This is a genomic window from Hyphomonas pacifica, from assembly GCF_000682675.1.
Taxonomy (GTDB): domain Bacteria; phylum Pseudomonadota; class Alphaproteobacteria; order Caulobacterales; family Hyphomonadaceae; genus Hyphomonas; species Hyphomonas pacifica.
This window is the reverse complement of record NZ_AWFA01000011.1, coordinates 1-57671: the sequence shown is the minus strand read 5'-3', so window position 1 is coordinate 57671 and position 57671 is coordinate 1. Positions and strand designations below refer to the sequence as shown.

At 57.9% G+C, this 57671-nt stretch carries 56 protein-coding genes and 1 tRNA gene (1 of these 57 running past the window's edge); 23 read left to right on the top strand and 34 right to left on the bottom strand.

The genetic code is table 11. The annotated features are described in order from the left end of the window. From HY2_RS05025 to HY2_RS04995, 7 genes are all read left to right on the top strand, one after another. Positions 1-1199: the 3' portion of a S9 family peptidase gene (locus tag HY2_RS05025; protein WP_034825305.1), read on the top strand. 1069 nt of this gene lie to the left of the window's left edge; only the last 1199 of its 2268 coding nucleotides appear in the window; its start codon lies off the left edge, out of view; the stop codon is at positions 1197-1199. After that, positions 1196-1756, top strand: coding sequence for an NUDIX hydrolase (locus tag HY2_RS05020; protein WP_034825303.1), 561 nt, complete (start codon positions 1196-1198; stop codon positions 1754-1756). The genes HY2_RS05025 and HY2_RS05020 overlap by 4 nt, the downstream gene beginning before the upstream one ends. A gap of 11 nt (positions 1757-1767) precedes the next feature. Continuing rightward, on the top strand, positions 1768-2190 hold the full coding sequence (locus HY2_RS05015) for a DUF1330 domain-containing protein (RefSeq protein WP_034825301.1): 423 nt from the start codon (positions 1768-1770) through the stop codon (positions 2188-2190). Between the two features lie 100 nt (positions 2191-2290). After that, positions 2291-3286, top strand: coding sequence for a glutathione S-transferase N-terminal domain-containing protein (locus HY2_RS05010; protein ID WP_034825299.1), 996 nt, complete (start codon positions 2291-2293; stop codon positions 3284-3286). A 70-nt stretch (positions 3287-3356) separates the two neighbouring features. Then, positions 3357-5207 (top strand): caspase family protein, encoded by a 1851-nt coding sequence (locus tag HY2_RS05005; RefSeq protein WP_034825297.1) that lies wholly within the window; start codon positions 3357-3359, stop codon positions 5205-5207. A 28-nt stretch (positions 5208-5235) separates the two neighbouring features. Continuing rightward, entirely contained in the window at positions 5236-6345 is a 1110-nt protein-coding gene (locus HY2_RS05000; protein WP_034825296.1) for a cystathionine gamma-lyase, read from the top strand. 81 nt (positions 6346-6426) lie between these two features. After that, positions 6427-8205 carry a carboxylesterase/lipase family protein gene (locus HY2_RS04995; RefSeq protein WP_158535264.1) on the top strand — a complete coding sequence of 593 codons (1779 nt, stop codon included), beginning with the start codon at positions 6427-6429 and terminating at the stop codon, positions 8203-8205. Here HY2_RS04995 and HY2_RS04990 read toward each other — a convergent pair. Further along, the gene (locus HY2_RS04990) at positions 8170-8637 is read right to left on the bottom strand and encodes a GAF domain-containing protein (protein WP_034825294.1); all 468 of its coding nucleotides are present in this window, start codon (positions 8635-8637) and stop codon (positions 8170-8172) included. The two genes, HY2_RS04995 and HY2_RS04990, sit on opposite strands and share 36 nt — an antisense overlap. Before the next feature lie 143 nt (positions 8638-8780). Between HY2_RS04990 and HY2_RS16640 the strand changes: the two genes are divergently transcribed. Genes HY2_RS16640 through HY2_RS04960 form a run of 6 tightly spaced genes read left to right on the top strand, consistent with a single transcriptional unit; the run spans position 8781 to position 15005 of the window. Next, positions 8781-9584: a hypothetical protein gene (locus tag HY2_RS16640; RefSeq protein WP_112063362.1), complete on the top strand. Its 804-nt coding sequence runs from the start codon at positions 8781-8783 to the stop codon at positions 9582-9584. Beyond that, positions 9581-10807, top strand: coding sequence for a DUF4350 domain-containing protein (locus HY2_RS04980; protein WP_034825293.1), 1227 nt, complete (start codon positions 9581-9583; stop codon positions 10805-10807). Before HY2_RS16640 ends, HY2_RS04980 begins: the two co-directional genes overlap by 4 nt. Next, positions 10794-11750, top strand: a complete 957-nt coding sequence (locus HY2_RS04975; protein WP_034825292.1) for an AAA family ATPase — start codon at positions 10794-10796, stop codon at positions 11748-11750. Before HY2_RS04980 ends, HY2_RS04975 begins: the two co-directional genes overlap by 14 nt. Continuing rightward, positions 11747-13060, top strand: a complete 1314-nt coding sequence (locus HY2_RS04970) for a DUF58 domain-containing protein (RefSeq protein WP_034825291.1) — start codon at positions 11747-11749, stop codon at positions 13058-13060. The genes HY2_RS04975 and HY2_RS04970 overlap by 4 nt, the downstream gene beginning before the upstream one ends. Beyond that, positions 13057-14061, top strand: coding sequence for a stage II sporulation protein M (locus HY2_RS04965; RefSeq protein ID WP_034825290.1), 1005 nt, complete (start codon positions 13057-13059; stop codon positions 14059-14061). Before HY2_RS04970 ends, HY2_RS04965 begins: the two co-directional genes overlap by 4 nt. Further along, complete coding sequence (locus tag HY2_RS04960; protein WP_233346904.1) at positions 14058-15005, top strand: RDD family protein; 948 nt, start codon at positions 14058-14060, stop codon at positions 15003-15005. Before HY2_RS04965 ends, HY2_RS04960 begins: the two co-directional genes overlap by 4 nt. A 5-nt stretch (positions 15006-15010) precedes the next feature. Here HY2_RS04960 and HY2_RS16635 read toward each other — a convergent pair whose 3' ends face one another. Together HY2_RS16635 and HY2_RS04950 are read right to left on the bottom strand one after the other, a co-directional pair. Further along, positions 15011-16150 carry a DUF3137 domain-containing protein gene (locus HY2_RS16635; RefSeq protein ID WP_158534041.1) on the bottom strand — a complete coding sequence of 380 codons (1140 nt, stop codon included), beginning with the start codon at positions 16148-16150 and terminating at the stop codon, positions 15011-15013. 45 nt (positions 16151-16195) lie between these two features. Then, positions 16196-16951 (bottom strand): GGDEF domain-containing protein, encoded by a 756-nt coding sequence (locus HY2_RS04950; protein ID WP_051594733.1) that lies wholly within the window; start codon positions 16949-16951, stop codon positions 16196-16198. A gap of 416 nt (positions 16952-17367) precedes the next feature. Here HY2_RS04950 and groES point away from each other — a divergent pair, with 416 nt between their 5' ends. The 3 genes from groES to HY2_RS04935 all read left to right on the top strand — a co-directional run bounded on the left by groES (position 17368) and on the right by HY2_RS04935 (position 21157). After that, on the top strand, positions 17368-17658 hold the full coding sequence (gene groES / locus HY2_RS04945; protein ID WP_034825289.1) for a co-chaperone GroES: 291 nt from the start codon (positions 17368-17370) through the stop codon (positions 17656-17658). Positions 17659-17714: 56 nt separating this feature from the next. Further along, positions 17715-19361 carry a chaperonin GroEL gene (gene groL, locus HY2_RS04940; protein ID WP_034825288.1) on the top strand — a complete coding sequence of 549 codons (1647 nt, stop codon included), beginning with the start codon at positions 17715-17717 and terminating at the stop codon, positions 19359-19361. Between the two features lie 191 nt (positions 19362-19552). Beyond that, positions 19553-21157 carry an acyl-CoA synthetase gene (locus HY2_RS04935; protein ID WP_034825287.1) on the top strand — a complete coding sequence of 535 codons (1605 nt, stop codon included), beginning with the start codon at positions 19553-19555 and terminating at the stop codon, positions 21155-21157. Here the strand turns inward: HY2_RS04935 and HY2_RS17290 are convergent. From HY2_RS17290 to HY2_RS04880, 12 genes are all read right to left on the bottom strand, one after another. Beyond that, entirely contained in the window at positions 21147-21293 is a 147-nt protein-coding gene (locus tag HY2_RS17290) for a hypothetical protein (RefSeq protein ID WP_155836543.1), read from the bottom strand. The two genes, HY2_RS04935 and HY2_RS17290, sit on opposite strands and share 11 nt — an antisense overlap. Beyond that, the gene (gene cydB, locus HY2_RS04930; RefSeq protein ID WP_034825286.1) at positions 21283-22338 is read right to left on the bottom strand and encodes a cytochrome d ubiquinol oxidase subunit II; all 1056 of its coding nucleotides are present in this window, start codon (positions 22336-22338) and stop codon (positions 21283-21285) included. Before cydB ends, HY2_RS17290 begins: the two co-directional genes overlap by 11 nt. 9 nt (positions 22339-22347) lie before the next feature. Continuing rightward, on the bottom strand, positions 22348-23766 hold the full coding sequence (locus HY2_RS04925) for a cytochrome ubiquinol oxidase subunit I (protein WP_034825285.1): 1419 nt from the start codon (positions 23764-23766) through the stop codon (positions 22348-22350). Between the two features lie 105 nt (positions 23767-23871). Next, positions 23872-24324 (bottom strand): PaaI family thioesterase, encoded by a 453-nt coding sequence (locus tag HY2_RS04920; protein WP_112063363.1) that lies wholly within the window; start codon positions 24322-24324, stop codon positions 23872-23874. Further along, entirely contained in the window at positions 24296-24751 is a 456-nt protein-coding gene (locus HY2_RS04915) for a DUF192 domain-containing protein (RefSeq protein ID WP_034825284.1), read from the bottom strand. Before HY2_RS04915 ends, HY2_RS04920 begins: the two co-directional genes overlap by 29 nt. A gap of 53 nt (positions 24752-24804) precedes the next feature. After that, positions 24805-25329, bottom strand: coding sequence for a cold shock domain-containing protein (locus HY2_RS04910; protein WP_034825323.1), 525 nt, complete (start codon positions 25327-25329; stop codon positions 24805-24807). Positions 25330-25451: 122 nt separating this feature from the next. Continuing rightward, a tRNA-Glu gene (locus HY2_RS04905) sits at positions 25452-25526 on the bottom strand. Positions 25527-25605: 79 nt separating this feature from the next. Beyond that, positions 25606-27399, bottom strand: coding sequence for a single-stranded-DNA-specific exonuclease RecJ (gene recJ, locus HY2_RS04900; protein ID WP_034825283.1), 1794 nt, complete (start codon positions 27397-27399; stop codon positions 25606-25608). Between the two features lie 65 nt (positions 27400-27464). After that, entirely contained in the window at positions 27465-28418 is a 954-nt protein-coding gene (gene glpX / locus HY2_RS04895; protein WP_034825282.1) for a class II fructose-bisphosphatase, read from the bottom strand. A 56-nt stretch (positions 28419-28474) separates the two neighbouring features. Beyond that, positions 28475-29758 (bottom strand): homoserine dehydrogenase, encoded by a 1284-nt coding sequence (locus tag HY2_RS04890; RefSeq protein WP_034825321.1) that lies wholly within the window; start codon positions 29756-29758, stop codon positions 28475-28477. Positions 29759-29833: 75 nt separating this feature from the next. Then, complete coding sequence (locus HY2_RS04885) at positions 29834-31042, bottom strand: LL-diaminopimelate aminotransferase (protein ID WP_034825281.1); 1209 nt, start codon at positions 31040-31042, stop codon at positions 29834-29836. After that, entirely contained in the window at positions 31039-31476 is a 438-nt protein-coding gene (locus tag HY2_RS04880; protein WP_034825279.1) for a hypothetical protein, read from the bottom strand. Before HY2_RS04880 ends, HY2_RS04885 begins: the two co-directional genes overlap by 4 nt. A 72-nt stretch (positions 31477-31548) precedes the next feature. Here HY2_RS04880 and HY2_RS04875 point away from each other — a divergent pair, with 72 nt between their 5' ends. Continuing rightward, positions 31549-33384: a PHA/PHB synthase family protein gene (locus HY2_RS04875; protein ID WP_034825277.1), complete on the top strand. Its 1836-nt coding sequence runs from the start codon at positions 31549-31551 to the stop codon at positions 33382-33384. A gap of 4 nt (positions 33385-33388) precedes the next feature. Here the strand turns inward: HY2_RS04875 and argC are convergent, their stop codons facing one another. From argC to rplM, 3 genes are all read right to left on the bottom strand, one after another. Next, positions 33389-34336, bottom strand: coding sequence for an N-acetyl-gamma-glutamyl-phosphate reductase (gene argC, locus HY2_RS04870; RefSeq protein WP_034825275.1), 948 nt, complete (start codon positions 34334-34336; stop codon positions 33389-33391). Positions 34337-34420: 84 nt separating this feature from the next. Then, a complete protein-coding gene (gene rpsI / locus HY2_RS04865; RefSeq protein WP_034825273.1) occupies positions 34421-34906 on the bottom strand; it encodes a 30S ribosomal protein S9 in 486 nt (161 codons plus the stop codon). 5 nt (positions 34907-34911) lie between these two features. Next, on the bottom strand, positions 34912-35376 hold the full coding sequence (gene rplM, locus HY2_RS04860; RefSeq protein WP_034825271.1) for a 50S ribosomal protein L13: 465 nt from the start codon (positions 35374-35376) through the stop codon (positions 34912-34914). 38 nt (positions 35377-35414) lie between these two features. Between rplM and HY2_RS04855 the strand changes: the two genes are divergently transcribed. After that, on the top strand, positions 35415-36386 hold the full coding sequence (locus tag HY2_RS04855) for a hypothetical protein (RefSeq protein ID WP_034825269.1): 972 nt from the start codon (positions 35415-35417) through the stop codon (positions 36384-36386). On the opposite strand, the gene HY2_RS04850 is transcribed toward HY2_RS04855, so the two are convergent. Beyond that, a complete protein-coding gene (locus HY2_RS04850; protein WP_233346911.1) occupies positions 36359-37414 on the bottom strand; it encodes a COX15/CtaA family protein in 1056 nt (351 codons plus the stop codon). The two genes, HY2_RS04855 and HY2_RS04850, sit on opposite strands and share 28 nt — an antisense overlap. A 73-nt stretch (positions 37415-37487) precedes the next feature. Here HY2_RS04850 and HY2_RS04845 point away from each other — a divergent pair, with 73 nt between their 5' ends. Beyond that, on the top strand, positions 37488-37703 hold the full coding sequence (locus tag HY2_RS04845; protein WP_034825268.1) for a DUF2842 domain-containing protein: 216 nt from the start codon (positions 37488-37490) through the stop codon (positions 37701-37703). Here HY2_RS04845 and HY2_RS04840 read toward each other — a convergent pair. Beyond that, a complete protein-coding gene (locus tag HY2_RS04840) occupies positions 37700-38575 on the bottom strand; it encodes a phosphatidylserine decarboxylase (protein ID WP_034825266.1) in 876 nt (291 codons plus the stop codon). The genes HY2_RS04845 and HY2_RS04840 overlap by 4 nt on opposite strands. A gap of 18 nt (positions 38576-38593) precedes the next feature. Then, positions 38594-40432, bottom strand: a complete 1839-nt coding sequence (locus HY2_RS04835; protein ID WP_233346084.1) for an ABCB family ABC transporter ATP-binding protein/permease — start codon at positions 40430-40432, stop codon at positions 38594-38596. Positions 40433-40574: 142 nt separating this feature from the next. Between HY2_RS04835 and HY2_RS04830 the strand changes: the two genes are divergently transcribed. Further along, entirely contained in the window at positions 40575-41138 is a 564-nt protein-coding gene (locus HY2_RS04830) for an LOG family protein (RefSeq protein ID WP_034825261.1), read from the top strand. Between the two features lie 19 nt (positions 41139-41157). On the opposite strand, the gene secF is transcribed toward HY2_RS04830, so the two are convergent. The 9 genes from secF to tatA form a co-directional block, all read right to left on the bottom strand. Beyond that, complete coding sequence (secF, locus tag HY2_RS04825) at positions 41158-42147, bottom strand: protein translocase subunit SecF (protein WP_034825259.1); 990 nt, start codon at positions 42145-42147, stop codon at positions 41158-41160. Between the two features lie 18 nt (positions 42148-42165). Beyond that, the gene (secD, locus tag HY2_RS04820; RefSeq protein WP_034825257.1) at positions 42166-43773 is read right to left on the bottom strand and encodes a protein translocase subunit SecD; all 1608 of its coding nucleotides are present in this window, start codon (positions 43771-43773) and stop codon (positions 42166-42168) included. A 48-nt stretch (positions 43774-43821) separates the two neighbouring features. Next, positions 43822-44193, bottom strand: a complete 372-nt coding sequence (gene yajC / locus HY2_RS04815) for a preprotein translocase subunit YajC (RefSeq protein ID WP_051594731.1) — start codon at positions 44191-44193, stop codon at positions 43822-43824. Between the two features lie 92 nt (positions 44194-44285). After that, entirely contained in the window at positions 44286-44939 is a 654-nt protein-coding gene (locus HY2_RS04810) for a class I SAM-dependent methyltransferase (protein WP_034825255.1), read from the bottom strand. Further along, entirely contained in the window at positions 44927-45688 is a 762-nt protein-coding gene (gene surE / locus HY2_RS04805) for a 5'/3'-nucleotidase SurE (protein WP_034825253.1), read from the bottom strand. Before surE ends, HY2_RS04810 begins: the two co-directional genes overlap by 13 nt. 143 nt (positions 45689-45831) lie before the next feature. Continuing rightward, positions 45832-47118, bottom strand: a complete 1287-nt coding sequence (gene serS, locus HY2_RS04800; RefSeq protein ID WP_034825251.1) for a serine--tRNA ligase — start codon at positions 47116-47118, stop codon at positions 45832-45834. An 87-nt stretch (positions 47119-47205) separates the two neighbouring features. Next, the gene (tatC, locus tag HY2_RS04795) at positions 47206-48036 is read right to left on the bottom strand and encodes a twin-arginine translocase subunit TatC (RefSeq protein WP_081814931.1); all 831 of its coding nucleotides are present in this window, start codon (positions 48034-48036) and stop codon (positions 47206-47208) included. After that, positions 48033-48458 carry a Sec-independent protein translocase protein TatB gene (gene tatB / locus HY2_RS04790; protein ID WP_051594730.1) on the bottom strand — a complete coding sequence of 142 codons (426 nt, stop codon included), beginning with the start codon at positions 48456-48458 and terminating at the stop codon, positions 48033-48035. Before tatB ends, tatC begins: the two co-directional genes overlap by 4 nt. Positions 48459-48482: 24 nt before the next feature. Continuing rightward, on the bottom strand, positions 48483-48701 hold the full coding sequence (tatA, locus tag HY2_RS04785) for a twin-arginine translocase TatA/TatE family subunit (protein ID WP_034825249.1): 219 nt from the start codon (positions 48699-48701) through the stop codon (positions 48483-48485). An 81-nt stretch (positions 48702-48782) separates the two neighbouring features. On the opposite strand from tatA, the gene xth reads away from it, so the two are divergent. Then, entirely contained in the window at positions 48783-49559 is a 777-nt protein-coding gene (xth, locus tag HY2_RS04780) for an exodeoxyribonuclease III (protein WP_034825247.1), read from the top strand. Between the two features lie 15 nt (positions 49560-49574). On the opposite strand, the gene HY2_RS04775 is transcribed toward xth, so the two are convergent. The 3 genes from HY2_RS04775 to HY2_RS04765 all read right to left on the bottom strand — a co-directional run bounded on the left by HY2_RS04775 (position 49575) and on the right by HY2_RS04765 (position 53987). Then, entirely contained in the window at positions 49575-51512 is a 1938-nt protein-coding gene (locus HY2_RS04775; protein ID WP_051594729.1) for a glycoside hydrolase family 9 protein, read from the bottom strand. Positions 51513-51607: 95 nt separating this feature from the next. After that, the gene (locus tag HY2_RS04770) at positions 51608-52384 is read right to left on the bottom strand and encodes a hypothetical protein (RefSeq protein WP_112063422.1); all 777 of its coding nucleotides are present in this window, start codon (positions 52382-52384) and stop codon (positions 51608-51610) included. 16 nt (positions 52385-52400) lie between these two features. Then, positions 52401-53987 (bottom strand): MFS transporter, encoded by a 1587-nt coding sequence (locus HY2_RS04765; RefSeq protein ID WP_034825243.1) that lies wholly within the window; start codon positions 53985-53987, stop codon positions 52401-52403. Positions 53988-54147: 160 nt separating this feature from the next. Between HY2_RS04765 and HY2_RS17455 the strand changes: the two genes are divergently transcribed. After that, a complete protein-coding gene (locus HY2_RS17455; protein ID WP_112061261.1) occupies positions 54148-54453 on the top strand; it encodes a hypothetical protein in 306 nt (101 codons plus the stop codon). A 57-nt stretch (positions 54454-54510) separates the two neighbouring features. Further along, positions 54511-56622 (top strand): TonB-dependent receptor, encoded by a 2112-nt coding sequence (locus tag HY2_RS04760; protein ID WP_034825241.1) that lies wholly within the window; start codon positions 54511-54513, stop codon positions 56620-56622. Positions 56623-56635: 13 nt separating this feature from the next. On the opposite strand, the gene HY2_RS04755 is transcribed toward HY2_RS04760, so the two are convergent. After that, positions 56636-57418, bottom strand: a complete 783-nt coding sequence (locus HY2_RS04755; RefSeq protein ID WP_034825239.1) for a PhyR family response regulator anti-anti-sigma factor — start codon at positions 57416-57418, stop codon at positions 56636-56638. Between the last annotated feature and the right edge of the window lie 253 nt (positions 57419-57671).

Below are 57671 nucleotides of genomic sequence, written 5' to 3'. Positions count from 1 at the left end.
GGGTGGTGAGTGCGATTGAGGGCGTCGATACGGACGCGGGCCTTGTCTACTTCACCGGCTACGCCGATACGCCGCTGGAGAAGCATCTCTACAGCATTCCGATTGCAACGCGCAGCGACGAGGTGGACACGAACGCCGATGGCGACCCCGCCCGCCGGCCACTATCGGAAAGCAATTGCATCGACCTGATGCCGATGGCTGCCCTGATGAAGGTGGAATGCCCTGCGCCGCAGCGCATTACCGAAACAGGCAAGAGCTGGTCCATCACCATGGCCCCGGACGGCAGAAGCTTTGTCGGCACCTCCTCTGCGCCGGACCAGCCGCCCCAGACGGGCCTGTACAAAGCGGATGGCACGCTGATCGCCTGGCTGCTTGAGAACAAGCTGGACGAGAGCCACCCCTATTATCCGTATCTGGAGCAACATACCGTGCCGGAGTATGGCACGCTGACCGCAAATGACGGGCAGACGCTGTATTATTCCATCCAGACGCCGCCGGATTTCGATGACTCAAAGAAGTATCCGGCGATTATCGAAGTCTATGGCGGCCCACACGTACAGACGGTGGACCGGGACTGGGAGAGCCTGTCTGATCAATACCTCTCCCGACAAGGCTATATCGTGTTCCGCCTGGACAATCGTGGCAGCTGGAATCGCGGCAAGAAATTTGAGGATGTGATCTATCACCAGACCGGAAAGCATGAAGTGGCCGACCAGCTGGAGGGCGTGAAATGGCTGAAGGCGCAGCCCTTTGTGGATGCCGACCGGATTGCCATTCAGGGCTGGTCTTATGGCGGCTACATGACGCTGATGACGGTTTTACAGGCCCCGGAAGGTACGTTCGCAGCCGCAGTGGCCGGTGCGGCCGTGACCGACTGGAGCCTCTATGACACATTCTACACGGAGCGTTACATGGGCACCCCGGAGAACAATCCGGAAGGCTATGACGCCTCAAGTGTGTTCCCCCATGTCGACAATCTGGAGACCCCGCTGCTGCTGGTGCACGGCATGGCGGATGACAATGTCACGTTCGATAATGCGACACGCCTTATGGCAATGCTGCAGGAAAAGGGGAAACTGTTCGAGCTGATGACCTATCCGGGCCAGCGCCATGGCGTTCGCGGAGAAGCCCTGCAGGTACACCTGATGAAAACGCGGATGGAATTCCTGAACCGCCATTTGAAGGCTGGCGCGGAATGATCAAGCCGTGGAAAATTCTTGAGAGCCGGCAGACCTTCAAGGACAAGTTCCTGTCAGTTCGAACGGACAAATGCGAGCGTGAGGATGGCCATATCGTGCCAGCCTATCATGTGCTGGAATTCACCGATTGGGCGACAATCATTCCGATTACGGATGAGGGTAATGTCGTGCTGATACGGGAATACCGCCATGCAGGCGAAATCGTGCTGCTGGGCGTACCGGGCGGCGTGATGGACCCCGACGAAAGCGATCCGGAAGGCGCGGCGGTGCGCGAGCTGCGGGAGGAAACCGGCTATACTGCGCGTGAGATGCTGCCTGTAGGCACCTGCTATCCGAATCCGGCGGTGCAGGACAATCAATTGCATTATTTCCTGGCGCTGGGCTGCACGCTGACCCATGAGCAATCCCTGGACCCGAACGAGGAAATCGAGGTGGTCGAGATGCCTTATGAAGACTTCCTGGCCTATGAAAATCTGGCCGCCCAACATGCGCTTCACGCAGCGGCACTGCTTTACACGGAACGATATTTCGGCAAGCATCCTCATCTCAGACCCTAGAGGAGCGCCCCATGCCTGCCTTCCAGCCGACCGCCGACCAGTTCCGTGCCTTTCGGGATGACCCGTATGACGGCCCCATCGCGCAGGTGAATCTGCTGAAATTCCGCGTGAAGGCGGAATACCAGCCGGACGACCCCGAACACGGGAATGACGAGCCGGGGCGCGATGCCTATCAGCGCTATGCCGATGCCTTCGGTGTGGCAGCGGCGGACGTGGGCGGCACCTGCCTGCTGATGGGCAAGGCCGAGCGTTATTTCATCGGCAATGGTGACTGGGATGCGGTGATGGTGATGCACTTCCCGAAGCGGCAGGCTTTCATCGCCGCGCTTAACCACAAGGATTACCAGTCCATGGCCCGGCACCGGGAGGCGGGCCTGCTATGCCAGGAACTTATCACGACACGCGTTGAGCGCGCAGAAGGTATCACAGGGTGACGGCCTATATTGCGCTGCTGAAAGCGGTCAATATCGCTTTCACGAGTAACCTGGCCGCAAAGGATCTGATCCAACAAAAGAACATAAACGGGAGGGTTATATGAGCCATTATGAAGTCTACGGAGCAGTCGGCTCCCCCTATTCCATGAAGGTACGCGCCGCGATGCGGGCCAAACGGCTGGTACACACATGGACAGGCATGACAGCGCAAGACCGCCAGCAGGTAATGCCGAATGTGAAGGCGCCCGTGATCCCCGTCATCAAGCGTCCGGATGGCAGCTGGACGAATGACTCGACACCCTTCCTGCTGAGCCTTGAACAGGAAGGCCGTGGCCTGTTGCCGCCCAGGCCGCTGGAGCATTTTGCCTGCCTGCTGCTGGAAGACATGGCAGACGAATGGTTCATGAAAGCAATGTTCCATTATCGTTGGGCCTATGAGGACGATGCCGAATGGTGTGCAAACTGGCTGATGTTTGACAGCTTGCCCAATGCGGGCCGCGCAGGCGTGGAAGAGGCCGCCGAAACGATCCGTGAACGGCAGATCAGCCGCATGGCGCTGGTCGGCTGCACGTCCGTCACAGGGCCGCTGATCGAAGCAAGCTGGAAACGTGTCTGCGGGCATCTGGAAACCATGGCGACCGGGCCGAACCGCTTCCTGTTCGGGAACCGGATCTCGCTCGCCGATCTCGGCTTTTACGGGCAGCTGAAAGTGATGAGCGTGGACCCGACGCCAATGGCCTGGATGCGCGCGGAGACGCCCTATCTCTATCGCTGGCTGGACCATGCCGATGATGCCAGCGGAATTGAAGGTGACTGGGCAGACGGCCTCAGCCAGCCTGTTCAGGACTTGCTGGCCATTGCTGGCGACACCTACTTGCCCTTCCTGAAGGCCAATGAAGACGCGCTGAATGCCGAAGAGGACAGTTTCTCACTGGAAATCGAAGGCGGCCAGTATGAGCAGGGTGTGTTCAAGTATCAGGTAAAATGCCTGCAAACCCTGCGCGCCGCTTGGCGTCGGCTGGATGAGGCGACGCGCAAACAGGCGGCGGAACGGATCGGGCCGAATGCCAAAATCCTGGAAGCCAGCGCCGGATAAGCTCGGCTCTGGATTTGTGCCGCAAGCCGCGTATAGTTCCCGTTCTCCTGGGGGACGGAGGACTAGACGCATGGGCCGTACTCTGCAGATACTGAGATGCTGGGCCGTTAGCCTGGCAGGCGCGCTTTTGCTGCTCGCGGGGTCTGCCTTTGCCGAAGACGACGCGCCCGAAAAGCTGGCCTTGCTGATTGCGAATTCAGCGTATCTTGATGACTATGTCGGAACCCTGCCGGGCGTACCGCACGACCGGGAGAAAATGGAGGCTGCCCTCAAAGAGATCGGCTTTCATGTCACGGTTCTGGCCGATGGCACACAGACGCAAATGCAGGCGGCGTTCGCGGATTTCCGACAGAGGCTGGCGGACGCCCCAGAGACCTCCACCGGCTTTATCTATTACACAGGCCACGGCATAGGCAGCGGCGCGGGACAGGATTATTTCATCCCGATTGACCTGGACATTACCCAGATCAGCCGGGGCCAGAGCATGACATCGCAAAGTGTTTCTGTGGAAGATGCGCTGGCTCAAATGGTGTTTGACGGGCCGCGCCAACTGGTGCTCGCCTTTGATACAAACCGCGCCTATATCGGCCAGCGCTCCAAGGGCATCGGCCAGCGCGACAACCCGAAAGAATTAAGGCAGCCGGAAATCTACCAGCTGTGGGCAACACGCATTGGCGACTATGCCTATGAGACGCCGGAGGGGTCTTATTTCAGCCAGGCGCTGGCAGACGCGCTGCGCGAGCCGGGCCTGACGGTGACGGAGATTTTCGCGCGCGTGCAATCGGAAACCATAAAGGCGTCAGAGGGCCAGCAATTTCCGGAGGCGATCATCAGCACGTCCCGCTCGCTCATTTTGTTTGAGGGCGAAGGCGAGAAAGACACGGGCAGCGCGGCCGCGCCGACCAAATCTGTTCCGCTCGTGCAATCCAGCGCGTCCGGTGGGCCACGGGCCGAAAGCATGTCACAAGATCTCGCCCTGGAACTTGCTGTATGGCAGTCCGCCGTCAGCCTCAACTCGATTGAAGCGATGTCTGACTTTATAGAGAAATTCCCTGACAGCGTTCTGGTGGATCAGGCGAGGCTGCGCCTGAAGGCCCTCAGCCTGCGCGCGCCTGCAGGGGCAAAACCGCAAGCAGGGCTTGAGCATTTCATGCCGACGCGGAAAATGGATGGGCCAGCCCGGATCGCGCTGCTGATCGGCAACAGGAATTATGCACCAAACCTGACCGATTTGACCAATCCGCACAATGATGTTCAGCTGATAAAAGACCACCTGATTGATGCGGGGTTTGAAGTGTTTCTCTACCGGGATGCGGACGCGAATGAGATGGGGTTATCTCTCTCCAGTCTGGCGACGCGCCTGTCAAAGGAGCCCCAGGAGATGCCGCCAACGGTGTTCTTCTACTATTCCGGCCACGGATTTTCCCCTGACCCGAACGGGCCCAACTATCTGGCACCTGTGGGCATGAAGCTGACCTCGGAAACGGACCTGATCCGCGCACTTTCGATTGAGAAGGTGATTGAATATGTGCAGGCGTTCGAGCCCTCCTTTGCCTTCTATGTGCTGGATGCCTGCCGCAATGATCCGGGCCTGCCCGCAGGCGACGGCACGAAGAGCGTGAGCGCCAGCAAGGGCCTGTCGCGTGTGGACTGGGTGGGCGGCGCGCTGGTCGCCTACGCCACAGCGCCGGGCGAGACCGCGTTCGACGCGCCAGAGGAAAATGTCGGCCCCTATGCCAGGGCGCTGGCCGACGCGCTGAGCCAGCCCGGCATGGATGCAACGGATGTGTTCAAAACGGCGCAGCGCACTGTCTACTTCGAATCCCGCAAGACGCAGACACCGTGGATTTCCGATGGATTGATGCAGGATTTCTATTTCCACCCGGCGGAAGACAGCGCACAGTCCAGCGCATCCAACTGATCCGACTCGCCTGAAGGAGAGACTGCCCATGACCTGGAAACCCTCTGCCATTTCCGAATTGCTGCATCACCGCGCGAGAGGATTGTCCAAGGGAGACCCGGTGGCCCTGCCGATCATGCCGAGTTCGACTTTTCTGCTGCCCGGCGATCCGGATGGCAGCCACTTCTATGGCCGCAATGGCAACCCGACCGTGGAAAGTGTCGAGGCGGAAATAGGCCTGTTGGAAAATGCTGAAGCGGTGCTGTTCCCATCAGGGATGGCAGCGGTGGCGGCGATCCTCCACACGCAGCTGAAGCCCGGCGACAAGGTACTGGTGCACTCTGACGGCTATTACAATGTGCGCGCCCTTTTGCAGGAGTATTTCGTTCCGCGCGGCGTGATCATGGAGACCTGCCCAACGGCAAAAATGGCAGAAGCCGACATGACGGACTTTCGGCTGGTCATGATCGAGACGCCCTCCAATCCGGGGCTGGATGTATGTGACATCGCCGCCGTGGCAGACCGGACCAAGGCCGCAGGCGCGCTGCTGGTGGCAGACAACACGACGGCCACGCCGATCTGCCAGCAGCCGATGGATCTGGGCGCGGACATGGTGCTGATGGCGGATACCAAAGCCATGGCCGGACACTCCGATGTGCTGTGCGGACATGTTGCCAGCCGGGATACGACGCTGATCAACCAGATCCGCACCTATCGGAGACTGGGCGGGGCGATTGTCAGCCCGTTTGATGCCTGGCTGCTACATCGCGGGCTTGAGACGCTGGAACTGCGCGTTTGCCGGGCAAACCAGAATGCGCTCGCTGTTGCGCAAATGCTGGAAAAGCACCCCGCTGTGCAGTCTGTGCGCTATCCCGGCCTGCCGCGTGATGCGAGCCATTCTGTTGCATCTCACCAGATGCGGACATATGGCCCGATTGTCAGCTTCACTCTGAAGGATCGCAAAACGGCAGAAATGTTTATTGAAAACAATGCGATGTCTGTTCCCGCAACCAGCTTTGGCGGGGTTCATACCTCCGCTGAGTGCAGAATCCGCTGGGGCGATCAGGTGGCAGAGGGATTCGTGCGTCTGGCGTGCGGGATTGAGCCTACAGAAGACCTTGTTATTGCGACAGAAAAGGCATTGGAAAGTCTGGACTGAGCTGCAGTCGTCACAAGTGACTTTCAGGCCCAACTGGTATAGCGTTTGTCCAATATGGGCGGGGTCTGATTTATGAAGCGTGTGAGTATAGTTGTTTTCTTCGTTCTGCTGGCCGCAGGCGTATTGGGCTGGTTTCAGCTGAACAAGCCCGAGGAGCCTATGGCGCAGACAGAGCCGCTGCGCATTGATCAGGGCGTTATTACAGGCGGAATCGACCGGGATAATCCGGAGGTTCAGGTCTATAATGGCATCCCCTACGCCACCGCTCGCCGCTGGGCCGCCCCGTCTGCCCCGCCGCAATGGGGTGCCATCAGCCGGGATACGAGGGAATTCGGCCCGCAATGCCTGCAACAGACCGGGGGTCTTGGAGACTTTATCGGCCGGATCACCGAGGGCGTCGGCATGCCATGGTGGAAGCGCGCGCTGGTAGAGCAATATGTTGCATCCCAGCCCGCCCCGAAAGAAGTGGAAGACTGCCTGTTCCTGAACATACGCACCGCCAATCGCGGCAAGCCAAAGCTACAGCCGGTCATGGTGTGGATTCATGGCGGCTCTCACCAGACAGGTAGCGGTGCGATGGATTTATACCAGGCCAATGGCCTGGTCGAACATGGCGTCGTGCTGGTGACGATCAATTACCGCCTTGGTCCGTTCGGTTATCTGGCCCACCCCGCCCTGACGGAAGAGGCCGGGACATCCGGCAATTACGGCCTGCTGGACCAGATTGCTGCGCTGGAATGGGTTCAAAGAAACATCATTGCGTTTGGCGGAGACCCGGACAATGTTACGGTCTTCGGCGAGAGCGCAGGGGCACAATCTATCAGTGAGCTGATGGCTTCTCGCTTGGCTGACGGCCTGTATCAGAAAGCCATCATGCAAAGCGGTGTCAGCAGCTATAATGCGATCCATCTATCGCGCTCGCCCCTGCCTGGTGTGCGCAGCGCAGAGGATGTGGGAGAGGAATTCCTGTCCACACTGGTCGATAGCACCGCGACTGCAGACCGCCTGCGGGCCATTCCCTCACGCGCAATTGTTTCCCGCATCGACAGCCGACCGGATCTCACGGCCTATTTCCTGCCGAATGTGGATGGCAAGATCCTGCCGCAAGCGATTGGCGTAGCGATCCGGGATGACAGGATCAATAATGTGCCCATGCTGGTCGGCTACAATTCAGACGAAGCGACCCTGTTCTACGACGCCTTCAAATCCCCCACCATCCTGCGGCCAAACATTACAGGCAGTCTGGAAGAGCGCGAAGCGGCGTTGGCGAGCGTGTTCGGTCAGAACTCTGCCAAGGCCCTGCAAGCTCTCTACGGAATGACAAGCCTAGCCGCATGGGACAAGGGTGCAACCGACATGCTGGGCGATGATTTGTTCGGCGTGCATACGCGCTTCATGGCGCGTCATAATACGGAGGCTGGCCAGCCTACCTGGATTTACCAGTTCACACGCACACCGCCAAGCAAACGTCAGACACTGGGCGCCCACCACGCAGCCGAAATTCCTTTCGTGTTTGGCAGCCATGGCGGCCTGCTGCCGGCCAATGATGATGACATGCCACTGACCGAGGCGATGCAGACCTATTGGACCAATTTCGCAAAGACCGGGAACCCGAATGGAAAAGGCCTCCCCGAGTGGCCGCAATATGATCCGGACCGCGATGTCTGGCTTGAGCTGAACCACGAGATCAAACGGATTTCCGGCCTGCGTGCCCGCAAGCTGGACATTCTGGAAGAGACCCTGAATGACCGTCTGGACCTGATTGCAGGCACCGACCTGCCGCTGATGGCGGATGAGACCTCTGGCCTATCCGCCCAAGACGCATCAGGCGGTGAGGAGCCCCTGACAGACAGCAACTAGACCGTCACGGTCGATCTCGTCGAAAGCATCGTGCTCTGTTGAGTCGATGTCGAGGACAGCCGCCAATCGGCCCTCGCCATCGAACACTGGCACAACAATTTCGGAATTGGTCGCGGAGTCACAGGCAATGTGGCCAGGGAAAGCGTGCACATCCGGCACGATGATCGGCTCCTGCGTAGCGGCGACATGGCCGCAGACGCCTTTGCCAAATGGAATGCGCAGGCAGCCGAGAGTTCCCTGATAGGGGCCGACAACCAGTTCGCGCTCCTTCAGCGGGTCCACGACATAGAAACCTGTCCAGAAAAATCGCGGCTTGAAGGCCTGCGCGAGAATGCAGGCGGCTGTGGCATATCGCGCCGTGATCGAGGTCTCACCCGCCACGACCGCATCAATTTCCGCCTTGAGATCCCTGTAGAGTTCTGCCTTGTCCATATCCTGCCTCATCTCTGCCTTGAGGGCGCTATATCGGCATCCCAGACCCGTTTAGCAATAGGCCGTTGAAGCCGCCCGCAACCTCTGAAATAGTCAGGAAGAGTCAGGGCGGTAGGCGCCGCCACAATGTGGGGAGAATTTATTTGAACAGGACCGGACGCCTCTGCGCCGCATTGCTGATCACTGCAGCCATGAGCTTGCCAGCAACAGCTCAGCAGGGTGAGACACCGAGCCTGCATGATGATCCAGTCTACGCCCCCGCAACGGATGATGACTACACCTATGATGAGTATGACGACGGTAATGAACCGCTTGCGACAGACCTGAACGCGCTGGAGCGGGCGCATCGGGACTTTTTGCGAAATGGAGAGATGCAGCTGGAGCGGCCCGAAGCCGAGCAGATCGTACCGCCTGATATAAAGCCGCCCCCGCAATGGCTGACGAGTCTATTGAATTTTCTGAGCCATCTGGGACCGGTTTTTCAGTTCCTGTTCTGGGCCATTATTATAGCCATTGTGGGCGGTGTTTTATACTTCCTGTTCGGCGAAGCACTGCGGGTGCGCTTTGGTGGTGATGGCAGCAGTAAAGACAAGGATGGCGATGATGTCATTCCGGACTATCGCCCGGAAGCGGCTGTGGCGCGCTCTTTGCTGGAGGAGGCGGATGCCCTTGCGCGGCAAGGCAAATTTGCCGAGGCGGTCCACCTGCTATTGTTTCGCTCCATTGAAGACATCCAGACCCGCCTGGAAGGCGGCGTGCCGCGCTCTCTGACCGCACGGGAAATCGGCAGCCTGCGCTATCTGCCGGACCGTGTACGCGCTGCGCTGAATCCGATCATCCGCATCGTGGAGCACAGCTTCTTTGGCGGGCGTGACGTAAACGAAGCCAACTGGAAAACGGCCCGAGCCTCCTATGAGGATTTTGCCTTTGGCGGGGAGTGGTCATGAGCCGGAAAGCCCAGACGGAATCGCCCTTTTCCGCGCGCGTCGTCGGCATTCTGCTGGCAATCGCGATCCTGTCCTTTGGCGGCATTATGGTGCTGGCCGGCTGGTCCCCGGAATTGCGGGACCGCAACAAGGCCGGGGACCACCCCTTCTCGACGTCTGCGCTGGGATATAATGGCTTTGTACAGTTGCTTGAGGCACAAAACTATCCGGTGATGATTTCACGCTCTGAACGCACACTGACGGAAACGGATTGGGGCGTCCTGGTGCTGACCCTGTCGGCACGCGGCATGAATGACGCACTGGAGGACTATACGCCAGACCGGACAACGCTGGTCGTGTTGCCTAAGTGGACGGGCCAAATGGACCCGACAAACCAGAAATGGCAAAGGGATGCCAAATTTGCCCGCGCGACAGATATAAATGATCTCTTGTCGGATCTTTCCATTGAGGCAGAGATCGGCCGGATTGATGTGCCATGGGAAACCGAAACACCTTTCGGCAAAATGGCCCTGAAACCCGACAAGAAAATGCAGATCGTCCGGAGCGACAATCTGGAGCCAATTGTCAGCGTTGGGAACGGATACCTCTTCTCAAAAGTGCCGGACAAGCCAATCTACATCCTCAGCGATCCGGACATGATCAATACGTTTGGCCTGTCCAATATAGCCAATGCGCGCTTTGCCATGCAGATGATCAATTATCTGCGTTACGATTATAGCGAACCCATCATTTTCGACGCGACCCTGCATGGCTTTGTGCGGTCTGAAAATCTGATGCAAATGGTGTTCGACGTTCCCTTCATTGGCGCGACGCTTGCCGCCCTGGCCAGCGCGCTTCTGCTCGGCTGGGCGGCGCTGGTACGCTTTGGCCCGCCCGCCCGTGAAGGCCGCACCATCGCGCTGGGCAAGCAGGCACTAGCGGACAATTCCGCAGGTCTCGTCACCATGGCGCGCCGGGAAAGCCGTATGGCACCTGGGTATTTGCAGATGATCCGCCGCCGCGTGGCGCGCGAGATTGGCGCCCCGAAGACACTGACCGAAACGCAGTTGGCAGCTTTGTTTGACCGTCTTGGACCGGATGAAAAGACCGGCAAGCGCTTCTCTGAAATGGAAGCCGGACTGCGCGCCCCTGCCGCAAACCGGGAAGACCTCATGAACAAGGCTCGCGACCTGTATCGCTGGCGCAAGGGAATTATTGGGAGATCCGTGAATGAACGTAAATGATATCAAGGCGCTGGCGGACAGAATTCGCGGCCAAGTGCGCAAGGCCGTTGTCGGCCAGGACACGACCGTCGATATTTTGTTGACCGCCCTGTTCTCCTCCGGTCACGTTCTGCTGGAGGGCCCGCCCGGAACGGCAAAGACACTGCTGGCACAATGCTTCGCCCGCTCGATCTCTCTTGGCTTCGGTCGCATCCAGTTCACACCGGACCTTATGCCAGGAGATGTTCTGGGCACAAACTTGTTCAACTTCCAGACCAATGAGTTCAGCCTCACCAAGGGCCCGATCTTTACGGATCTGCTGCTGGCAGACGAGATCAACCGGACACCGCCCAAGACACAGGCCGCCCTGCTGGAAGCGATGCAGGAGCGCAAGGTGACGATTGACGGCGACACGTACAGCCTGAACGACCGCTTCACGGTGATCGCGACGCAAAACCCGATTGAGCAACAGGGCACCTACCCCCTGCCCGAGGCCCAGTTGGACCGTTTCCTGTTCAAGCATACGCTGGATTATCCGAGCCGCGAGGAAGAGTTGGCTATTGTAGCACAACACGGCACCCGCACAGGCATGAAGACCGCGAAGGGCTTTGGCGTCGAGCCTGTCGTCTCAGCCGAGGAACTCGCGGAGGCCGTGGCGTCTGTGGCCGAAGCGCGCCTACAGGACGACATTATCGCCTATATCGTGGATATTATCCGCGCGACACGCACCTCGCCTGCACTGGAAACCGGCGCTTCTCCGCGTGCAGCGGCAGCGCTGGCAACGGCCGCCCGCGCCCGCGCGGCGCTGGATGGACGGGACTTTGTCATTCCGGATGATGTGAAGCTGCTGGCCTTGCCTGCGCTGCGTCACCGCGTGCTGTTGTCGCCCGGCGCGGAGATTGAAGGCAAGACAACCGACGAAACGCTTGCGGCCATCATTGAGCAGACGGCTGCGCCCCGGTGATTTCTCCAACCCCCCGCGCCATTTTCCTGATGCTGCTCGGCGTGCCTCTAATGGTACTGATCGCTCTGCTGCGTCCGGAATTGTGGATCATCTGCGCCGGGTGGATTGGCGCGATTGGTGGCCTTATCCTGCTGGACGCCATGGTGGGGCCCAGTCTGCGCGCCTATCAGGTAAAAATGGATGTACCGCCCCTGCTATATGTTGGCGCAACAGACCCTGTGGACCTGACGTTAAGCTTCTCCACAGGTGCGCTGCCAAGGCGCATCGAGATCCTGTTGGAAGTCAACGAGACGCTGGAAGACATGCCAGCCAAAGGCCTTCGCGGCTGGAATAACCGTGAGCGGACTTATGCCTTCGGACTGACGCCCTTACGGCGTGGCATGGCACAGCTGATCAGGCTGTGGAGCCGATGGCAGGGGCCGCTGGGCCTGGTGCAAAAACGACATCTGATGGAGCTGAACAGGGACATCCCCGTCACGCCAAATATCCGCTGGGTGAAGGATGAAGCCATCCGCCTATATTCGCGGGATGCGGAGTTCGGCATCAAGATGCAGATTGATCGCGGCGATGGCAGCGAGTTCGACGCCCTGCGCGAATTCACAACGGGCATGGACCGGCGGGCCATAGACTGGAAGCATTCGGCCCGCCACCGTAACCTGCTGGCCAAGGAATTCCGGACAGAGCGTAACCATAATATCGTCTTTGCCTTCGACACCGGACGCCTAATGAGCGAGCCGCTAGGCGGCGTGCCGAAGATTGACCGGGCGATCAATGCCGGTCTGCTGCTCAGCTTTGTGTCGCTGCGCAATGGCGACCGGACGATGATCTATGGCTTTGACGAACGCCCCGGTCTGATGAGTGGCTTCCTGGCGGGACGGCGCGCTTTCACAAAGGCGCAGAGTCTGGCGGCTGAGCTCGACTATTCTTCGGAAGAAGCAAACTTCACCCTCGCCCTGTCAAACCTCTCCAGCCGCTTGGAAAGACGCAGCCTGATCATCATCTTTTCGGATTTCGTGGACACGATTTCAGCCGAGTTGATGCTGGAAAATGTAAAACGTCTGACGGACCGCCATCTGGTTCTGTTCGCCACTTTTGAGGATGAAGCCCTGGCCGACATGGTCGACGCCCAGCCCCTCACGACCGAGGATGTCAGCCGCGCCGTGATCGCCGACACACTGATGGCAGAGCGCGATATCGTGCTGCGCCGCCTGCAGCGCATGGGCGTACAGGTGATCGAGACGCGACCGGAGGAGTTTGGGGTTGAACTGATCTCACGTTACATCCAGATCAAGCAGAGGGACATGCTGTGAGCGACCTTCTAAAATCCTATCGCTTCCGCGAGGAAAGAGAGACGGACTGGCGCAAGCTGGACCTGATCCTCACCCGTGCTGAGAATAATGGCGTGAAGGCGTTGAGCGATGAAGATATGATGGCCCTGCCGCGCCTTTACCGGCAGGCCGTATCCTCTCTGTCTGTGGCGCGGTCGATCTCTCTGGACCAAAATGTGATTGCCTATCTCGAAGGCCTCTGCACGCGCGCCTATTTCTTTGTATATGGGACGCGCGCTTCCATTGGTGAGCGGATCATGGATTTCCTGCGCAGGGACTGGCCTGCCTGTGTCTCTGCAGCGCTGGGGCCGACCCTGCTGGCCACCCTGTTTCTGTTCGGCGGCGGGGCACTGGCCTTCTTCCTGTGCGTTCAGGACATGGACTGGTTCTGGACCTTTCATGGCAACAATTTCTGGGATGGCCGCAATCCGGATGCGACTGTGGAGTATCTGCGTTCCACGATTTACCATGATCCGATGAGCACCGAAGATGGGCAGCTAACGTCCTTTGCCAGTTACCTGTTCAACAACAATGCCCAGATCGCCCTCTTCGCGTTCGCGCTCGGCTTTGCCTTTGGCATCCCGACGGCCTGGCTGTTGATTTATAATGGCGTGCACCTGGGATCGATGTACGCCGTATTCTGGAGCAAGGGGCTTGGCTATGAATTCACCGGCTGGCTGATGATCCACGGCACGACAGAGCTGTTCGCAATCATTCTGGCGGGCGCAGCTGGGTTTTTGATCGGCGGCGCGGTGGCCTTTCCGGGGCGCATGACCCGGCTCGCCTCTGCGCGTCATGCCGGGCAGAAGGCCGCGACGATTGCGATGGGCTGTGTCATCATGCTGATCGTGGCCGCCATTCTGGAAGGCTTCGGTCGACAGATGATCAATAGCGATGTGACCCGCTACACGATCGCCATCGGCATGATGTTCCTGTGGCTGGCCTATTTCTATCTGCCGCGCCGGGACGAGGCGAAGCCATGAACGCAACGGTTCCTCACGCCCCGCAGAATCTGAGTCGCCTTCAAATTGAAGCCGACCAGCGCCGACGTGCGCGTATGCTGGAAAATCAGCGCCAGTCCAAACTGGTTCGCGAACTGGTGACGCCCGAAGGCGCGGTCATTCATTTGAAACTGTCCACGGCCAGCGAACGCGCCGGGGCCTTCCTGATCGATGTGGCCATCCAGTGGGCCATCGTGATCGCGACAGCCATCGGGCTAAGCTATGCCATCCGTGCCATGGGAAGCGGCAGCGCGAACATTGCGTTTGCGGTCTGGCTGGTCTTCTTCTTTTTCTTGCGGAACTTCTATTACATTTTCTTCGAGTTGGGACCGAAATCCGCCACGCCAGGCAAGCGTGCACTAGGCATACGTGTGGCGGCCCGCGATGGCGGCAGGCTGACCGCAAACTCTGTGCTGGCACGAAATTTCATCCGCGAGATTGAAGTCGGTTTGCCCTTTCAATTCCTGATGATGGGTGGCACGGGCGTGTCAGGCTGGATAGCCCTTCTGGGCCTCGTCTGGTCCGGAATCTTCCTGCTCTTCCCCATCTTCAACAAGGACAAGATGCGCGTCGGAGACCTGATCGCTGGCACATGGGTGATCCGGGCGCCCAAGGCCAAGTTGATGGGCGATATCTCTTCCTCTGCGGCAAGCCAGGCCCTGCCAGGCAGGTTTGCCTTCACACCGGAGCAGGCCGATGCCTATGGCATCCACGAGCTTCACGTTCTGGAGGATGTGCTGAGAAACTCAACCGAAGAAGTGAAATCGCAGGTTGCGCTCCGCATCCGGACAAAGATCGGCTGGCAGACCCAACCGGGAGAGACCGATATTGCCTTTCTGGAAGCCTATTACGCGGCCCTCCGCCGCCGCCTTGAGCAACGCATGCTGCTGGGAGATCGCAAGGCCGACAAATACGATACACGATAGACTGGTCAGAGCCGCCTCTTCACCCAGTCACGGGTCAGAAAGCCATCAATCAAGTCACATACGAGGCCCAGCTCTGTCAGGGCTGATGTGAACCGGCTTGCATCTACCAGCGGCCTGAAGATAGAGCCTGCTTCGAACTGGTCACCCGCTTCCAGGACGAGGCTCATATGACCATCCTCGAATATTCCACGCAGTTTGCCACCCGAGAAATGCCGTTCCAAGGCAATCAAACGCTCCATCCTGTCCGGCGAGAGCAAGGCACGCGCCTCAACCTGATCGGTTGAGTAAACCGTGAAGGCACGGTCCAGCTCTTTCGAGATGAGATCGACTTTCTTGAGGCCGGCAGCATTGCGTCCACGCTTCCACCAGCCAGACCTCGCCATCAGGGTACGTCCAAGAAACCGCTCGGGATATTCGATGTGCACCAGAATGCCCTGGAACACGGTCGTACTATTCTTGCCGCTCGTTGCCAGTGTTGCCTCGACCAGGGCAAATTTCGCGCCAGCACGCTCCCCCGTGATGAGATCCTCAAAGCGGCTTTTGGAGTGACCGCGAAACAAACCTGCTGCTTTCAAAATCTCATAAGCGGGTGTCGGCGCCCTGTCTCCATTCAGTGGTTCAAATTCCCCGAAAGGCGTCTGAACTTTCGGGGAGCCTCCTGAATTGTGCTGTTTCATCCATTCCGACAGACGATCGCCGAGAGAGCTGAAGTCTTCAATACCGTCCAGATTGGGATGGAGCGTATCATATCTGAACCCCAAAGGGGCACAGGCCGCAGATAGAACCAATTGCTTGGTCTGGGACTTCATGTTGAAAACGCGCACCCACGCGACACCAGCAAACACCGCAACCGCCATCATCATCGTAAAGAACATGATTGGGAAATTAAACGCCAGCCCGTCCATAATCCCCGCTATGTGCAATGCGATGAAGATGACCAGCACACCAAGGACCGCGACCACACTGTTGCGCACAGCCCGGTTGATAGAAGCCTTGCGGCATGCTTCGCGGCGACCAAGTTCCGGCATCAAAACATCAGACCAGATGTGTACAGAATGTTCAAATTCCGGCCGACTGGCCGCAATTGCTTCCAATTCAGGCACACCTTTGACGGCGCCGGCCCCCTTTCCCGACAGTTCGGACATGCCTGAATGATCCCCCATGCTCTGTCCGTCAGGACAGACGCATCATCAGGCCGCAGCCCGTTGGGGTCTTCCCATAACGGAAACGCAGTTACGTCCCTTGGATTTGGAATCGTACAGAGCGTGGTCAGCTTGTTCAAGAACCTTGTCGAAGTCAGAACCTGGCGGCAGTAGCGCCAGTCCAAAACTGGCCGTCACATTTACCGGCTGCCCATCAAGAAACACCATGTGCCGCTCGATCGACGCACGCACCCGCTCGCATACGCTTTGAGCCTGCTCAATATCAACATTGCTGAGCATGATGACGAACTCTTCGCCGCCCCAACGACCGAGACGGTCGAATGGGCCGCGCAATTCGGAATAGGCCACCGCAGCAACCTCGCGCAGAACGACATCGCCACCGCCATGACCGTAGCGATCATTAACGGCCTTGAAGTAATCTAGATCGAACAGCGCAATGGCAGAGGTCACTTCTGTCCGTGCCATGCGGGCCAGTTCCTCAACGGCAAACTGACGGAAGAACTTCCGGTTAAGAAGACCTGTCAGCGGGTCAGTGGAAGCAATGTCTTCCAGGGCGCGCTGGTAAATACGCATCCGGAATTCGTGCTGAGCCGCGATGGCCCCTGTTGGAACTGCAACGCATGTTGCGATGAACAGGTTTGCCACAATGAAGTTTTTGGGATCTGCCGCAAGCCCAAGGGAATAGACGATGATCGAAAACGTAAATGACAAACAGAGGGCCGTAATCGCCACGAAGGCGAAAAAGGTAAGAGACTCTATTACATCTTTGGTTCGATCTGACACTTGCAGTCTCCCATCCAATAAGAAGGTTTTCTCACAAGAAGAATATTTTATCATCAATCCGATAGAAAACTTTGATGGGTCGGCATTCACCTTTTGGAAACGTAATCTTCCCGCGCATGTACACCGCACTGCTAGAACGATAATGGTTTAGGAAATTCCCCTGCCATCTGGGGTGGCGCAAAAGTCATGGGGGAGTGCCACACGCAGAGTTAATTCTCACCGTCCCATGAACTGGCCTCCTTCTTCTGGATTAACTCGAAGAAAATTCGCAATTTCCCGGTTGACGCTGACAGGTGGCGACCTTAACTCCGCAACACCGTTAGCAGTCAGCATGGGTGAGTGCTAAATCCCTGGCCGACGCGCTGACGACTAGACATTCAAGAGAACTCGTCAATTAGGACAAGAGGGCAAAACCAATGAAACTTCGTCCCCTGCACGACCGTGTCGTCGTGCGCCGCGTCAAGGAAGAAGAGAAAACCAAGGGCGGGATCATCATTCCCGACTCCGCCAAGGAAAAGCCGCAGGAAGGCGAAATCGTTGCTGTGGGCGCTGGTGCCATCGGTGACGACAATGAGCGCGTTCCGCTCGACGTCAAGAAAGGCGACCGCGTGCTCTTCGGCAAATGGTCCGGCACGGAAGTGACCGTCGACGGCGAAGAACTGCTCATCATGAAAGAGAGCGACATCATGGGTGTTTTGGAAGGCTAAGCGCCTCCCCCCATCGTTTTCGATCAGACAGATATACTCAAAAGAGGTAATCCAATATGTCAGCCAAACACGTAGTTTTCGGCGCAGACGCCCGCGAGAAGATGCTGAAAGGCGTCGATATCCTTGCCAACGCCGTGAAAGTCACCCTCGGCCCGAAAGGCCGTAACGTTGTCATCGAAAAATCCTTCGGCGCTCCGCGCACCACGAAGGACGGCGTCACCGTTGCAAAAGAGATCGAGCTTGAAGACAAGCTGGAGAATATGGGCGCACAAATGCTGCGCGAAGTCGCATCCAAAGCCAATGACGTGGCTGGCGACGGCACCACGACGGCAACCGTTCTCGCTCAAGCCATCGTTCGCGAAGGCATGAAGCGCGTTGCTGCCGGCATGAACCCGATGGACCTGAAGCGCGGTATCGACAAGGCAGCTGCCGAAGTCGTCAAAGACCTCGCCCACCATTCCAAAAAAGTGAAGTCCAATGATGAGATCGCCCAAGTCGGCACGATCTCCGCAAACGGCGACACCGAAGTCGGCTCCATGATCGCTGAAGCCATGGCGAAAGTCGGCAATGAAGGCGTCATCACGGTTGAAGAAGCCAAATCCCTCGAAACCGAGCTGGACGTTGTGGAAGGCATGCAGTTCGACCGCGGCTACCTGTCCCCTTACTTCATCACCAACCCGGACAAGATGATCGCTGAACTCGACGATGCGCTCATCCTGCTTCACGAATCCAAACTCTCCAGCCTGCAGCCGCTGCTGCCGATCCTGGAGCAGGTTGTTCAATCCCAGAAGCCGCTGCTGATCATCGCTGAAGACGTTGATGGTGAAGCCCTGGCTACGCTGGTCGTGAACAAGCTGCGCGGTGGCCTGAAAATCGCTGCTGTGAAAGCTCCTGGCTTTGGCGACCGCCGCAAGGCAATGCTGCAGGACATCGCTGTCCTGACGGGCGGCCAGGTGATCTCTGAAGACCTCGGCATCAAGCTTGAGAACGTCTCCATGGATATGCTCGGCACTGCCAAACGCATCAACATCACCAAAGACGACACCACGATCGTAGATGGCGCTGGCAAGAAAAAAGACATCGAAGCGCGTGTCAGCCAGATCCGCAGACAGATCGAAGACACGACCTCAGACTACGACAAAGAGAAACTGCAAGAGCGCCTGGCCAAACTGGCTGGCGGTGTTGCCGTGATCAAAGTCGGCGGTGCAACCGAAGTCGAAGTGAAAGAGCGTAAGGACCGCGTCGACGACGCCCTGAACGCTACGCGTGCTGCTGTTGAAGAAGGCATCGTCCCGGGGGGGGGTACAGCCCTGCTCCGCGCCTCCAAGAACATCGACGTTACGGGTGAAAATGACGACGAAAGAGCTGGCATCGACATCGTCCGCAAGGCGCTCGAAGCTCCGGTTCGTCAAATCGCCGAGAACGCTGGCGTTGAAGGTTCTGTGGTCGTAAACACGATCCTGCAAACCAAGAGCCGGTCGCATGGCTTCAACGCTCAAACCGAAGAATATGGTGACCTCGTCGCCATGGGTGTCATCGACCCGGTCAAAGTTGTTCGCTCTGCCCTGCAGAACGCTGCTTCCGTTGCCGGTCTGCTGATCACCACCGAGGCCTCTATCTCCGAAGCACCGAAGAAAGAGTCCGCTGGTGGCGGCATGCCCGACATGGGTGGCATGGGCGGTATGGGTGGCATGGGCTTCTAAGCCTTACACCCAAACGCAAAGTCTCAGAGAGGCAGCACTTCAGTGCTGCCTCTTTTTTTGTGGCCACAGGCAAGAAAGCCTCAAGCAACATCTCCGGATTATCGCGATTTCGCCTTTTCTACCGCAAGGGCAACCTCATAGACTCGCTCAAAACATATTGGGAGAGAAGCAACGTGACGACATCCTCAGAGATGAACTTTGGCGACATGCTGGACGCGATCGGGCAGTTGCTCGGCCCGGATGATCTGGCTCTCGCGCATGGCGACCGCCAGATATACTGGCCAGAATTGACAGCCCGCTCCAACAGGCTGGCGCGGAACTTGCGCGAGCTGGGGGCAGAAACAGGCGACAAAGCCGGCTTCTATCTACGAAACCAAACGGAATATACCGAAGCGCTGGTCGCCTGCTTCAAGGCACGGCTGACGCATGTGAACGTCAACTACCGCTACCTGGCAGATGAGCTGTTCTACATCTTCGACAATTCCGACGCGACAGTCGTGTTTTATGATGTTCAGTTCATGGATCAGGTGGAGCTGGTTCGGGGACGCCTGCCGGACGTCAAAATCTGGGTACAGATTGGTAGTGGCGACATTCCAGACTGGGCGCATGGCTATGACAAGCTTGCGACCGAGGGCGATCCCTCTCCGCTCGGCATTGAGCGGTCCCCGGATGATCTCCTCTTTCTTTATACGGGTGGGACAACCGGCATGCCCAAAGGCGTGATGTGGTCACAGCGCATCTGGCGGCAGGCCGCAAAAGAAGGCGCTGAGCAGGCCGGCCTGCCCTATCCTTCCACCATGGAGGAATTCCTGCCGGCGGTGCAATTGATGGGAAAAACGGCGCGCCAAGTGCCGGCCTGCCCGCTGATGCACGGCACGGGATTGTTCACGGCAATGGGCGCGATTCTGGGGGGCGGCGCGATCATCACGCTGGAACAGAATACCGGATTTGATCCTGAAAACCTGTGGGATACAGTCTCCAGGCATGGCGTAACCAGCATGGCCATTGTCGGGGACGCCTTCGGCAAACCCATGTTGAAAGCCCTGGATGAAAACCCCGGCCGTTGGGATGTCAGCTCTGTACAGAGCATTGTATCATCCGGCGTAATGTGGAGCGCGGAAGTGAAGCAGGGTCTGCTGCGTCACATGCCCCAGGCCGCCATGATGGATAGCTTCGGCGCGTCAGAAGCCGTAGGCTTTGGCTCGTCCACTACCACGCTGGAAGGCGGCACAAAGACCTCAAAGTTCGAGATCGGGCCGAAATGCAAAGTCTTCACAGAGGATGACCGGGAAGTCGCACCCGGCAGCGGAGAACCCGGTTTCATCGCGCGGGGCGGTGCCGTGCCGCTCGGCTATTACAAGGATGAGGAGAAATCTGCCAAGACCTTCAAGACTATCAACGGCATGCGCTATGCTATCCCAGGTGATTGGTGCACGGTCGAAGAAGACGGCACAATCACTCTGCTGGGGCGCGGCTCCAACTGCATCAATACAGCGGGGGAAAAAGTCTATCCCGAAGAAGTGGAAGAGGCCCTAAAAGAACACGCCGCCGTGAAAGACGCATTGGTTGTTGGGGTGCCGGACGATAAATGGGGCAGCGCAGTAACGGCCGTTGTCTCAACTGACAGTGATGTCAGCGAAGACGAATTACGCAGCTTCGTACAAAGCCGCATCGCACGCTACAAGGCACCGAAATCCATCCTGTTCAAGGCAGACCTCGGCCGCGCGCCCAATGGCAAGGCCGATTATAAATCCATCAAGGCCTATGCCCTGCAACAACTGGGCATCAGCCAATAAACAGGAGACCACGCAGCGTGTAGGCCACCGCCGCCACGACCAGCATCGACACGAAAGCTATACCGAAGAACCAGAGGAGCCGCTTGCCCAGCGGCTCCTCTTTGTCATCTCCGGGCTGAACCGGTTCAAGACGCATGATACCCGTCTCCCGGCTTCACCTTGCCCCAGAACAGGCTGTACACATAGGCCGTGTACGTTAGGATAATCGGAAGCATGATGACGGCGCCGACCAGCATCAGCATCAAGGCATTGTCCGCCGCAGCAGCCTCCCACACAGACACCTCGTATGGCACGATGAAGGGAAACAGGCTGACGCCCAGGCCGATATAGCCACTGAGGAAGATACCCACGGCCAGCAGATAAGGCCGCCAGTCCGGCGCAGAACCAAGCGCACCCGGCTTCATGGAAAGATCCCGCCACAGCCAGAGACACAGAGCCATACCGGCAAGCGGCACAGGCGCCAGCGGCAGGAAGCGCGCAGGATCAATATGGCTCATGCTGAAGCCCCAGCGATCCCCAATGGACGGGTCAAGCGACAGGGTTGCGAAGCTGACCGCCAGGAAACAGATGGCCACGCCGATCAGTGCCATTCGCGCCCATTTGCGGGCCTTCATGTGCAACTCGTTCTCTGTCTTCAGAACGAGCCAGCACGCTCCCAGTAACATGTAGCCGATCACAACGGAAATACCGGTCAGCAGCGTGAACGGGGTAAGCCAGTCAAATGTACCGCCTGCAAAGGCACCGCCTTCAACCCGGACACCTTGCACCATTCCACCCAGCATGATGCCTTGGGCCAGAGCTGCTGTGAACGAACCGCCATAGAAAGCACCATTCCAGAACAGGCGTGTTGGTTTGCGCACCGCCTTGTGACGGAACTCAAACGCCACGCCGCGAAAAATCAATGCAGCCAGCATGATCAGCACCGGCAGGTAAAAGGCAGGCATGATGATGGCGTAGGCTGTCGGGAAGGCGGCGAACAGCCCGCCGCCACCAATGATCAGCCAAGTCTCGTTGCCATCCCAGACCGGCTCAACCGTGGCGGTCATCATGTTGCGTTCTTCTTCATCCTTGGCGATGGCCGTGAATATGCCGACGCCGAGATCAAAACCGTCGAGCAGCACATACATCATGACACCAATAGCGAGGATGAGAGCCCAGATGAGGGGTAGATCAATATCCATGGTAACCTCCTATTCCGCAGCCACGATGTCGTCGCCTTCTTCGGCCTTGTCATCGACAGAGCCAAGCGGCGACCCCGGGGCACGGCGCTCGCGTGTCGCCGGGTCTGTGGGCTTGTCATCAAAGCCACGGGTCGCGATGCGCGCCATGTAGACAACGCCCGCCGTAAAGATGATGGCATAGACAACCATGAACACGATCAGAGATGTTGCCACCTGCCCGGCCGTAACTGGAGACAGACTGTCTACCGTGCGCAAGTGTCCGTACACTGTATAGGGCTGGCGCCCGACCTCTGCCGTGATCCAGCCAGTTACGACCGCCAGGAAACCAAAGGCCCCGGCCGGGACGGCTGCCATATGGAACAGGCCCCGCTTGTCCAACTTGCCGCGCCACCACAGGAAGCAGGCCCACAGGCCAATGGCCAGCATGCCAAGCCCGGCGCCAACCATGATCCGGAAGGAATAAAAGATCAGCCACATTGGCGGGCGATCTTCCCGCGCAAAGCTGTCCATGCCCTTCAGCTCTTCACCCTCAGGCACACTCGGGAAAAGGAGTGGGCTGGTATTCGGAATAGTGATGCCTGTATGGCCGCATTCGGAATCATCCGGCCAAGCGAGCACCATTGTGCCCTGAACTTCGCTGGTTTCACACCAGCCTTCGACAACGGCGATTTTTGCAGGCTGATGCTCATGCGCGACCTCACCGGACCAGTGGCCAGCAAGAATTTGTAGCGGCATCAGAACGGCCAGCGTGCCGCCTGCCATCCGCAACTGCCATTTGGTCGGCTCTGTGATGCGGCCCTTCAAAACCTGATAGGCACCGGCAGCCATTACGACCGCAGCAGTTGTTGTATAGGCCGCCAACAGCATGTGTGCCATGCGGCTCGGAAGGCTGGGGTTAAAGATCGCTTCCACAAAGCTGGTTGCGTAGAAATTGCCTGTCTCGGGATCAATCGCGAAGCCCGCGGGTGTTTGCATCCAGCTATTCGCGGCCAGAATCCAGAAGGCAGAGATGGTCGTGCCGATGGCCACGGCGCATGTTGCCACAAAGTGCAATTTGCGCCCCACCTTCTGCCAACCGAACAGCATGACCCCCAGGAATGTCGCTTCCAGAAAGAAGGCTGTCAGCACCTCATAGGCCAGCATGGGGCCCATGACACTGCCGGTGATCTCGGAGAACACACTCCAGTTCGTACCGAACTGGTAGCTCATCACGACGCCGGAAACGACGCCCATCGCAAAGGCCAGCGCAAAGATCTTCACCCAATGCAGGTAGAGGCGCTTGAAAACTTCCTTGCCCGTCTTCAGCCACAGGCCCTCGCAGACTGCCAGGAAGGCAGCGAGACCAATTGTGAAAGCGGGGAAAAGAATGTGAAACGCGACGACGAACGCAAATTGTAGCCGCGATAATAGAAGTGCATCAAATTCCATGAGGCTGGCTCCGGATGGTTATATGCAATCTTAATAATATACTTAAAGAAAGCGTTACACCGGACGTCCTGCCGCGCGATGGTCTGACGCAGCTACAGGTCTCTGTTACGCCTTGCGACGCAGGGTCCGGAATATCGCATCAGCCCGCGCGGCTATGCTCCCATCATCTTTCATCAGGCGCGCACTGACATGAACAAGATCGCCGTCGATAAGCGTAACATGAGGATGAGCCTCAAGCCAGCAGCCCTCTTTCACAATGTCCATGAATTCCATGTTTAGCTTTATCGTGACGGACATCTTGCCCGTTTCGCTCCAGACTGCCCAGGCAAGGGCGCTATCCGCAAAAGCGCAGATCATGCCTCCATGCAGAAAACCCATGCCGTTACAGTGACGATCCAGCACCCAGAGACCTGTACGCAAATCTCCGGGGTCACTAGCCCGGAAGGTCGGGCCATTGTGCAGAGTGAACTTTCCGCGGGACGGCGTTGGTGCAAATCCCGGCGGCGGAGGTGTCAGTGGCGCGCTGGCGTCACTCACCCAGATTTCCGAAGATCTCATGCTGGACAATGTCGCCCGGCTCAATACCCAACTCTGCAGCGCGGCCGCCATTCAGCTCAAGCACGCCTTTGACCGGCACCCCCGGATTGATGCGGCGCAGAGAGCCTGGCACGGCATTGCGCGCAATCGCCAGAATGCTGCCATCAGTGTCCAGGAACAGCATGTCCAGCGGGATCAGCGTGTTCTTCATCCACATATTGGCTTCGCGCGGAGCGCCAAAATCGAAGATCATGCCAGCATCGGGTGCCATCTCTTCGCGGTTCATCAGGCCCATCTGAACCTCTTCAGGATCATTCGCCAGTTCAACGGTGAACTCGTGTACGGTATCACCCGACACAATTTTCAGCGGACCTGTTTCGAGCTGGGCATACGCCGCAGGCAGAAGCAGAAACAGCGATGCAATCGCAGAGGTAAGAAAGCGTATCATACTGCATGGTTTAGCCGGGCACCTGCCCTGCGGCAAGCGATCTTGGCTGTACCTCACCGAGGCTTAATGTAGCTCACATGCTCGCCCTTGGCGCCATTCTCAATCGTCGCCTCAAGACGTGTGCCAGGTTCAATCTCTTCATAGCCTGCTTTACGCAGCACAACGGCGTGAACGAAGATGTCTACATCCACCCCGTCCCTCTGCACAAAGCCGTAGCCACGTGTACGATTGAACCATTTCAGGGTGACATCCACATATTCGTGGACGATGCCTTTTTCCTTGGCCACCACAGCGCGGGGACGCTCCATCTCAATGATGTTGGCCGTCTGCCAGCCGCGCTCACCCTCCACCGCATCGCACACGATACGGGCGCCTTCATCGGCATAGGATTCGCCATAATTGCGCAGGCATGAAACGTGAAGCATCACATCGCCCGACAAATTTGCATCAGACGTCGACTCAGCGACTATGAAGCCATAGCCTTTCACGGCGTCGAACCATTTGACGCGGCCAATCACACGCACGGCATCATCTGCCGGTGACTGTTCAGATTTTGGTTTGGCGGCAATTCTTGTCATCAACCCATATTCCCCAATCACGAAACCTAGAATGTGTTAACACGCTTGTCACGCGATCTTCACATCGATCATGAAATTTCCATGGCCATGCCCAGCCATAGTGCGGCAATGTGGGAAGAAAGTGGCAGTCCCTAGGGGAATCGAACCCCTCTTTCCAGGTTGAAAACCTGGCGTCCTAACCGATAGACGAAGGGACCGCACCGGCTCGAAGACCGGCGATATAGCGGCTCAGTTCCGGCTCGTAAAGCGCTATTCGTACATCTTTCTGCACTTTATTCAGTCGGCAGCTGCGTCGCTGACATCCATCTGCACCCGACGCCGACCATTCCACTCATCCGCTTTGAGGCGACCAACAATGTGGAGCCTTGAATTTGGACGGATAACCTCTCCCAGAGGCTGGTCCGCGCTGCGCCAGGCGATGCAATCGAGACGTCCACTGGAATCCTCTGCGACGAATTTCAAATGGTTGGCACCGACCTGGCGCACGCCCGTGACATACACGGACTGCATGGCAAAGACAGGCTCAGGCGAGCCAACGCCAAAGGGACCGATTCCAGCAATCTGACCGACCAGCGCCGGTGACGCAGCGCCTGGTGCCAGAATGGCGTCCACGGCCAGCTCCAGCGCAGCGGCGCGTTCCGCCGTGAATTGCGCCATGTGGCTGACCATCCATTCGTCAAAGGCCGGTATCTGCTCCGGCTCCAGGCTGAGGCCGCCTGCCATGGCGTGTCCGCCGCCCGAGAGAATGATGCCCTCGCGCGCTGCAGCGGAAATCGCATCACCTATATTTACTCCGGTTACGGATCGTCCAGATCCCTTGGCGACCGGTCCTAGCCCCTGCCCCCAGCCGATCACAATACTGGGCAGATGGAAGCGCTCCTTCAGACGCCCGGCAACAATGCCAATCACGCCGGGGTGCCAACCCTCGCCGCCCGCAATAATGATCCCGCGATCAGGCTTGCGCGCCAGCGCCTGCTCGGCCTGCGCGGTGGCCTGGTCCAGAATGGCGGCCTCAACGGCCTTACGCTCATCATTGAGGGCATGCAGCCGCTCGGCGAGAGCGATAGCCTCAGCCCTGTCATCCGTAGCCAGAAGTTTTGCAGCAATCCACGGATCGCCAACACGGCCACCGGCATTGAGGCGCGGCCCCAGCATGAAGGTCGCGTGATAGACACTGTCCACCTTACTGATGCCGGACACCTCGGCCAGGGCGCGCAGGCCTTCATTCTGTCCACGCGACAGGATGGTGAGGCCCTGCTTCACGAAAGCCCGGTTCACGCCGCGCAGCGGAGACATGTCACACAGCGTGCCAAGGGCAGCGAGGTCCAGGAACGCCATAATATCCGGCAGGCCCTCTGGCGGCGCAATGCCGCGCTCTCTGGCCAGACGGTTCAGGGCCGCCACAAAGACGAACACGACCCCCGCCGCAGCGAGATGCCCACAGCCGGACGTGTCGTCCGGGCGGTTCGGATTGACGAGCGCTGCCGCAGGCGGGTGATGGCCTGCCATCAAATGGTGGTCGATGACGACGACCGGCAGACCGATGCGTTCCGCTTCTTCCAGCGCTGCCGTCGCGGCTGCGCCACAGTCCACAGTGATGACGAGTTCCGCGCCATTGTCCTTCAGATGGCGGAATGCCTCTGGTGAGGGGCCGTAGCCCTCTTCCAGCCTGTCCGGCACATAAAGTCCGAGATCCTGTCCCCAGGCGCGGAAATAGCGCGCCAGCGTGGCAGAACTGGTGCCGCCATCGACATCATAGTCCGCAAAAACAGTGACGCGCTTCTTTGCCAGGATCGCGTCCATGACAATCTCCGCAGCCTTGTCCATGTCTGCGAAACTTGAGGGGTCGGGAAAGGTGTCGCGCAATGTGGGCGAGAGATACCCTGCTGCCTGTTCGGGACTCACGTCCCTACCGGCAAGCAGACGCGCGAGCAGGTCAGAGCCGCCAACGCTGGGGGCCAGACGCCGCACAAGTGCCTCATCGACATCTGCCAGGGTCCAGAAGCGGCCCGTGGCGGACCTTTGGACGTCAAATAGTGTATTGTCTTGCTTTAAGGCAGGATCAGCCATGCGGTCTCCGGGAATCGCTTCCCGAAGACTCTAACGCATATGGCCTGTAACTGGAATCAGATGGATCAGGCGCGCCGGTCAGAGCGCACATAGCGCACCATGCCGTCTGAAGAGGTCATAACCAGTGTGTGAGTATGCACGCGGCCGCCTTTGGACTTCACACCCGTCAGCATGGAACCATCGGTAACCCCTGTGGCGCAGAACACGGTCTCGCCAGAGGCCAGTTCGTTCAGCGCATAGGTGCGGCCGAAATCCGTTATGCCAACGCGCTCGGCGCGTTTCTTCTCGTCTTCATTGCGGAAGACGAGGCGGCCAAACATCTGGCCCCCAACGCATTTAAGCGCGGCAGCAGCCAGAACGCCTTCAGGCGCGCCGCCCTGACCAACATAAAGATCAATACCGGTATGCGGGTTGGTGGTGGCGATTACGCCCGCCACATCCCCATCGGTGATCAGCGCGATACGCGCACCAACAGAGCGCAGGCTCTCAATGATGCTTTCATGGCGCGGACGATCCAGCACACATGCGGTCATCTCGCTGACATCCACACCCTTGTGCTTGGCCAGTGCTGTAATGTTTTCAGCCGGCGTTGCATCCAGGCTGATGATGCCTTCCGGATAGCCAGGACCAACCGCGATCTTGTCCATATAGGTGTCAGGTGCATGCAGCAGGCCACCGCGCGGGGCGATTGCCAGGACAGCGAGAGCATTTGCCATCGCCTTGGCGGTCAGCGTGGTGCCTTCCAGTGGGTCCAGCGCTATGTCGATCTCAGGGCCTTTGCCGGTGCCAACTTCCTCGCCGATATACAGCATGGGCGCTTCGTCACGCTCGCCCTCGCCGATGACCACGCGGCCCTGGAACTCAACTTCGTTAAAAGCGCTGCGCATGGCATCGACCGCTGCCGCATCAGCTTTCTTCTCATCGCCCCGTCCCACCAGGCTGGCTGCCGCAATGGCAGCAATTTCGGTCACGCGAACCATCGAGTCCGCGAGGCTGGGCGTCAGAACATTATTTTTCATGGATATTATTGTCTCCGAACGCAAAAATCAGTTGGCTATGCGTGTGGCTAAAGCAATTAGCTTGCCGCTTCTATGCGAATAAGACGCGGCGGGTCGACAGGAATTGCAAATTTTTGCAGTCGGGCCAAGGCTGCCTGCATGTTTGACCGCGCACATCTGTGCGTAACAATGGCGACCGGGCTCGCTCCGCTCTCATCTGCGGAATCTTGGAGGATCTTGTCGACAGAGACACCCTCAGCGGCCAGAGATTCCGACAGGGCTGCCAACGCACCCGGCTTGTCTGCCAGCCTCATGCTCAGGAAGAAGGCAGAAACCTCATCCCCACGCGCTTCGGTAAAGGGACGTGCCATATGGTGCTCTGCACGGCCAAAGGCCGGGCGGATGGCCGGGCGGAACATCTTTGCAACATCTCCCATAACAGCACTCGCCGTCGGACCAGCGCCAGCCCCGGGGCCTGTCAGCGTCACTGCGCCAACGGGATCGCCCTCAATGCGAACCGTATTCAAGGAACCATCAATGCGCGCCAGAGGATGTGAAACCGGCAACGCCATTGGTTCAACCCGGCACACAACGCCGTCATCCGTCAGCACGCCTTCGGCAATCAACTTGATCCGCAGGCCCAGGCGATCAGCCAGGCGTAGATCCTGCAGTTCAACCGTATCAACTCCGGAGACCTTCACCTTCGAAAAGTCCAGATCAGCGGAAAAAGCGATGGCGGACAGGATCGCTGCCTTGTGGGCGGCGTCCATGCCGGAGACATCCAGCGTCGGGTCCGCTTCGGCGTAGCCAAGCTTCTGGGCTTCAGCCAGAACATCATCATACGACCGGCCGGTTTCCAGCATTGTCGTTGTGAGGAAGTTGCACGTACCGTTCAGGATGCCCGACACGCGCTTGATCTCGACGCCAGCCAAGCTGTCGCGCAGCACGCGCACAACCGGGATGCCGCCCGCCACAGCCGCCTCGAAGAGCAGGTCAACCTGCTTCTCCTCAGCCAGCTTGGCGAGCGCCATACCATGCTTGGCAATCAGGGCCTTGTTGGCCGTGATGACCGGCTTGCCAGCCTTCAGCGCCTCTTCCACCGCGAACTTGGCCGGACCGTCAGACCCGCCCATGAGTTCAACAAAAACATCCACATCCGGGTCTTCCGCCAGAGTGGCAGCATCGTCAAACCAGCGATACTTGCTGATGTCGACCGGACGGTTTCGCGACTGGCTGCGCGCGCTGACGCCTGCAATCTCAATTTGACCCGGAATCCGCAGGCGATCCTGCCGTTCAACCAGTTCAATGAGACCACAGCCGACATGGCCGAGCCCTGCGATACCTATCCGTAATGGCGCCACTTGGTGCCCCTTCTGCTTAGTGTTCAGCTCAAGGCAGCGCATAGCGGGTTTGGTGGCGGGCGTCGAGGGTGGGCGTTACTCCGCCGCAGCAGGGGAAATCGCCTGCACACCACGGGCCTGAAGGAACTTGCGGATATTGCGCGCAGCCTGGCGGATACGCTGCTCATTCTCAACCAGCGCAATCCGGACATGCCCGTCCCCCTGCTCACCAAAGCCAGCCCCTGGTGCAACCGCAACATGGGCCTCGTTGATCAGCTGTAGAGAGAATTCCAGGCTACCCATCTCGCGCAGCGGCTCCGGGATCGGGGCCCATGCGAACATGGACGCTTTAGGGCTCGGCACAGCCCAACCTGCGCGGGTGAAACTCTCGACCAGGACATCCCGGCGAGTGCGATAGATCTGACGCGTTTCCTCAACGCAGGTCTGCGGGCCATCAAGCGCTGCCGTGGCGGCGACTTGGATCGGCGTATAGGCACCATAGTCCAGATAGGATTTCACACGAGCCAGTGCGCCAACCAGCTTTTCATTCCCAGCCACGAAGCCGATCCGCCAGCCTGCCATCGAATAAGTCTTGGACATGGTGGTGAACTCCACCGCGATGTCCTTCGCGCCGTCTACCTGAAGGATGGAGGGTGTCGGCTCTTCAAAATAGATCTCGTTATAGGCGAGGTCTGACAGCACGATCAGATCGTGCTTGCGCGCAAACTTCACGGCTTCCTTGTAGAAATCGAGATCGCAGACTTCCGCCGTCGGGTTCGACGGAAAGCACAGCACCATGGCTGTCGGTGGTGGCACACAATAGCGCACAGCCTTGCCCAGATTGGACAAGTATTGCTCCGGCGTGTGGGCCGGGACACCGCGGATGGACGCCCCGGCAATGATGAAGCCAAAGGAGTGCAGCGGATAGGATGGGTCAGGCGACAGGATCACATCGCCCGGCGCGGAAATCGCCTGCGCCAGATTGGCGAAGCCTTCCTTGGAGCCCAGCGTGACAATAACCTCACGGTCCTTGTCCAGCGTCACATCAAAGCGGCGCTTGTAGTAGTCTGTCACCGCGCGGCGCAGGCCCTTGATCCCGCGGGACGCGGAATAGCCATTCACATCCGGACGGCGCGCTGTCTCGCACAGCTTGTCGACGATATGGCTCGGTGTCGGCAGGTCGGGATTACCCATGCCAAGGTCGATAATGTCTGCACCCTGCGCTCGCAGAGCCGCCTTTTGGCGGTTTACCTGCTCAAAGACATAAGGCGGAAGTCGGCGTATCTTGTGAAAATCTGTATTCATCTGCTTGCGGCCTTCAGGCCCTTCGTAACTCGTGGAACATCAAAAGCGGATCGGATGGCTTCAATCTCTTCTTCCGTCAGGAAGTCAGCTTCAGCCTGGAAGCCCGCAAACCCGCGCTGAACTGTTTCCCGAAGGGAGGCAATCTCGGCAGCAACGTTCGCGGGCGGTACCGCTCGCGCGCTCGTTTCAAATTCCGCTCGCAGCACGTCGCTGCGTGCCCTAGAGGCCTCAAGGGTCTGGCCGGGTTCTGAGCCCTGCTCGATCTCAGGCACATCAATGATCTGGGGGTACCCCTCACCACGAATTTCCACACGCCGCTGATCGTACCAATCAGGCGCCCGATTTATGGCTGTCTGCACCTTGCCGAATGAGCCTGCGCAGCCCGCTAAAAGCAAACATGACACACCAATAAGGGGAATCGCCGTGTTTTTCATGGTTAAACTCATTAAATCACAATCATTCGGTACGATACTTAGAGGCAACTAAACAAGGCGACATTGGGACGAATGGCGGACCGCAAGGACAACAAAGGCACCCAGCCAACGCTGGCGGAACTTCTGACACACCAGAATCCGTTGGAGATGCAGTCCCTGCTCACCACACTGGCTCTGGCCAATACAGAGTCCCAAGCACTTTTTCTAGATGTGCTGACAGGAAATGGTCCTTTGGGCACCGTCACCAGCGGAGACCCGATGGGGGTCGGGGAGGCCTTCCGGGCTTTGGGCTTGGCTTTCAGCCAAAAACCAAGTGCCATTGTAAACGCTAATATGGAGCTGATGCAGGGCTGGATGCAGCTGTGGCAGGAGATGGCCATCGAGGGCATCTCTGGCGAACATGCCAAGGATCGCGACAGGCGCTTCTCTGATCCGGAATGGCAAAACAATCTCGGTTTCCGGTTCATGCGCAAGGCCTATGAAGTGAATGCCAAATGGCTGATGGGCCTGGCAGATCATGTTCAGGACGAGATGCCGGACAATCTCCATTTCCGTACCAAATTCTTTAGCCAGCAGCTGGCCGACAGCCTCTCCCCCACGAACTTTCTGGGCAGCAATCCGCAGGCCATGCGAGAGTTCATCCAGAGTGGCGGCGCCAGCGTGCTGGAGGGCATCCGCCTTGCCCGTGCCGACGTAAAAAAAGGCGGCGGCAAGCTCTACATTACCCAGACCGATGAGAGCCAGTTCCAGCTTGGCGAGAACGTCGCCACGGCGCCGGGGCAAGTTGTTTTCCGCAATGATTTGATCGAGCTGATCCACTACACGCCGCCGGGAGAGCAGACCTATGCCCGACCGTTGCTGATCTTCCCGCCCTGGATCAATAAATTCTACATCCTCGACCTGCGCGAGGAAAATTCCATGATCCGCTGGCTGCTGGATCGCGGGCTGTCCGTTTTCGTTGTCTCCTGGCGCTCTGCGGACAAAGTGACGAAGGACTACACTTGGGATGACTACGTCAAGAATGGTATCTATGCTGCGGTCGAAGCCACGCTGCAGGCCACTGGACAGAAGTCCCTGAACACAGTCGGCTATTGTATCGGCGGCACCCTGCTCTCTTCCGCACTTGGACACATGGCGGCGCAGGGCGATGACCGCATCAAGTCGACCACCTTCTTCGCGTCGCAATCAGACTTCGCGCTGGCAGGCGACTTGAAAGTGTTCACCGACGACAGCGGCCGGGCCTATCTTGCCTCCATCATTGATGAGCATGGCGGCGTCATGCCTGGCACAATGATGTATGAGACATTCAACTGGCTGCGTCCGAATGATCTGGTCTGGCGCTATGTCATTGATCAATACATGTTGGGCAAGGAACCTCGCCCGTTCGACCTGCTCTACTGGAACTCGGACCAGACCAATATCCCCGGCAAGGTGCATAAAAAATACCTCAAGGACTGCTACGCAAAAAACAAGCTGGCACGCGGCAAGTTCACAGTGCTTGGCGAGAAGGTCGATCTGAAGAATGTGAAGATACCGGTCATGGTGCAGGCAAGCCGGGATGATCACATCTGCCCGATGGAAAGCGTCTACCGCACGGCCAAAGTATTTGGCGGCAAGACAGATTTCATTCTGGCAGCATCCGGCCATATTGCCGGCGTCGTGAACCATCCAGACGCGCAGAAATACTGCCACTGGACCAATGATGGCGAGTTACCAGAAACCGGCGCAGAGTGGATGGAAGATGCCGAGGAGCACAAAGGCTCCTGGTGGCCGACATGGTGGGAATGGCTGCGGCCGAAATCTGGCCGGAAGGTCAATGCAAAACAGCCCAAGGACATGGGCCTCGGCGCGGCCCCGGGGACCTATGTGAAGATTCGGCTGGAAGACATCAAACTGCCGCTGGTCTAGGCCTCTAGGCGATCAGCCCAGCATCCTCATCAAAGCCGAGCGCAATGTTCAGATTCTGAACGGCCGCCCCTGAAGCGCCCTTGCCCAGATTGTCGAGGCGCGCGACGAGACGTGCCTCTTCATCCGATCCAAACACGAACAGTTCCAGCCGGTTTGTGCCATTGCACGCTTCCGGCTCAAGTCCCTTCATCGCATCACACTCGGCGAGGGTGGCAACCTTCACGAAACGCTCCCCCTCATAGGCCGCCGCAAGCGCAGCCTGAAGCTGCGCGCGCTTCGGCTTACCGGGAATCGCCCACAGCGGTAGGCCAATCTCGATGATCATACCTTGGGCAAACCGACCAACTGACGGCATGAACATCGGCAAATGTTCGAGACGGGAATATTTGCCCATTTCAGGTGGGTGCTTGTGCTTCTGGGTCAGGCCATAGATACGGAAATTCTCATCCGTAGATGCTTCGGATTCCGTGTTCTCGAATTCAGCAATCATGGCTTTGCCGCCACCAGAATAACCGGAGACTGCAGACACCACGATGGGCCAGGAAGTCGGCAAAAGCCATTTTGAGATCAACGGACGCAACAGCGCAATAACGCCAGTAGGATAGCATCCCGGATTGGAAATCCGCCGCGAGGCCCGGATGGCCGCGCGTTGGTTCTTGTCCATCTCCGGGAAGCCATAGGTCCAGCTATTGTTGACCCGGTGGGCCGTGGAGGCATCGATGATGACGGTGTTCAGGCTGGTCACAAGTGAGACGCCTAGACGCGCGGCCTCATCCGGCAGACAGAGAATCACCGCGTCTGACATGTTCATCAGCCGCGCGCGCTCGTCATTATCCTTGCGCTTGGCCGGGTCGATCGAGATCAACTCAAGATCGGTGCGAGTCCGCAGACGCTCTGCAATCTGAAGTCCGGTCGTGCCAGCTTCGCCATCAATGAATACTTTGGGGAGCATGCGCGTATTCCCACTGCTGCGCAAAACAAAACGGGCGCCTCGTCACCGAAGCGCCCGCCAGAAAAATCGTAATCTGTCTGCGGCCTAACGCTTCGAGAACTGGAAGCTACGGCGGGCTTTCGCCTTACCATACTTCTTACGCTCAACAACACGCGGGTCGCGGGTCATGAAGCCGAACGGCTTGAGCACAGAACGCAGGCCCGGCTCGTAATTGACGAGCGCACGGGACAGACCGTGACGTACAGCGCCAGCCTGACCGGACAGGCCAGAGCCTTTTACGGTCGCGACAATATCAAACTCGCCTTCACGGCCTGCTTCAACCAGCGGCTGGGCAATTACCATGCGCAGTACAGGGCGTGCAAAGTATTGCTCCTGATCGCGGCCATTGATCGTGATCTTGCCGGAGCCTGGCTTGATCCAGACGCGGGCAACAGCTTCCTTACGGCGACCGGTGCCGTAGGCGCGGCCTTGCGCGTCGATTTTCGGCTCAACCGGCGCAGCCGGAGCTTCAGCTTCAGGTGCGCCAGACATGGCGCCGAGGTCCTGGAGGGAGTTTGCTGTGTCAGTCATGATAATCAGGCGACCTTAACGTTCTTGCGGTTCATGGCCTTGAAGTCGACAGTGTCAGGCTTCTGGGCCTCATGTGGGTGCTCAGCGCCGCCATAGACATGCAGTTTACCGAACTGCTTGCGGGCCAGCGGGCTTTCTTTCGGCATCATGCGCTTCACGGCGAGCTCGATCGCACGCTCAGGGAAACGGCCGCCGAGGATCTTTTCGGGAGTCGTGGACTTGATGCCGCCAGGATAACCGGTGTGACGATAGTACACTTTATCGGTCATTTTACGGCCCGTGAACTTCACCTTGTCAGCATTGATAATGACGACGTGATCGCCCGTATCAATGTGTGGGGTAAAGTCAGCGCGGTGCTTGCCGCGCAGGCGCTTGGCAACATATGAAGCAAGGCGTCCGACGACAACATCGGTTGCGTCGATCACGACCCAGTTATGCTCTACGTCGGCTGGTGCGTTATAGGTTTTCATCGCTCTACTTAGAGCCTCTCGCTTTCGGAGTTCATGGAATGCAATTCAAGCGCTGGCGTTTAGTCGCCACTTCCCCGGTTGTCAACGCAGGGCTTGGCCTTGCCCTGCTTTTTACCGCAGTTGGCTGCTCGAAGAAAGCCGAAGCACCGGAGGAAGCGCCAAAAACCCCTGAAATCACTGCAGGCGTAGAATTGCCTGCAGTATGGTCCACACGCCCATTGGAAGGCAAAGTCGCCTCCATAGCCCTGTCTGGCGGCTTGGGCGGACTTCTCGCAGTCGCTTATGAGCGCGGTGGCCTGCAATTGATTAACATGGAAGGCGAAATCGTTGGCGAACCAGCGAATTTCCGCCTGAAATCCCTGGGCGGTGGGCACAATGTCACGATCAATGGCAGCAGCGTCACGATCTTCCCGGGAATCACCCGCGAAGGTGAGCTTAAGGCCTATATCTATGGCGAAGGCCTGCTGGCCCCGGCCCAGGTCGACATGCCTGTACCCGATATCCACTCCATTGCCGGTGTCTGCACCGGGGAGATGAGAACAAATGGCCTGATGCGACTCGCCTATTGGACCACGACCAATGATCGCGTGCTGCAAACGGGAATCATCAAAGAGGAAAATGGGGAGTTCACCTGGGATAGCGGCGAATCAACTTTCACTGATTTCCCAATCAAATCCTGCGCTTATACCAGCGACACACTGGTCGCCTCACCTCGCGCCACAAACGCCGCCTCCCTGAATCGCGGGGATTTTGATGCGCTGCTCTCCATTGAGGAAGGCAGCGGCCTGCGTGTATCGACCGATCTTGGCATGACGAGCACAGATATTGATATCCGCGACGGCATCACCGTCGTGGCCCCGGATCAGCCAGATGCGCTGGCCGCCAAGGGCATCATGATGGCAGGCGGCTATCCCGGCGGCGTCATTGTTCTGGCGGGTGAAACCGAGCCCGGAAAATACCAGGCCGTTTTCATCGACCCGAGTCACCTGACGCTGGCAGGCTCCCGATAATCTGACGGCCCTCGCGACAGCCAGACAAGCCGCACCGCCGCGAGGGTGACAATCACGCCAATGCCCTGATGGATCAGTGCGAGATTCATCGGGGCGGCATGTACAAGCGTCACGATCCCCCAGAGCGCCTGAAGGCTGACAAGACCTGCCAGAATGAAAAAGGCGTTCTTCAGCGCGGATTTCCGATAGAGCCACGCGGCAACAAGGCTGCCCCCCCAGATCAGATAAGCAAGGATACGGTGGTTGAACTGAGTGGCAGCGCGGCCTTCAAACAGGCTGCGGATACCCAAATCCTGCTCAATGTAATGAGACGGTACAAACTCTCCCGCCATCAAGGGCCAGTCATTATAGGATCGGCCAGCATCCAGGCCTGCCACAAGCGCACCTGCCGCCATCTGCAGGAAAATTGCCGCCAAAAGAATCATAGTCAAAAATTTGGTTGCAGGTGACACACGCGGTCTTAACTTCTCTCCGAGTCCCAGCCAGAGCCAAGCGATGTAAACGATAATCAGCAAGGCCAGGGTGAAGTGAGTCATCAGGCGGTAGGGTGCCACATCAACCCGTGTGGTTTCGCCAATGCCGCTTGCCACCATCCACCAACCAATCGCACCCTGCAGGCCACCGAGCGCAATCAGCATAACTATCTGCAATGTCAGGCGGGGTGTCAGCCATTTGCGCACAGCAAAACCCACAAGGCCTAATACGGCGACAAGGCCGATCATCCGCCCGAAGAAACGGTGCCCCCATTCCCACCAGAAAATCTGCTGGAACTCGGCCAGGGACATGCCCTTGTTGACCAATTGATATTCAGAAGTCTCACGATACTTTGCAAACTCCACCTCCCATGCATGCTCGGACAAGGGCGGTAGTGCACCACTCACAGGGTTCCACTCTGTAATGGAGAGCCCCGAATCGGTGAGGCGTGTAGCCCCGCCGATCAGAATCATCGCGTAGACCATCAGACCCATCAGAACGAGCCAGCGGCGAACCCAGACGGCGGACGGGGTGATTTTTGACGTTTCACTCATGCGCGATACATGATCCAAGCTGTTGCGGACGCAAGAGGCGGAGACGTCGCATGTGCAGCGAAAGGCAGTGAGAATGAGCTATGAGAACCGGAAAATCGTCGCGACCCTGACCCTGCTGGCCTTTATGATGTGTTGGATTATTATGATCGGCACTGTCGGCCCCATGGTGTCCGGATGGCCCAAATGGGCAATTGTGCTATTCTATGTCGTGGGCGGTATCGGCTGGATACTACCCTTCAAGCCGATCTTTGCCTGGATGAACCGCAACGCACCGAAAGGCGAGGACTAATCCCCGGCAGGTTTGTTCTTCGCCGCTTCCCGTAGGCGTGCGAACATCACAGCCGGGTCTTCCGGCGTGTCTGTCTCGTCTGGCTCTGGATAATAGTCATCACCGTCGTCATGCACCTCATCGAGAACCTCTTCCTCGGCTCCTTCAGGCTCTTCCTCAGCCATCATGTCTTCGAAGAGATCAGGATCGCTGGATGATTTGAGACGTCCGAGCACGGTTTCTCCGCCGACAAGGGTTTGTCCCGGCCAGATCAACTGGCCTGTATTTGCCGGAACATAGATATCGCACCAGCCACCAAGACGGCGTTTGCCGAAAATACGGCCTAGGCGAAGAATGTCCCCCGCTTCCACTTCGATCTCCTGCCGAGGCCCGAGCCCACCAGAGGCCAGGCGCACGCCGACCTGGTGGCTCTGGCTCTCAAAAGTCAGATAGGAAACCGTAAGCCCCTCATCTTCCGGCCGCATGGCAAGCGGCACAGAACGGTCACCTGTTTCAACGATCAGGCTCTCCAGGCTGCCGGCAATCGGCGCATAAAGGCGATTGGTTGCAGCAGGAGATGAAGAGATGCGGATACGCATGGTCGGCTTTTCCGTCATGCGCAGCTCGCTCGGCGGATCTTCACGCGAAACAGATACGACAAGCCCGTCGCACGGCGCGATGATTCCATTGGCAAGGTCCGGAACGGCACGTTTAGACCAACGCCCGGAGAGAAGCGCCGCAACCATGATCGCAAAACCTATCCAGAACAGCACCGACCAGAACGCACCAAGCAGCATACCAATCAGTAACGCCGCCAAAGCCGCCGCCACACCTTCCCAATCAAAGCCGGCTGTCAGCCAAGGGGTAGATTTGCGCTCAAGGTCTTCGCTCATGCCGGGCGGGCCTTCCTGTTAAACTTCATCCAACGCGATTTCGGCGCTCTTCGCCTGTCTTTCCCACATATCAGCATATTTGCCGTCTTTTGACAGCAGCTGCGCATGTGTACCACGCTCAATGATTTCTCCTGCCTCAAGGACGATAATCTCATCGGCCGATTTCACGGTAGACAGGCGGTGGGCAACCATCAGCGTCGTGCGACCTTCTGCGGCTTCATCGAGTGCATCCTGAACGGCCGCCTCTGTCGCACTATCGAGCGCTGACGTAGCCTCATCCAGCACCAGGATCGCAGGATCAGCCAGAATTACGCGAGCGATGCCGACACGTTGCTTCTCGCCACCGGAAAGCTTCAGGCCCCGTTCGCCAACGCGCGTGCTCCACGCCTCCGGCAGCGAGTCGATGAAGTCCAGCAACTGCGCGCGGCGCGCGGCATCCCGGAGTTCCTCATCCGTAGCTTCCGGCCTTGCATAGGCAATGTTGGAGCGGATCGTGTCGTTGAACAGCACGACATCCTGCGGCACCAGGCCCAGCGCCTTGCGCAGGGATTCCTGTGTTACCGTCCGCACATCCTGACCATCCACCAGAACCCTGCCGCTATCCACGTCATAGAAACGGAACAACAGTTTCAGCAGCGTGGACTTTCCCGCGCCAGAGGTGCCGACAAAGGCAATCTTGCGGCCGGGCGGCAGATCAAAACTGATGTCACGAACGCCGACGGCGCGGCCTTCATGACTGAAACCAACATTCTGAAACTCGACATGGCCTGATGGCTTGCTCAGCTCATGCGCATCCACAGCGTCTGCCACTTCAGTTTTCATCGCAAGCAATCCGTAGAGCTTTTCCAGATCGACGGCGCCTTGCTTGATCTCCCGCCAGGCCCAGCCAAGAATGTTCAGCGGCGCGTAGAGCGACAGCAGCATCAGCATCACGGCGGTGAGATCGCCCACCTTCATCGTACCCTGAATGACATTGAACGCAGACAGCACGAGGACCGCCAGCAAGCCGCCATTCATGATCAGGGCCTGTGTCGCGTTCAGGATATACATGGAGCGCACGGCATCGACATAGCGATGATTATAGGTGCGCATCGCATCATTGAAGCGGCCTGTCTCACGGCGCTCTGCGGCGAAGGCCTTCACGGTTTCGAAATTGGTCAGGATGTCGACAGCTGTCGCACGGAAATGCGTATCCGCCTCATTCATCCTCCGGCGCTGGCGCACCCGCCACTCCGTGATCACTACGGTCGCAATGACGTAGATGATGATTGTGGCAATGGCGATCAGGGACAGTCTGTAATCATAGGCCACCCCCAGCGCGATGGACGCAAGGATCAGCCGCACAAAGGTCGGCCCGATATTGAATGCCAGGAACCGGATAAGATAGTCGATGGCATTCGCGCCACGCTCAATAATCCGGTTGAGCGCCCCCGTCCTGCGGGTCTGGTGGAAGTTCAGGGACAGCGACTGCGCGTGACCGAAAGCATCCACACTGGCGATGCGTTGCGCATCCTGACTGACGGGTGAGAACAGCCAGTCCCGTATCTGCGGCATGGCCGCTGCCAGAAAGCGAATACTGATACCAAGGGTCAGCCACATGGCTGCCGCGCCAAACGCCGCCGCCTCGCCGCCTTCAGGGACCGCGCGGTTGATCGCGTGCCCCAACAACAATGGGGAAACAACTTCCAGCACAGACGCGCCGAGCGTCAGCAGCACAGCCAGCACCATTACGAGGCGCCATTTCGACAATTCGGGTCGGCCGAGCAATTTCAGGATTCGAAGGATGGAACCGCCAAGCCCGCCATCGGCGCTCTCGATCTTGTCATGGTCCGCCGGAGCTTGATGTGGATTCGTCATCGCCCGCATATGGTAACAAAACATCCAGACAGCAAACCCTGGATGTTGCCAGAGACAGCAAAGCACCCTGAAAATGTCACTGGCGGTTGCGTTGCAGGGCCCATATACCGGCTAGCCCACACAGTAGAAAGGCGTGTTTCGAATGAGCAAAATCAAGTCGGTCTGCGTGTATTGCGGTGCCTCTGATGCGGTTCAACCAGGCTATCTCAGATTGGCCGAGGAATTGGGCCGCGAACTCGCCAAGCATGATTTGCGCTTGGTCTATGGCGGCGGCGGTGTTGGCCTTATGGGGGCCTGCGCACGCGCCGCTCATGAGTCTGCCGGCGATGTGCTGGGCATCATGCCCCGCTTCCTGCTGGACAAGGAGATGATCTATGATGAGGTGGAGCACCGCATCGTAGAGAACATGCACATTCGGAAGCAGATGATGTTTGATGAATCAGATGCCTTCATTGTGCTGCCGGGCGGTATCGGCACCCTGGAAGAAGCCGTGGAGATACTGTCCTGGGCCCGCTTGGGCTTGCATGCAAAGCCAATGGCCTTTTTGGACGAGGATGGCTTCTGGTCCCCCTTCTTCGAACTGATGGACCACATCATCGACGGCAAGTTCACCCCGGAGAACTTCCGCGCCTCGCTGGTGCATTGCGACACGCCGAAGGATGCCATTGAGGCCCTGCTTCAGCGTCACATCGTATTGGGAGAATAAGGGGAAAGCGCCGTTAAAGCTACGGCGCGCCCTGAAACCCTTGCACTTCGTCGGAAGGTTTCTTGTTCAGGTCCATACCCAGCGCCAGCACGATGCTGGAGGCAATGAAGATAGATGAGTATGTCCCGATCAGAATGCCCCAAATAAGGGCGAAACTCATGCCGCGCAAAACGGGACCGCCCAGGAAGAAGATTGCCAACAGCGCCAGAAGCGTTGTGCCAGACGTCAGCAAGGTACGAGACAGCGTGCTGTTCAGGGCCAGGTCGATCACCTGACGGTCCGGCATCTTCTTGTACTTCCGCTTTTCTTCCCGCACCCGGTCGAACACAACAACCGTATCGTTCATTGAGTAACCAATGATCGTCAGCAAGGCGGCGATGGTCGTCAGGTTGAACTCCAGCTGCATCAGCGCAAAGACACCCAAGGTGATGATGACATCGTGCGCCAGCGCCGCAACAGCACCAATCGAGAACTGCCATTCAAACCGGAACCAGATATAGGCCAGCATCAGCGCAAGCGCGACGACAAGCGCGGTAATACCATCCCGGAAAAGCTCACTGGAGACTTTCGGCCCCACGGAATCATTCCGAAGAAACTGATCGTCAGATATGTTCAGCTTTTCCTTCAGTACACGGACTACAAACTCATTGGTTGCGCCTGTTGCACGCTCAGCTTGATCCGCAGGCGAAAGCGCTTGGAACGCCTCCCCCAGTTCTGCAGGATCTGCCTCGCCGAACTTCACGACGACAATGCTGCGGGCATCGGTGCCGACGGCGCTGTTCACTTCAGCACTGAGCGGCATGGCTGCGCGGACAGCCTCAACCGTGATTGTATCCGTCTGCTCCAGTTCCATTACCGTACCGCCGGCAAAGTCGACCCCGAAATTGAGCCCGCGCGTGCCGAGAAAGAAAACGGAAGCCGCAATCATCAAGGCTGAAACCATCGCGCCGATCAGGCGCAAATTCATGAACTTCAGCTTTGTCTCTTCAGGCCAGTATTTGAGTAGCATGATGTTTCTCCTACGGGCCTAGACTGCGAGCTTCTTGGGGCGGAAGGCTTTCAGCCACATGACGGTAAACCAGCGCGTCACGACAAAGGCCGTAAACACGGACGTCACGATACCGATCGCCAGGGTCACCGCGAAGCCTTTCACGGGGCCGGACCCAAGCAGATAGAGGATCACAGCCGCGATCAGCGTGGTGATGTTGGCGTCCAGAATGGTTGAGAGCGCGCGCTCATACCCCGCCTGAACTGCAGTCATGGGCGAGCGCCCAGCCCGCTGTTCTTCGCGAATACGTTCAAACACCAGCACGTTGGCATCCACCGCCATACCGATTGTCAGGATAATACCGGCAATGCCAGGCAGGGTCAGCGTTGCGCCGAGGCCGGAGAGAGCACCAAGGATCAAGATAATATTCGCGGCCAGCGAGCCGACTGCGAGGCCTCCCATCAGGCCGTAAGCGACAATCATGAAGATCGCGACCAGGGCTAGGCCGATCATGGAGGCGCGTGTCCCTGCGCGGATGGAGTCGTGGCCCAATGTCGGGCTGACAGTACGCTGATCCAGAAACTGAACCTTTGCCGGCATTTCGCCGGCTTCGATAATCGCCGCAAGGTCTTGGGCTTCTTCCTGTGTAAAATCACCCGTAATGCGAACACTGCCGCCCGGGATCGGTTCATTGATCCGCGGCGCGGACATGATCACATCATCCAGAACAATAGCAAACAGCTTGCCGGAATTGGAACGGGTCGTGTTGTAGAATTTGCGTGAGCCATTGCTATTGAGACGGAAGTTGATTTGCGGGCGGTTCGCCTCATCAAACCCTTGCGCCGCATTGGCGATGTCAGAACCGACAACTTCCGGAATATTTCGAACAAGTAGCGGTCCGGTAGTTGGACCTTCCAGTAGACGATAGCCGGGCTTCACCACGCCGCTCTGCGCAGCGGTGATTGCAGAAGGGCTGTTGTCGACCAGATTGAAAGTCATCTTGCCATCACGGCTTAGCAAATCCTTCAGGCGCTGCGGATCAGGCTCGCCCGGCGCTTCCAGAATGATGCGGCTGTTGCCTTGAGGCGTGATGGAAATCTCGGACACCCCATCCGGGTCCACCCGTCGGCGAACGATAGTCATCGTCTTGCCGAGCGCATCCTTCATCAGGGCCTCTTCAGACGTCTGCGGCACGCTGACGATGATCGTATCATTCCCGCGCGCCTCGATCTCATAGGTCTTGGCGCCGCCAATGGCGCCTTCCACACTGCCATTCAGCTTGCGGATACGTCGCAGGGCCTCATCAAGCGGGAAATTACCATCTGCATCCGGGCGGGTCAGCTTGATCTCAAGCTCTCGGCCTTTCACTTCCGGCAGGTGGCCGATGCGTTCGGAAGGGGACACATTGCTGAGCGCGCCGCGCACATCGCCTGCAAACACTTCCAGACGGTTCGCAATCACCTCATCGGGGTCGATCTCCATCATCAGATAGACACCGCCCTGAAGGTCCAGGCCCAAATTCACGCCCTTCTTGGGCATGAAACCAGGGGCATTATCCATGTTCACGACGTTTGGCAGCGCCATGACGACGCCCCACGCTAGAGCCAACAGGATGAGCGCAACCTTCCAGGGTGGAAACTGAAGCATTGGGGATTCCTTATCGTGGGGCGGGCCGGCAGCCGGCCCTAAAGGCCCTTAATCGTTGGCAGGGACAGGATCATTCTTGCCGCGCACTTCGATGACCATCGCCTTGATCATCTGGACGCGCATGTTGTCACCCAGCTCAACGGTGATCTCTGTGTCACCAGCCTTAGTCACCTTGCCAATCAGGCCGCCGGACGTGATGACCGTGTCACCGCGCTTGAGGCCCTCGATCATCGCCTTGTGCTTTTTGGCTCGCTGCTGCTGAGGACGCATCAGCAGGAAGTAGAAGATCAGGATCAGCGGCAGAAACAGCAGGACCTGGCTGATAATACTTGGACCGGATTCGGATGGAGCGGCTTGTGCCAGTGCGGGCAGGCCAAGGGCGGTCGCCCCGATCGTCAGTGCGGCAAGTCTGTTCAGCATGATATGTCTCCCGTGAACCCCTGAGAATTTCCTGCCCCTATAGCTGTGGCCGCATGTATTGGCAAACAAGGCCTGCAGATGCGCAAATCCGGCTAAAGAATGCGGGATTTTCCCTCGGCCAGCGCCGGAAGCGGAAAAGACAGGCCAATCCACTCTGTCTGTCGATCAGCATTCATGCGCGCAATCTGTTGCCTGCCCTCGCGCTGCATAGGCGCGAGCAGCAGTCCGCCCTTCGCAAGCTGCGAGAGTAGCACGTCCGGCACCTCATCCACCTGCCCTGTCAGAAGGATGCGGTCATAAGGCCCGCGCTCTGCCCACCCGAGCATTCCGTCGCCATGACGCACGGCCACATTACTGAGACCCAGCCGCACAATACGCTGACGTGCCGCTTCCGTCAGACGGTCATAGCGCTCAACGGCGAACACATCCGAGCCGAGTTGCCCGGCGAGCGCCGCCGTGTATCCCGAGCCCATGCCGATCATAAGGATGCGCGCCAGCCGCGACGGGCCAAGACCCATGGCCTGCAAAAGCTGCCCGGTTACGGCAGGGCGCGGAATTGTCTGCCCGCAAGGGATCGGCAGCACGCAATCATCAAAAGCGAGCTTCTTCAGCTCCTCTCCCTCGACAAAGGCCCCGCGGTCGATGGTTTCCATCGCCTTCAGCACGGCATCATCGGTGACCCCCTCCTGGCGCAGGCGCAGGACAAGGCGGGCGGCACGGAACGGGTCGGCGATCAGCTCTTCCATATCTCCCGCAGCGTCCTGAGGAACACTTCATGCGTCAAGTCCACATGAAGCGGAGAAATGGAGACATAGCCATCATAAATGGCGCGCAGATCAGTACCCTCGGCAGGCTTCGACATTTTTCCGCGATAGCCGATCCAGTAATAATCATTGCCGCGCAGGTCTTCACGCCGGTCGGTATGGATAATGGATTCATCCCGGAAGCCCTGGCGGGTCACCTTGATGCCTTTGACATCGTCAGGGTCCACATCCGGGAAGTTCACATTCATCACGACATCGCCCGGCCAGCCGGTTTCGATTAGCGGCTTCAGCGCCTTGCTGCCCCATTTGCGGGCCGTATCCCATGGCAGAGACCCGCGCTCGCGAAAGCTCTGCGCCTGGCTGAGGGCAACCGACGGAATGCCCATCTGCATGCCGAACATGGCGCCGGCGATGGTGCCGGAAAAGCTTGTGTCCTCGGCAATGTTCTGGCCGCGATTGACGCCGGACAGCACAAGGTCAGGCTTCTCCGGCATCAGATTATGCGTGGCCAGCAGCACACAGTCAGACGGTGTGCCCGCCACGGCCCAGGCCTTGTCGCCCACCTTGCGCGTGCGCACCGGATGCGTCAGCGAGATGGCACGGCCCTTGCCGGACTGTTCCTCTTCGGGCGCGGCGATCCAGATATCATCCGAAATCTCACGAGCGATCTCTTCCAGCACAGCCAGGCCCGGCGCGTTGATGCCATCATCATTGGTCAGCAGAATTCTCATAGTGTTCCCTCACATACGATCGCTGGTGCGATGACTTCCTCCTCTCCCGAAATCGGGAGAGGGATTTATCCGTGCCCCACATCTGCCCCCTCTCCCCTCGGGAAGGGAGAAACCCGCGCCCGAAGGGCGTGGGAGGTGAGGGCTCATGCCGAAATCACCTCAAGGCCGTTCATGTAGCCACGCAGGGCTTCCGGTACGGTGATGGAGCCGTCGGCGTTCTGGTAGTTTTCCAGAATGGCCACCAATGTGCGGCCGACAGCGAGGCCGGAACCGTTCAGTGTATGAACAAATTCAGGTTTCGCGCCGGCTTCCGGGCGATAGCGCGCATTCATGCGGCGGGCCTGATAGTCTCCGCAGTAGGAACACGAACTGATTTCGCGATAGGTGTCCTGGCTCGGCAACCAGACTTCAAGGTCATAGGTCTTGCGAGCCCCTGCCCCCATGTCGCCAGCACAGAGCAGCATGCGGCGGAACGGCAGGTTCAGGCGCTTCAGGATTTCCTCGGCGCAGCCTGTCATCCGTTCCAGCTCCTGCAGGCCCTCTTCCTGGTTCGCGACCACGGAGACAAGCTCTACTTTGTTGAACTGGTGCAGGCGGATCATGCCCTTAGTATCACGTCCGGCACTGCCTGCTTCAGAGCGGAAGCATGGTGTGTGTGCGGTAAAGCGGCGCGGCAGATAGTCAGCCTCGGTGATGCTTTCACGGACAATATTCGTCAGCGGGACTTCAGCTGTGGGAATAAGGTAGTGGTCCGCCGTTGTCCTGAATAGATCTTCGGCAAACTTGGGTAACTGGCCCGTCCCGACAAGCGCTTGATCCTTGACTAAAACAGGCGGAGAGCATTCCGTATACCCATGTTCTTCCGTCTGCACGTCCAGCATGAAGGCGGCAAGGGCACGTTCCAGACGGGCGAGTTTGCCGGAGAGCAGCACAAAGCGCGCACCGCTCATCTTCGCCGCCGTCTCGAAATCCATCATGCCGAGCGCCTCGCCGAGGTCGGCATGGTCTTTCACCTCGAAATCATAGGCTTTCGGCTCGCCCCAGCGGCTTTGCTCGACATTGCCGTCTTCGTCCTGACCGTCCGGCACTTCGTCCAGCGGAATGTTCGGCAGGCCATAGAGCAGATCGTCCAGCAGCTGGCGTGCAGCCTCTTCCTGCTCTCCAGCCGCTTCGATGGTTTCCTTGGCATCGGCCACCACCTTGCGCAGACGTTCAAACTCCGCCTCATCGCCAGAGGCTTTCGCCTTTCCGATCAGCTTGGAGGTTTCGTTGCGAGCCTTTTCGGCTTCCTGCTTGTCGGTCACTGCCGTGCGGACGGCGGCGTCATGCGCAAGGATGTCGTCTACGGAGTCGCCCAGGCCCGGCTTCTTCCGGTTCCAGGCGGCACGGAATGCGTCGGGATTTTCACGGATGGCACGGATATCGAACATGGGGTGTTTCCTGTCTGATCAGTCGGTCACTGCTGTAATCCGCAGCGGGCAAAGCTGCAACCGGGGGAAGTGCTTACAAGGCCCGGATCAGGACTTTGCTTCGGCCTCGGCGTCCTGCTCGGCCTGCTTCTTCTCGATCAGCTTCACGCACCAGATGGAGACTTCATACAGGAACAGCACCGGCACGGTCAGCAGAACCTGGGAGATTACATCCGGCGGGGTGAAGAAGGCCGCAAAGGCCAGGATAGCGACGATGGCATATTTCCGGCCCTTGGCCAGCGCATCCGAAGAGACAATGCCGATCCGTCCCAGAAGGCTAAGAATCACCGGCAGCTGGAAGGACAGGCCAAAGGCCAGCATCAGCGCCATCACCAAGGAGAGATATTCCGAGACACGCGGCAACAGTTTGATCGTCGCCACGCTACTCTCGATCTGCTCCTGAGACACGGCAAAGCGCGCCAGCATGGGCAGCATCAGGAAGTAAACAAAGGTCGCGCCCAGCACAAACAGAAGAGGCGCGAAGACAAGATACGGCCAGAACGCGCCCCGCTCTTCCTTGTAGAGCCCCGGCGCCACAAAGCGGTAGACCTGCCAGGCCATGACCGGGAAAGACAGGAAGATACCTGCGAACACGGCCAGCTTCAGCTTGGCAAAGAAGAATTCCATCGGGCCAGTGAATATCAGCTCCAGCTGCGTGCCACGAATGCCCTCTGCCATGCGCGCGAAGGGCGCGAGCAGGAAGTCGTAAATGTGCTCGGCAAAGAAGAAACAGACAATGGAGGCAACACTTAGCGCGATGATCGATTTGATGAGGCGCGAGCGCAGCTCTGTCAGATGCTCAAGCAGCGGCGCGCGGCTCGCCTCAACTTCGTCATCCGTAAAATTGGGCTGTTCGTCTTTGGGGGGCACTGTACTCACTCGGCATCATCCCCGGGCTTCTTGGTTTCAGTGCTTTCCGGCGTATCCGGCGCGCTGGTCAATTGCGCGTCTTGCGGCACTATAGTTGGCTCCGTTGGCTGGGGCTTTGACGGCGCTTCAGCCTGCGGGTGCTGTGCCATGACGGAAGAATTGATGTCAGCCTCAACAGCAGCGAGATCAGCCGCCGCATCCTGCATGGCATTGTCGCGCTTGAGGCTTTCGATTTCCTTGCGCAGCTCGTCCAGTTCGCTCTGCCGGGCGATGTCTTCGAAAGCGGCCTGGAACTCACGTGCCATGGCGCGGCCCTTGCCGACAAATTGTCCGACACGGCGCATCATCAATGGCAGGTCTTTCGGGCCAACAATGATCAGCGCCGCAAGCCCCAGCAAAAGGAGTTCGGAAAACCCGATTCCGGGCAGCATTCTATGCGCCCTCCACTCGGCGGATTATGACGAGGCCTTCGTCTCATCTTTCTGAGGCGTGACATTGACCATGGTCTCGTCTTTCTCGACGGATTTGGTCTCTTCCTCATCCTTCAGGCCCTTGCGGAAAGCACCAATGCCTTTCGCCATGTCACCCATGATCGAGGAAATGCGCCCCCGGCCGCCAAACAGGAGCAGCGCAACGACCACGACGATCAGCAATTGAATCCAACTCGGTGACATGCGGTTCTCCTTGAGGAATTACCCAATTATAGGCAGCACTGCCCGCTGGAACAATGGGGCGAAGCTGCTAATAGAGACCTCATGCGTATCGCCACCTGGAATGTCAACTCGATCAAGGCCCGTCTCCCCACAGTGCTGGAGGTATTACAGTCAATAGACTGTGATGTTGTCTGCCTGCAGGAAATCAAATGTGAGACGGACGCCTTTCCCTACCTGGAAATTGAGGAACAGGGCTGGAATTGTGCCGTTCTGGGACAGAAGAGCTATAATGGCGTCGCGCTCCTCTCACGGCATGAGATTGAGGATGTGACGAAAGGCCTTCCGACCCTGGAGGATGACCAGGCCCGGTATATCGAAGCACTAGTTCTGGCGGAGTCGCCGATTCGCGTCGGCGGGCTGTATCTGCCGAACGGCAATCCGGCTCCAGGCGTGAAGTATGACTACAAGATGGAATGGATGGACGCGTTGGAGCGTCATGCCCGGGCGCTGCTGAAGCAGGATGAAGCCTTTGTGCTGTGCGGTGACTATAACTGCATTCCGACGCCGGTTGATTGCTGGGACGAGACGGTCTGGCAGAATGACGCCCTGGCCCTGCCCTCAACGCGCGCCGAATTCCGCAAGCTCAAATATCTTGGTCTGGCTGACGCCTTTGAACTAACCGATGGACGCGCCCATCAATATACGTTCTGGGACTATCAGGGCGGCGCCTTCAAGAAAGATCACGGCATCCGGATCGACCATCTGCTCTGCTCACCACAGGCCTCGGACCGTCTCCAGTCCGTCGAGATCTATCGTAAGGCCCGCGAGATGGAAAAGCCCTCAGACCATGTGCCGGTCATCGGCACCTTTGAGGACTAATTCCACCATCACTGCTTAGTTCGCGCGGTCGATATCATCCGCCCAGGCCGCCAGCCAGAAGGTTGCCGCCTGAATGTTGATGCCAACGCCGTTCAGCTCATACGCATCATTATGATCTGCAAAGCAGGTCTGTGCGTGACATTGGTCAATAATGGCGCGCGAGACAGGCCCAGCCGGATTGGTGTTGTTTGGGCCACCGGAGACAACACCAGCCGGGGGCAGCGGATAGCCCGGATAATATGCCCCTGCCCAGAAGCGGTGGTGCAGCGCCTTCACGGCATTCTCGCCATGGCCAGAAATATAGGAAATGTCGCGCGGGTTGCGGCCGAGAATGTAGTCTAGCAGGTCCAGCGCCGCATTCCGGTATCGGGTATCGCCAGTAAGATCATATGCCGTACCAAGCAGAAGACCACGATTGGCCAGCGTGCCGATGGAGCCCCACGGCCAGACGCCGCGGTTCATAGGTATCTGATAGCCTTCATGAATGATCTGGCTGGCATAGCCATCTGCCGTGGCTTTCAGGCCTTCGATCGCCTCTGTCTTCATCTCTGCATCAGGAGAGAAACGCGCCAGCGTGATGATGCCGAGGCCCTCGGTGTCATGCCAATTAATCTCTTCACGGCTGCTCAGCGGCCAGTTGTCCAGCTTGTCCTGATAGGACTTCACATCCGCCCGATAGCCAGCCTCTCCTGTGGTGACGTAGAGTTCGGCAGCAGCCCAGTAGAACTCACCGCGCAGATCGTTTGATGCGAAAGGCCCAGTCCCCAGGAAATTGTCATGGGCATAGGCGTCCGGCACGCGTTTGGCCGCCGCATAGGCACGCTCGGATGCTTCCAGGCATTTATCAGCATAGGCGTCATCAATGCCTCGGAAAACGCGGGCACACCGCGCTCCAACGGCCGCAAGATGCAAGGTGGCAGCCGTAGAGGGCGGGAACAAGGCGCGAGGCTTTGTGTTCAGATGCGGCGCCAAGGGAAAAGACGCCCAGGACGTATCGCCTGCCTTGTGATGCACCATACCGGACACGTCGATTACGTTCGGCTTGGCACTCGCCAAGTCACTTCCGACATTGCCCAACAAGACAGCTGTGTGTGCATTTTCAGGCACCTGCATGCTCAGCATGAAATCAAGATTGTAACGGGCTTCGTCCAGCAAATCGTTCACGCCGTTTCCGGCTTCGGGGATATTTACCTCACCATCCGCAAAACCTTTGGTGCCGCGCTCATATGCATCCAGCAGCGTCCAGACACTGATGCCGCTATCGACAACGTATTTCCCGTGATCACCAGCATCGTACCAGCCACCGGTAACATCCAGCTTGTACTGGCATCCCGGCCACTCCAAGCCGAACTTGTCTGCGCCATGGAAGCAGGTCAGCACTTCATCTTTGTGTCCGGCCGGACGGCTCAACTGCTTGCCACCCGCATATTTTGCTTCAATCGGCATACCGGCGCGGTTGTGATAGAAATAGCTCAGCGTGTCATATTTGAGATTACGGAAGACATCTTCAGACACGTCAAAGGGATGGCTTGTGCCCACATTCTTAACCTGCAAGACAAAACCCTTGCCTCGACTTGTCAGATCCTTCGCGATGATGAGGTGAATGGGCTCACCAGACCCTTCGTGAAGACCATAAGGCACCGTCATTCCGCTCGCGACGACTGCACCATTCTGAGTCACTATTTCCCAAGGCAGTGGATATGTGATGTCCGTCTCGGCAATGCCAACAAAATCATAACCTGGACGAATGCCTGTCTGCGTCGCGCGAACCTTGCCGCGCGGCGCGTTGAAGGCCTCAAGATACTCTTGCTTGCGCGTCTTCACCAGCGTTGCAGTAGCATTGCTGGATGCGCCTGCCGCCTGTGAACCACCTGTATCTGTGGTCGTTGAACAAGCCGCAAGCAAAACCGCCGAAGCAAGGGCCGTCAGGCCGGTTCTGCAGAAAGTAAACATGATGTCCGTCCCAAAATTGCACGAATTCTACCGCTAGAAGGTGCAAGAATAAGGCCAGACTCTTCAACGCCGAGAAGTGAAGCAAGAAAGAAGGGTCAGTTTACAGAACCATATTCAGCCCCGGATTCTGAGAAATAGGCTCTCCAGAAAGACTTCACATCAGAGATAGGCAGGTCGTAAATCTGACGTGGGACAACGCGAGCCACGACTTCCACGCCCTCCATATGAGGTTTCGTGTCCGCCAGCTTTGAGTCGAGATAAGCGTCATAGTCCGCCCCCGTCTTGTAAAAGCTGAAGCCATCGGAATGCTGCATCAGATCCGATACCAGCACGACCCGGCGACGGCCTTCACCTTTCTGGAAATCGGCACGATCGGCGATGGAGTAGATCGCTTCCGACAGGGGAGAACTGGGCTGACGCTTGTCGAGAAGCGTTTCTTCCACTTTGGCAATCAACGGTTTGTAGAAGTCATTCTGCCAAGTCTGTTCAATCATTTTCGGGTTCTGGAACAGTGGATTGGCATCAGCGGCACTCCCGGGCGAGCACGCCACATAAACTACTTTCGGATCATAGGGGCTTTCGGCATTGGGGGTCATTACCGTCAGACGGCCATATTTCGGCAGGCTACGCGCCTCTGCGTCAACAAACTCATATACCCAGTCCAGATCATTGGGATTGAAAGGGTCAGACTGGTCGACAAGGATAATGGTATGGGCAGGGTCGTTTCGATCCATCCGGCACTGTGTATCTGCCATCACGCTGGGCGGCTGGTTGAACGCGACAATTGCGAACAGCCCGAAAACACCTCCCAGCATCAGCGCGATCATGCCGCGCCAGAACCATGGGCCCCTGTCACTTCTGCGACGTGCCATGCCTTACAGTCTCCCTCTACGCGCGCCGGGCCTGATCGACCGGCACATGCGTTGCGCCCTTGGCATCGCGCACTTTACCAAGCTCGTCAGCAACTTTCTTCTCGATGGAGGACAGACCTTTCTGGACTTCCTGAATATGCTGCTCCAGCCATTCGCGTGTCAGGTTCAAGGCCTTGATGTTCTGGTCGAGAGCCGAAATCGCATTGTTTGCCTGGTCACGCTCCTTGGAGAAATCGAAAGGTGGCAGCTGCGGCGTCACGATCTCGTCGAAGTAAGCCGGGCATGGTGCCTGATCGCCCAAGCGGTCACGATTGGCGTTACGTGCGCGGCGGTGAGCCTGGCGGTAAGCAACCTTCAGGCTACGCTCCTGATCTGCAGCACGCGCCGCAATGGCTGAGGCAAAATCACGGCGTGTTTCCAGCAGATTCATTGCCTTCTCGATCTCACGCTTGGCTGCGACATGACGCGATTGCTGAGTCTCGAACCAAAGCCGACAATTGGAGAAGTATTCCGACAGATCATCCCGTACGCCATTACGCACTTCCTGACGGCGTTCATAAGCGCGGCGCTCTTTCCGCCATACGCGGCCATAGCCCGGATAGCGGTCCGAAATGCGGTCATAGCCCTCATATATCGCAAGCCCAAAGACTGCGAGTCCCATGAAGAGCAGACCAAGAGCCAGAAAGCTCTCAAGCCCAAAGATGTTCGGGAACATGGAATTCAGCACATCCCCTGGCGCAATCGAGAACATGGAGAAACTGCCTAGCGTGCCGGCTTCCGCTGCGGCCATCAGGCCCAGCTCAACAGCATCGCGGAAGTGCGCGACAAAGAAGTTCAGGAAGATACCACACAGAATACAGAGCATCGCCACTGTGCCGCCGACGATCTTCGCTGGCAGTGCAGGATGGTTCAGGTAACGCAAACCAAAGAAACCACCGATCACGCCAAACATCACGTTTACGGCGGAGACTCCGAAGGCAATCATCAGACCGCCCATCAAGCCGCTCGCCTGAGCATCCTTGAACAGCAGAGCATTGAAGCCGCCCTCCAGCACCATGATGAAAATCAGGATCGCAATCGCCTGCTCGACATTTTTCTTGATATCCGGCGTGCGGTCCCCAATGCGGTCCCCATGGCGCGCGCGGAACTGCTGAAGTTCGATGATCGCCGCCGTATGCGTTTCCTTCGCATCGTGCACATCATCCAACTCGTAATGGCGATATTCGTTTTCTTCAGACTTGATCGCCTCGCGCAGCTGATCCGGATAAATATCTATTGGCGTGTAATCACTGATATAGTTACGGACAGCCGCCGCTGTTGTAGTCATCCAAGTGCTCAATCCACGGCGCACATCCTCCGCGCGCTCTGCGATTTGTTGCTCACACTCACTCCACTGGTCCTGTGTGATCGCTTCGGAGACAGGCAGTCCATCCCGCGCATCCTTCTTGGCCGCCATCTTGGTGAGCTGGCGGTTCAGCCCCAATTGCCCTTGGGCGCGCTTCCCTTTCAAACCATGATCGGAAAGGTCGTTGCGAATCTCCAGTGGCTTAACTTTCGTCTGGCATCCAACGTCTGCGCCCCAGCGCACAGCTTTCTTCGACATGCTACATCCTCTTAACAGCGCAAGGCTTTTTATTAACCTTCGCCAAGATGCGACTCCTTGGTTACCAAACCCTGAAAACTGGAGCTGCAGGTGCATTTCGTAATGTTTTTTAGCTGCTGGGGTGCTTGCGAATACCGCCACTGGGTGTAACTGAGTAACAATGAGCAAACGGCGCTTACATACGCATCGTCTGGCCTTTCTGGCAGGACTGTACATATTTGTGCAGGCACTGGCGCTTGGTCACTCGGCGGCGCATGCAGACCAGCCACACAAGCATTATGGCGTCACCTGTCAGCTGAAGGTCGTCGCGCAGGATCAAGCGATACTGCCGACCTTCGATACACTGCCGCCTGCCTTGCCGGCACCGGAAATTGCCCAAACGTCTTTCTATATTGAAGCGCCCCGGTGGAGCCGTCCACCAGGCCGCGCGCCTCCCCCCCGAAGTCCGCCCTCCTTGCAACAATAAGCTCTGAACTCGCTGCCTGCGGGCAGTTCTGCCTATTGTTTCAAGGAAATACCTGACATGAAATCCCTCCCAAAGCGCCGCCTATTTGCGGCGACCCTCCTGCTGGGCGTGAGCCCTCTTGCTTTTGCTCAAGATGCTCCGGAAACACTGGATACGATCATCGTCACCGGCGTCGGCCCGCAACGCGATACCGACGAAATGATCGGTAATGCCAGCTCGATCAATCGTGATGAACTGGTGCAAAAACTCTCCGGTACATTAGGTGACACGCTGGCATCCGAGCCGGGCGTATCAACAACCTTCTTTGGCCAGGGTGCAAGCCGCCCTGTCTTGCGCGGGCTTGGCGCAGAGCGCGTCCTGGTTCTGACAAATGGCATTGGCGTAATCGACGTCTCCGCAGCCTCACCGGATCACCAAGCCGCAGCTGACGGTATCGACGCCGAAAAGGTCGAAATCCTTCGCGGTCCGGCCGCCCTCGCCTATGGCGGCCAGGCCATTGGCGGCGTGGTCAACGTCATTGACGGCCTGATTGTCGAGAAACTTCCAGATGAGCCCCTCAGTTTTGACGGCCTTGCAGCCACCAATAGCGTCAATGAGGGCACAGAGACCGCTGGCAAGGTACGCTATACGACGGGCCCGTTCGTGCTCACCCTGTCCGCCTCAGCTCGCGACTTCGGGAATTACGATATTCCGGGATTTGCCGAATCCTCTCGCCTCAGAGCTTCCGAAGAGCATGAGGAAGGCGAAGAAGATCATGACCATGAGCACGAACATGAAGAGGCCTATGCCACGCTTGAAAATTCCTTCCTGCAAACAGGTACATTTGCGGGCGGACTTTCCTGGGTAGGCGACAACGGCTTCCTGGGATTTGGCGTCAGACATCAGACATCAGAGTATGGCCTGCCGGGACATGAACACGGAGAAGAAGGTCATGACGGCGAAGAAGAAGCTGACCATGAAGAAGAGTCGCCTTTCATTGATCTTGAACAGACCCGATATGACTTCCGCGGCGGTCTCAACCTGGACTATGGCATTCTCAAGGATGTGGCAGCCAACCTCTCCATTGCCGATTACACCCATACGGAATTCGAGGGCCCGGGCGAACCTGGCACCCGCTATGATACAGACGGCACGGAAGCCAGGATCGAGGTCGGCAATTTGATCGCCAATATCGAAGGCGCATTCGGCCTTCAATATCTCGACAAGGAAATCGGCGCCTTTGGCGATGAAGCTTTCATCACGCCGACCAAGACCAAGAATCTGGGTGTCTTCATCTATGAGACTTACGAACTAGAGGATGGCGCAGGTCTTGAGGGCGGAGTTCGCTTCGATGATGTCGAACTCGACAACTCTGTCGCCGGAAAGGTGGACTTCAATCTGGTGAGCGGCTCACTCGGGGCTCATGCCCATTGGGGAACGGGCTGGTTTACAGGTGTGCAGCTGTCATACACGGAACGTGCCCCGAATGAGAGCGAGCTCTTTGCGGATGGGGCACACCTTGCCACCCGCCAATATGAAGTTGGCAACACCTCACTCAACAAGGAAAAAGGCACGAACCTCGAAGCCACCGTGCGCTGGGAAAATGACTGGCTCAGCGCGGGCGGCAACCTGTTCCTGACAGATTTTGAGGGCTTCATCTATCTGACACCAGGTTCAACCCTGAATGAGGGTGTGCTGACAGATGAAGTGGACGGCGTGCCGGTGTATCTGTTCAGCCAGCAAGACGCAGAATTCTTCGGGGGTGAAATCTATGGAGAAGCCCGACTCCCCCAAAGTGCCCTGTCAGCTGACTGGACAGCAAAAGCCAGTATTGATTTCGTCAATGGCGAACTGGATGACGGCGGAAACATCCCTTATCTGCCGCCTGTGACATTCCACAGCTCTCTTCAAGCCGACTGGAAGCTCTGGACCGTGCAAGCCAATATGACGATTGCGGCAGATCAGGATGATCCCGGCGCAGGCAGCCTGCCGACCGATGGCTATACGACCTTCGGAGCGCGAGCTGCGTTCAAGCTCTCCGCACTGGGCTTTGGCAAGGAAGGCACGCAATTGTTCGTCGAAGGACGCAATCTGACGGATGAAGAGGTTCGCTACTCAACATCCGTGCTGAAAGAAACGGTCCCGGCCCCGGGACAGAACATCCGTGCCGGCATCAAGGTCTCCTTCTAGGAGTCCTTTGGGCTTAAGCGGCTTTACGCGTATCTGAAAGGTAGGCGGACAGGACAGCCTGATCAATCACCGTACGAACGTGTAACGGATCGAACGGTTTGGGAATCAGGTAGGCCGGTTCGCCTACTCCCCCCTGCAGCAGCATTTCTGGGTAAGCCGTAATATAGACCACGGGCACGGGGTCTTCATAAAAGGATTCAATATCAGACACAGCATCAATACCGGTTGACCCATCTGCCAGACGGATATCCGAAAGGATGAGACCGAATTTGCCTGTACGTGCAAACTCGACAGCTTCGCCCTGTGTCGTTGCAACAGCGGCTATCGTGTGACCTGCTTCGCGCACAATCTGCGAAAGCTGATACGAGATCAGCGTTTCATCCTCAATTATCAGAACTGGTGTTGAAACGGCATGCGTGATCGTACTCTCAGCAGCCCGCAGGGTGTCTTCTACCTTGCTGGTAGTCATACCCAATATCTCAGCCGTTTCGGCAACGGTAAAACCTTCGACGATCGTCAGCAAAAGAGTACGGCGCTCCTCTGTCGACATAGCATTCAGGATGCGTGCAATGCCACTTTCATCAGATAAGGAAGCGATGCGCTTGCGAGCGGTTTTGTCCAGTTCGGCAAAAAGGTCAGCCCTGTTGAACTTCATGTCGGGCGCAACAGAAATGCGGAAAATCAAGGACTCGATCATGTCCTCAACGGCAGCATCGCCCTCACCTTGCTGCCCCATAAGTCCTCGCGCATAACGGCGCAAATACGGTAATTCGGAAGATATAAGATCCGAGAGCATTCAGCTCCCCCCTAACCTGAACAGGACACAGCTTTGTTTCCCACCCGAAAATAAACCAAGGGTTCCACTTAAAAGCTTCGAAGATATTCTTCTTCTAGCTTAAAGCCCCTGCGCAAGGCTCCAATCACTAACTGTGCCGCCTTAATACCAAACCCCATTCATGCTCTGCTGCTGCTGTTTTCCTAACAGCGTAAAAACCGCTCGATGTGTATACTCTAGGTCCTGACCTGAGCCCTTTGGCTCCCTCATTCAT

Bases quoted from the DNA above. Each gene is read 5' to 3' on its own strand.
- xth (WP_034825247.1), top strand. From the start codon at position 48,783: ATGCGTATCGCCACCTGGAATGTCAACTCGATCAAGGCCCGTCTCCCC.
- secD (WP_034825257.1), bottom strand. From the start codon at position 43,773: ATGCTTCAGTTTCCACCCTGGAAGGTTGCGCTCATCCTGTTGGCTCTA.
- argC (WP_034825275.1), bottom strand. From the start codon at position 34,336: ATGCTCCCCAAAGTATTCATTGATGGCGAAGCTGGCACGACCGGACTT.
- cydB (WP_034825286.1), bottom strand. From the start codon at position 22,338: ATGGATATTGATCTACCCCTCATCTGGGCTCTCATCCTCGCTATTGGT.
- groES (WP_034825289.1), top strand. From the start codon at position 17,368: ATGAAACTTCGTCCCCTGCACGACCGTGTCGTCGTGCGCCGCGTCAAG.
- HY2_RS04840 (WP_034825266.1), bottom strand. From the start codon at position 38,575: ATGAGCGAAGACCTTGAGCGCAAATCTACCCCTTGGCTGACAGCCGGC.
- HY2_RS04765 (WP_034825243.1), bottom strand. From the start codon at position 53,987: ATGTCGAAGAAAGCTGTGCGCTGGGGCGCAGACGTTGGATGCCAGACG.
- HY2_RS04975 (WP_034825292.1), top strand. From the start codon at position 10,794: ATGAACGTAAATGATATCAAGGCGCTGGCGGACAGAATTCGCGGCCAA.
- HY2_RS04770 (WP_112063422.1), bottom strand. From the start codon at position 52,384: ATGGCACGTCGCAGAAGTGACAGGGGCCCATGGTTCTGGCGCGGCATG.
- HY2_RS05020 (WP_034825303.1), top strand. From the start codon at position 1,196: ATGATCAAGCCGTGGAAAATTCTTGAGAGCCGGCAGACCTTCAAGGAC.
- HY2_RS04880 (WP_034825279.1), bottom strand. From the start codon at position 31,476: ATGAAAAACACGGCGATTCCCCTTATTGGTGTGTCATGTTTGCTTTTA.
- HY2_RS04990 (WP_034825294.1), bottom strand. From the start codon at position 8,637: ATGGACAAGGCAGAACTCTACAGGGATCTCAAGGCGGAAATTGATGCG.
- HY2_RS04910 (WP_034825323.1), bottom strand. From the start codon at position 25,329: ATGACAAGAATTGCCGCCAAACCAAAATCTGAACAGTCACCGGCAGAT.
- HY2_RS04835 (WP_233346084.1), bottom strand. From the start codon at position 40,432: ATGACGAATCCACATCAAGCTCCGGCGGACCATGACAAGATCGAGAGC.
- rpsI (WP_034825273.1), bottom strand. From the start codon at position 34,906: ATGACTGACACAGCAAACTCCCTCCAGGACCTCGGCGCCATGTCTGGC.
- secF (WP_034825259.1), bottom strand. From the start codon at position 42,147: ATGCTACTCAAATACTGGCCTGAAGAGACAAAGCTGAAGTTCATGAAT.
- HY2_RS17455 (WP_112061261.1), top strand. From the start codon at position 54,148: ATGAGCAAACGGCGCTTACATACGCATCGTCTGGCCTTTCTGGCAGGA.
- HY2_RS05005 (WP_034825297.1), top strand. From the start codon at position 3,357: ATGGGCCGTACTCTGCAGATACTGAGATGCTGGGCCGTTAGCCTGGCA.
- HY2_RS17290 (WP_155836543.1), bottom strand. From the start codon at position 21,293: ATGCGTCTTGAACCGGTTCAGCCCGGAGATGACAAAGAGGAGCCGCTG.
- HY2_RS04855 (WP_034825269.1), top strand. From the start codon at position 35,415: ATGCAATTCAAGCGCTGGCGTTTAGTCGCCACTTCCCCGGTTGTCAAC.
- HY2_RS04925 (WP_034825285.1), bottom strand. From the start codon at position 23,766: ATGGAATTTGATGCACTTCTATTATCGCGGCTACAATTTGCGTTCGTC.
- HY2_RS04920 (WP_112063363.1), bottom strand. From the start codon at position 24,324: ATGAGATCTTCGGAAATCTGGGTGAGTGACGCCAGCGCGCCACTGACA.
- yajC (WP_051594731.1), bottom strand. From the start codon at position 44,193: ATGCTGAACAGACTTGCCGCACTGACGATCGGGGCGACCGCCCTTGGC.
- HY2_RS16635 (WP_158534041.1), bottom strand. From the start codon at position 16,150: ATGTCCGAACTGTCGGGAAAGGGGGCCGGCGCCGTCAAAGGTGTGCCT.
- HY2_RS04960 (WP_233346904.1), top strand. From the start codon at position 14,058: ATGAACGCAACGGTTCCTCACGCCCCGCAGAATCTGAGTCGCCTTCAA.
- HY2_RS04760 (WP_034825241.1), top strand. From the start codon at position 54,511: ATGAAATCCCTCCCAAAGCGCCGCCTATTTGCGGCGACCCTCCTGCTG.
- HY2_RS04755 (WP_034825239.1), bottom strand. From the start codon at position 57,418: ATGCTCTCGGATCTTATATCTTCCGAATTACCGTATTTGCGCCGTTAT.
- HY2_RS04810 (WP_034825255.1), bottom strand. From the start codon at position 44,939: ATGGAAGAGCTGATCGCCGACCCGTTCCGTGCCGCCCGCCTTGTCCTG.
- recJ (WP_034825283.1), bottom strand. From the start codon at position 27,399: ATGGCTGATCCTGCCTTAAAGCAAGACAATACACTATTTGACGTCCAA.
- HY2_RS05000 (WP_034825296.1), top strand. From the start codon at position 5,236: ATGACCTGGAAACCCTCTGCCATTTCCGAATTGCTGCATCACCGCGCG.
- HY2_RS04915 (WP_034825284.1), bottom strand. From the start codon at position 24,751: ATGATACGCTTTCTTACCTCTGCGATTGCATCGCTGTTTCTGCTTCTG.
- HY2_RS05015 (WP_034825301.1), top strand. From the start codon at position 1,768: ATGCCTGCCTTCCAGCCGACCGCCGACCAGTTCCGTGCCTTTCGGGAT.
- HY2_RS04980 (WP_034825293.1), top strand. From the start codon at position 9,581: ATGAGCCGGAAAGCCCAGACGGAATCGCCCTTTTCCGCGCGCGTCGTC.
- glpX (WP_034825282.1), bottom strand. From the start codon at position 28,418: ATGAAAAATAATGTTCTGACGCCCAGCCTCGCGGACTCGATGGTTCGC.
- groL (WP_034825288.1), top strand. From the start codon at position 17,715: ATGTCAGCCAAACACGTAGTTTTCGGCGCAGACGCCCGCGAGAAGATG.
- tatB (WP_051594730.1), bottom strand. From the start codon at position 48,458: ATGCTGCCCGGAATCGGGTTTTCCGAACTCCTTTTGCTGGGGCTTGCG.
- serS (WP_034825251.1), bottom strand. From the start codon at position 47,118: ATGTTCGATATCCGTGCCATCCGTGAAAATCCCGACGCATTCCGTGCC.
- HY2_RS04885 (WP_034825281.1), bottom strand. From the start codon at position 31,042: ATGAATACAGATTTTCACAAGATACGCCGACTTCCGCCTTATGTCTTT.
- HY2_RS05010 (WP_034825299.1), top strand. From the start codon at position 2,291: ATGAGCCATTATGAAGTCTACGGAGCAGTCGGCTCCCCCTATTCCATG.
- HY2_RS04775 (WP_051594729.1), bottom strand. From the start codon at position 51,512: ATGTTTACTTTCTGCAGAACCGGCCTGACGGCCCTTGCTTCGGCGGTT.
- HY2_RS04830 (WP_034825261.1), top strand. From the start codon at position 40,575: ATGAGCAAAATCAAGTCGGTCTGCGTGTATTGCGGTGCCTCTGATGCG.
- HY2_RS04850 (WP_233346911.1), bottom strand. From the start codon at position 37,414: ATGAGTGAAACGTCAAAAATCACCCCGTCCGCCGTCTGGGTTCGCCGC.
- surE (WP_034825253.1), bottom strand. From the start codon at position 45,688: ATGAGAATTCTGCTGACCAATGATGATGGCATCAACGCGCCGGGCCTG.
- HY2_RS04935 (WP_034825287.1), top strand. From the start codon at position 19,553: ATGAACTTTGGCGACATGCTGGACGCGATCGGGCAGTTGCTCGGCCCG.
- HY2_RS04875 (WP_034825277.1), top strand. From the start codon at position 31,549: ATGGCGGACCGCAAGGACAACAAAGGCACCCAGCCAACGCTGGCGGAA.
- HY2_RS04845 (WP_034825268.1), top strand. From the start codon at position 37,488: ATGAGCTATGAGAACCGGAAAATCGTCGCGACCCTGACCCTGCTGGCC.
- rplM (WP_034825271.1), bottom strand. From the start codon at position 35,376: ATGAAAACCTATAACGCACCAGCCGACGTAGAGCATAACTGGGTCGTG.
- tatA (WP_034825249.1), bottom strand. From the start codon at position 48,701: ATGTCACCGAGTTGGATTCAATTGCTGATCGTCGTGGTCGTTGCGCTG.